Annotated in this window: 33 protein-coding genes, 1 pseudogene and 1 riboswitch; of the genes and pseudogenes, 19 read left to right on the top strand and 15 right to left on the bottom strand. The window is 65.3% G+C overall.

From position 1 onward, the window contains the following. The 3 genes and pseudogenes from A5634_RS12100 to A5634_RS12090 form a co-directional block, all read left to right on the top strand. A pseudogene (locus A5634_RS12100) lies at positions 1–678 on the top strand (serine/threonine protein kinase); the annotation flags it as partial. Positions 679–714: 36 nt separating this feature from the next. Further along, positions 715–2,583: a serine/threonine-protein kinase gene (locus A5634_RS29905; RefSeq protein ID WP_065144286.1), complete on the top strand. Its 1,869-nt coding sequence runs from the start codon at positions 715–717 to the stop codon at positions 2,581–2,583. Between the two features lie 4 nt (positions 2,584–2,587). After that, positions 2,588–4,273 (top strand): hypothetical protein, encoded by a 1,686-nt coding sequence (locus A5634_RS12090; protein ID WP_065144285.1) that lies wholly within the window; start codon positions 2,588–2,590, stop codon positions 4,271–4,273. Positions 4,274–4,279: 6 nt separating this feature from the next. Here A5634_RS12090 and A5634_RS12085 read toward each other — a convergent pair whose 3' ends face one another. Then, complete coding sequence (locus A5634_RS12085; protein ID WP_065144284.1) at positions 4,280–5,083, bottom strand: SDR family NAD(P)-dependent oxidoreductase; 804 nt, start codon at positions 5,081–5,083, stop codon at positions 4,280–4,282. Between the two features lie 4 nt (positions 5,084–5,087). Further along, a complete protein-coding gene (locus A5634_RS12080) occupies positions 5,088–6,104 on the bottom strand; it encodes an SDR family NAD(P)-dependent oxidoreductase (protein ID WP_065144292.1) in 1,017 nt (338 codons plus the stop codon). 175 nt (positions 6,105–6,279) lie between these two features. On the opposite strand from A5634_RS12080, the gene A5634_RS12075 reads away from it, so the two are divergent. From A5634_RS12075 to A5634_RS12065, 3 genes are read left to right on the top strand one after another with little or no spacing between them, the layout of a single operon-like run. Next, positions 6,280–6,951 carry an MliC family protein gene (locus A5634_RS12075; protein ID WP_065144283.1) on the top strand — a complete coding sequence of 224 codons (672 nt, stop codon included), beginning with the start codon at positions 6,280–6,282 and terminating at the stop codon, positions 6,949–6,951. Continuing rightward, the gene (locus A5634_RS12070) at positions 6,948–7,718 is read left to right on the top strand and encodes a class I SAM-dependent methyltransferase (protein WP_065144282.1); all 771 of its coding nucleotides are present in this window, start codon (positions 6,948–6,950) and stop codon (positions 7,716–7,718) included. The genes A5634_RS12075 and A5634_RS12070 overlap by 4 nt, the downstream gene beginning before the upstream one ends. Positions 7,719–7,723: 5 nt before the next feature. Continuing rightward, positions 7,724–8,485, top strand: coding sequence for a class I SAM-dependent methyltransferase (locus A5634_RS12065; RefSeq protein ID WP_065144281.1), 762 nt, complete (start codon positions 7,724–7,726; stop codon positions 8,483–8,485). On the opposite strand, the gene A5634_RS12060 is transcribed toward A5634_RS12065, so the two are convergent. Together A5634_RS12060 and lspA are read right to left on the bottom strand one after the other, a co-directional pair. Continuing rightward, positions 8,482–9,408 (bottom strand): RluA family pseudouridine synthase, encoded by a 927-nt coding sequence (locus A5634_RS12060; protein ID WP_065144280.1) that lies wholly within the window; start codon positions 9,406–9,408, stop codon positions 8,482–8,484. The genes A5634_RS12065 and A5634_RS12060 overlap by 4 nt on opposite strands. Further along, the gene (gene lspA / locus A5634_RS12055) at positions 9,405–10,031 is read right to left on the bottom strand and encodes a signal peptidase II (RefSeq protein WP_065144291.1); all 627 of its coding nucleotides are present in this window, start codon (positions 10,029–10,031) and stop codon (positions 9,405–9,407) included. Before lspA ends, A5634_RS12060 begins: the two co-directional genes overlap by 4 nt. 60 nt (positions 10,032–10,091) lie before the next feature. Here lspA and A5634_RS12050 point away from each other — a divergent pair, with 60 nt between their 5' ends. Then, entirely contained in the window at positions 10,092–11,012 is a 921-nt protein-coding gene (locus tag A5634_RS12050; RefSeq protein WP_065144290.1) for an asparaginase, read from the top strand. On the opposite strand, the gene A5634_RS12045 is transcribed toward A5634_RS12050, so the two are convergent. Continuing rightward, positions 10,977–12,377 (bottom strand): DNA polymerase IV, encoded by a 1,401-nt coding sequence (locus A5634_RS12045; RefSeq protein WP_065144279.1) that lies wholly within the window; start codon positions 12,375–12,377, stop codon positions 10,977–10,979. The genes A5634_RS12050 and A5634_RS12045 overlap by 36 nt on opposite strands. 173 nt (positions 12,378–12,550) lie before the next feature. On the opposite strand from A5634_RS12045, the gene A5634_RS12040 reads away from it, so the two are divergent. After that, a complete protein-coding gene (locus A5634_RS12040) occupies positions 12,551–13,777 on the top strand; it encodes a PE family protein (protein ID WP_065144278.1) in 1,227 nt (408 codons plus the stop codon). Positions 13,778–13,794: 17 nt separating this feature from the next. Here the strand turns inward: A5634_RS12040 and A5634_RS12035 are convergent, their stop codons facing one another. Then, complete coding sequence (locus A5634_RS12035; protein WP_065144277.1) at positions 13,795–14,751, bottom strand: dTDP-glucose 4,6-dehydratase; 957 nt, start codon at positions 14,749–14,751, stop codon at positions 13,795–13,797. A 139-nt stretch (positions 14,752–14,890) separates the two neighbouring features. Between A5634_RS12035 and A5634_RS12030 the strand changes: the two genes are divergently transcribed. Beyond that, positions 14,891–15,892, top strand: coding sequence for a hypothetical protein (locus A5634_RS12030; protein WP_065144276.1), 1,002 nt, complete (start codon positions 14,891–14,893; stop codon positions 15,890–15,892). Here the strand turns inward: A5634_RS12030 and A5634_RS12025 are convergent. From A5634_RS12025 to A5634_RS12010, 4 genes are all read right to left on the bottom strand, one after another. Continuing rightward, positions 15,882–17,102, bottom strand: coding sequence for a peptidoglycan DD-metalloendopeptidase family protein (locus A5634_RS12025; RefSeq protein ID WP_065144275.1), 1,221 nt, complete (start codon positions 17,100–17,102; stop codon positions 15,882–15,884). The genes A5634_RS12030 and A5634_RS12025 overlap by 11 nt on opposite strands. 44 nt (positions 17,103–17,146) lie before the next feature. Next, a complete protein-coding gene (gene ileS / locus A5634_RS12020; RefSeq protein ID WP_065144274.1) occupies positions 17,147–20,302 on the bottom strand; it encodes an isoleucine--tRNA ligase in 3,156 nt (1,051 codons plus the stop codon). 407 nt (positions 20,303–20,709) lie between these two features. Then, positions 20,710–20,943, bottom strand: a complete 234-nt coding sequence (locus tag A5634_RS12015; RefSeq protein ID WP_065144273.1) for an Rv1535 family protein — start codon at positions 20,941–20,943, stop codon at positions 20,710–20,712. A 255-nt stretch (positions 20,944–21,198) separates the two neighbouring features. Then, a riboswitch (M-box (ykoK) riboswitch) is annotated at positions 21,199–21,367 on the bottom strand. A gap of 176 nt (positions 21,368–21,543) precedes the next feature. Next, positions 21,544–22,659, bottom strand: coding sequence for an NAD(P)H-dependent flavin oxidoreductase (locus A5634_RS12010; protein ID WP_065144272.1), 1,116 nt, complete (start codon positions 22,657–22,659; stop codon positions 21,544–21,546). A 98-nt stretch (positions 22,660–22,757) separates the two neighbouring features. Between A5634_RS12010 and pks2 (A5634_RS12005) the strand changes: the two genes are divergently transcribed. From pks2 (A5634_RS12005) to A5634_RS11980, 6 genes are all read left to right on the top strand, one after another. Next, entirely contained in the window at positions 22,758–28,994 is a 6,237-nt protein-coding gene (gene pks2 / locus A5634_RS12005) for a sulfolipid-1 biosynthesis phthioceranic/hydroxyphthioceranic acid synthase (protein ID WP_081290382.1), read from the top strand. A 72-nt stretch (positions 28,995–29,066) separates the two neighbouring features. Then, positions 29,067–30,533 carry a condensation domain-containing protein gene (locus tag A5634_RS12000; protein WP_081290381.1) on the top strand — a complete coding sequence of 489 codons (1,467 nt, stop codon included), beginning with the start codon at positions 29,067–29,069 and terminating at the stop codon, positions 30,531–30,533. A 626-nt stretch (positions 30,534–31,159) separates the two neighbouring features. Further along, a complete protein-coding gene (pks2, locus tag A5634_RS11995; protein ID WP_065144288.1) occupies positions 31,160–37,456 on the top strand; it encodes a sulfolipid-1 biosynthesis phthioceranic/hydroxyphthioceranic acid synthase in 6,297 nt (2,098 codons plus the stop codon). Between the two features lie 56 nt (positions 37,457–37,512). Then, on the top strand, positions 37,513–38,958 hold the full coding sequence (locus A5634_RS11990; RefSeq protein ID WP_081290380.1) for a condensation domain-containing protein: 1,446 nt from the start codon (positions 37,513–37,515) through the stop codon (positions 38,956–38,958). A 59-nt stretch (positions 38,959–39,017) separates the two neighbouring features. Beyond that, entirely contained in the window at positions 39,018–40,295 is a 1,278-nt protein-coding gene (locus A5634_RS11985) for a glycosyltransferase (RefSeq protein WP_065144271.1), read from the top strand. Between the two features lie 96 nt (positions 40,296–40,391). Next, the gene (locus A5634_RS11980; RefSeq protein ID WP_065144270.1) at positions 40,392–43,862 is read left to right on the top strand and encodes an RND family transporter; all 3,471 of its coding nucleotides are present in this window, start codon (positions 40,392–40,394) and stop codon (positions 43,860–43,862) included. Between the two features lie 23 nt (positions 43,863–43,885). On the opposite strand, the gene A5634_RS11975 is transcribed toward A5634_RS11980, so the two are convergent. From A5634_RS11975 to A5634_RS27310, 4 genes are all read right to left on the bottom strand, one after another. Then, entirely contained in the window at positions 43,886–45,637 is a 1,752-nt protein-coding gene (locus A5634_RS11975; protein WP_065144269.1) for an AMP-binding protein, read from the bottom strand. A 94-nt stretch (positions 45,638–45,731) separates the two neighbouring features. Then, positions 45,732–46,499 carry a hypothetical protein gene (locus A5634_RS11970; RefSeq protein ID WP_065144268.1) on the bottom strand — a complete coding sequence of 256 codons (768 nt, stop codon included), beginning with the start codon at positions 46,497–46,499 and terminating at the stop codon, positions 45,732–45,734. Position 46,500: 1 nt separating this feature from the next. Next, positions 46,501–47,763, bottom strand: a complete 1,263-nt coding sequence (locus A5634_RS11965; RefSeq protein WP_065144267.1) for a glycosyltransferase — start codon at positions 47,761–47,763, stop codon at positions 46,501–46,503. Between the two features lie 6 nt (positions 47,764–47,769). Beyond that, the gene (locus tag A5634_RS27310) at positions 47,770–48,432 is read right to left on the bottom strand and encodes a class I SAM-dependent methyltransferase (RefSeq protein WP_172831684.1); all 663 of its coding nucleotides are present in this window, start codon (positions 48,430–48,432) and stop codon (positions 47,770–47,772) included. Between the two features lie 177 nt (positions 48,433–48,609). Here A5634_RS27310 and A5634_RS11950 point away from each other — a divergent pair, with 177 nt between their 5' ends. From A5634_RS11950 to A5634_RS11940, 3 genes are read left to right on the top strand one after another with little or no spacing between them, the layout of a single operon-like run. After that, positions 48,610–49,557, top strand: a complete 948-nt coding sequence (locus A5634_RS11950) for a daunorubicin/doxorubicin resistance ABC transporter ATP-binding protein DrrA (RefSeq protein ID WP_065144264.1) — start codon at positions 48,610–48,612, stop codon at positions 49,555–49,557. Further along, positions 49,554–50,297, top strand: a complete 744-nt coding sequence (locus A5634_RS11945) for an ABC transporter permease (protein ID WP_065144263.1) — start codon at positions 49,554–49,556, stop codon at positions 50,295–50,297. Before A5634_RS11950 ends, A5634_RS11945 begins: the two co-directional genes overlap by 4 nt. Beyond that, a complete protein-coding gene (locus A5634_RS11940) occupies positions 50,294–51,085 on the top strand; it encodes an ABC transporter permease (protein WP_065144262.1) in 792 nt (263 codons plus the stop codon). Before A5634_RS11945 ends, A5634_RS11940 begins: the two co-directional genes overlap by 4 nt. Before the next feature lie 142 nt (positions 51,086–51,227). On the opposite strand, the gene A5634_RS11935 is transcribed toward A5634_RS11940, so the two are convergent. Continuing rightward, on the bottom strand, positions 51,228–51,998 hold the full coding sequence (locus A5634_RS11935) for a phthiotriol/phenolphthiotriol dimycocerosates methyltransferase (RefSeq protein WP_065144261.1): 771 nt from the start codon (positions 51,996–51,998) through the stop codon (positions 51,228–51,230). Positions 51,999–52,895: 897 nt separating this feature from the next. Between A5634_RS11935 and A5634_RS11930 the strand changes: the two genes are divergently transcribed. Continuing rightward, the coding region (locus tag A5634_RS11930; RefSeq protein WP_155769500.1) for a PE family protein at positions 52,896–53,565 on the top strand (670 nt) is incomplete at its 3' end.

Raw genomic sequence — 53,565 nt, 5'->3', positions numbered from 1 at the left:
CGGGTCCTGAAGTTGCCTCCCGGCGCGACGACCCCCATCGAGCTCCCGTTCGGTGAATTGGGGGCCGAGGGGGTGGCGGTGGATGCGGCGGGCAATGTGTATGTGGCCGATGCTCATGCACCCGCGCTGTGGAAGTGGACGCCGGGGGCGCGCGGCCCGGCGCTGATGCCGTTCGGGCACCTGAGCCGGCCCATTGCCGTGGCGCTGGGCAAAGACGGCAGCATCTACGTAGTGGACGAATTCCTGAATCAGGTGCTCAAGCTGCCGCCCAATTCGTCCAGCACCACTCAGCTGATGCCCACCACCGCGCTCAACGCGCCGGCGGGTGTGGCCGTGGACAAGGACGGCAATGTCTACGTCGCCGACCGTGGCGACCGCCATGTGCTCAAGCTGGCACCGGGCGCGACGACCGCGACCGAACTGCCGTTCGCCGGACTCGAGCAGCCCTACGGTGTGGCGGTGGACGACAACGGCACTCTCTACGTGTCTGACATCGACAAGCGACGGGTGTTCAGGTTGACCGCCGGGGCAACCAGCGCCACCGAAGTGGCGTTCCCCGGACTGAACTATCCACTCGGCGTGGCGCTCAACAAGGACGGGGACATCTTCGTCGTCGACTGCCACCGCAGTGACAACTGCGCGACCGGCAAGGTCCTGGAACTCGGTGTCGCACAGTGATACCCAGCGATACGACCAGACGGGCAGGGGGTGGTTATGACCGGTGATCCGACGGTCAGTCATTCCTCGAACTCGCGGGTGGGATCCCGGTTCGGTCCGTATCTGCTCCGAAAGTTGTTGGGCAGCGGTGGTTTCGGTGAGGTTTACGAGGCCGAAGACACCGTCATGCATCGCGTCGTGGCGCTGAAATTGTTGTCCAGCAGCTACTCTCACAACCCGGCGTTTCGGGAACGGTTGTTCCGCGAGGCGCGGACCGCCGGCCGGTTGCACGACCCCCATGTGGTGCCCATTCACGGCTGCGGCGAGATCGATGGTCAGCTCTACATCGACATGCGGCTCATCGACGGCACCGACCTGCAGAGCGTCCTCGACCGCAATGGCGCGATGCCGGCCGCGCGCGCGGTAGCGATCGTTCGCCAGATTGCCGCCGCGCTGGATGCCGCCCACGCGGAAACGGTGATCCACCGCGACGTCAAGCCGGCCAATATCCTGCTCGGCAGGGACGACTTCGCCTGCCTGGTCGACTTCGGGCTGGCCAATGCCGCCACGGACACCAAGCTGACCAGCGAAGGCACCACCGTCGGTTCGTTCGCTTACCTGGCTCCCGAACGACTGGCCTCCGGCCAGATCACGGTCGGCGCCGACATCTATGCGCTGGCTTGTGTGCTGCACGAATGTCTCACCGGGGAATCGCCGTACGGCAACCGAGGCGAGATACCGGCCCTTGTCGCCGCCCACCTAGCCGCCCCGCCGCCGCGCCCCAGCCAGCAGCGGCCGGGGATTCCGGTCGGCTTCGACGAGGTCATCGCGCTGGGCATGGCCAAGGACCCCGAACAGCGGTACCGCACCGCCGGCGAGCTGGGTGCGGCCGCCCAGCGTGCGCTGGAAACGCCGGTGCCAGAACGTGTCTGGGCACCGCCTGCGCCCGTCACACAGCCCTGGAAACACCCGCAGCCGGCGCCGATCCGCCATCCGGTTCCGCCGGTGCGGCGCAGGTCCCGACGCCGCGCGGCGCTCACCGTCGCGGGCATCTCGCTTCTCGCCGTGCTCGCCGTGGTCCTCGCGTTCGTCGTCACGCCGAAATCAACCCGCCACCCCGGCGCCACTAGCAGCGCGCAATCGACCCCCACGGCCCCGTCGTCCGCAAGCGTCCCGCCGCTGAACGCCGACCGACTGCCGGTCATCGGGCGCAGCGAACTCGGCGGCGTGGCGGTCGGCGCGAACGGTGACGTCTATGTCGTCGATACCGCCACCGCGGTGATCTACAAGCTCCCCCTGAATTCCGCCGCGCCAGTCGAGGTGCCGTTCCCCGGCCTCACCGCGCCCAAGCGCCTCGCTGTGGATGCGGCCGGCGCCGTGTACATCGCCGACTGGCCGCAGGGCGGTCCGAGTCGTATCTGGAAACTCCCCCCGGGCGCCGCCGCCCCGGCGGAGTTGCCGTTCGGGCGCGTCAACGCCCGGGGCATTGCGGTCGACGCCGACGGCAATGTGTATGTCGCCGACCGCGAGGAGGTACTTCAGCTCGCGCCGAATGCCGCCACACCAACCGTACTTCCGTTCGGGGGCGGCAGTTTTGAAGACGTCGCCGTCGACAGCGCGGGTGCCGTCTACGGCCTGCAGCGGGGCCGGCTGCTGAAGTTGGCTCGCGGCTCGGCAAGCCCCGCCCAGTTGCCGTTCGGCCCGCTCGGCACCGCCGAGGCAGCGGCAGTGGACGGCAAGGGCAACATCTACGTCGTCGACAACGCCGAAGGCATGGGCCGATTGCTCAAACTCGCCGTCGGCGCCGACGCGGCGACCTTGCTGGCCGCACCGGAGAACAAGCCGTTCGGTGACGTCGCCGTCGACGCCGCGGGCAACATTTATTTGACCCAGAGCACCCGACTGCTCAAGGTCACGGCCGGCTGACGCGATGAACCCCGGACAACACAGCGACCTCAAAACCGTTCTGGTGCAGCACGGTCCGCTCGACCCGGCTCGTGCGGTCGACGTGGTTCGCCAGATCGCCGCGGCCATTGACGGTTCGCCGGGCACCAGTGCGCGTGAGGTCACGACGAGCACCATTGCGCTGGCCCACGACGGCACCGCGTTTCTGACGGCGGGCACCGCCAGTGGGGCAACACCGTCGCAGGACCGCACCCGCATCCTGGTCACCGACAGCGAGGCGACGCATCGAGCGGCCATTGCGGCGCTGGCGGCGGTGCTGAACGAGTGCCTGACCGGTCATCCGCCCGACCCGGCAGCACGCCCGAGCCAACAGCGTCCCGGTCTGCCGAGCGCTTTTGACGACGTCATCATCCGCGGCCTGGCCACTCATCCAGACGTGCGCTTCGGCAGTGCGGCCGAGTTGGCAGCAGCCGCCCAACATGCCCTACCGATGGCCCCGCGCACCACCCCCAGCAGCCAGCCCACGGTCGTCGGCGCCCCGCTGCCCACCCGCGCTGAAGCGCCCAACGAAGTCACTCAGACGATCCAAATCCCTTCGGCCCCAACCACGCCCGACCAACCGGCCGTCCAGCACCGCAGCCCAACGGTGTCGTATCCGCACTCACATCCGAGGCAACTGCCGGCCCCGCCACTCCGCCCGCGACGGGGCCGAAAGGGCGGCCTGCTCGGCCCGATTATCGCGGCGATCGTGGTCGTCGCAGCGGTGGTGGCCGGCGCTATCACGATCCCGCGACTGGTCCATCACTCGGCGCCCAGCGCCGCGACGGGGCCGTCTTCGCCGCCGCGCACCTACACCTCGGCGCCGGTCGAGCTGCCGTTTCCCGGCTTGGATCGTCCCCGCAATGTGGCCGTCGACGGCAGCGGCAACATCTACGTGCTGTCCAGCGTGCTGGAGACGCCCGATCCGGACCCATTCGAATCCGGACGGCCCAAGCTGTTCAAGCTGGCGCCGGGAACAAACAGCGTGACCACGGTCGACTTTCGGGGCGTCGATTTCCGCATGGCCAACGACGTGACGGTCGACGCCGCCGGCAACGTCTATCTCTGCGACGGCAAACAAGTGTGGGAACTATCGCCCGGCGCCCCCGATCCGATCCGGCTGCCGTTCCAAGGATTCGTGTCGATCGCCGCGATTGCCATTGACGCCGCCGGCAACGCTTACGCCGTCGGAAATGTCGCAACCGGAAATATCCACGAGGTGCGGTACGGGGCGAAGAAGCTGATCCCAGGCGACAACCGACCGACCGACCTGTCCTTCACCGATCTGTATCTGCCGCATGGTATTACGGTGGACAAAGACGGCAACGTCTATGTGAGTGCCGGCGTCAAGGGGCGGGGCAAAGGGCACGTCCTCAAACTCGCCGCCGGCGCCACCACGACCACCGAACTGCCGCTGCCCGACGTGATCGAGCCGCAACACATGGCGGTCGACGCGCTCGGGAACGTCTTCGTCGCCGACGGGTTCGGTAAGGGCCTGTTCGAGCTGCGCGCCGGGGCCAGCACCGCCACGCTGATCCCGCTTGGCAGGCGAACGTCCGGCGTGGCCGTCGACTCCACCGGCACCCTCTTCATCACCGTGCCGGTCAGCCGCGATCAGTCCGATCATGTCATCAAGAACGCCCAGGTGCTGAAACTCGCACCCGACAAATAGCCTGCGTCAGCGACTGGGTCCCCCGCGCAGCTTGTTGCCGATGCGGATGGCCGGCAACAGCACGCTGCGCGGGAGCAGCCGACCGCCGGTGCTGGCGACTTTGGGCACTAATCCAGGCACCACGCCACGCTTGCCGGCCAGCATCCCGGCAATGGCCTGCTCGGCGACCTCCTGCGGCGACACCTGCGCCAGCGGGATGCTGAACCGCTCAGCGCTGGCGATCTCGGCCCACTCAGTGGGCACCGGTCCGGGGCACAGCGCCGTGACCGATACGCCGGTCCCGTGCAGTTCTTCCTGGACGGCCTCGGAGAAGGTCACCACGAACGCCTTGGTCGCCGAATACACCGCCATAAACGGAAGCGGCTGGAAACCCGCGATCGAGGCGATGTTGAGCACGGCGCCGGCGCCGCGCTCGACCATGCCGGGCAACACCGCCCGGGTGAGTTCCATCAGCGCAAGTGCATTGAGGGTGACTTGCTCACTTTCCCGCTCGGGCGCCAGCTCGTAGAAGCGCCCGCTGGTTCCGAACCCGGCGCTGTTGCACAGGCCGGCGATCGGGTCGGTGCTCAGCCGCTCGGCCAGCTGCGCGCGCGCTTCGGCGTCCGACAGGTCCAGCGGCAGAACCTCGACATCGACGTTGTGCGACTCACGCAACTTGGCGGCCAGCTCGTCGAGACGTTCGCGGCGCCGCGCCACCAGCATCAGCGGGAAGCCGCGGCGGGCCAGGCCCTTGGCCAGTTCGGTACCGATGCCCGAAGAGGCGCCGGTGATGACGACGGTGGCGTTCTTGTTCGGTTTGGGAAGACTCATGGTGTCACCAATGTATCCCTCGGGTCGCCTGCAGGAACGTCTCGCTTCGCTTGTCGATTGATGTTGCCTCCGTTGTGTTTTCGGCTCCCTTGGCGGCTGAGGAGTCCTCGAACATGCCGAACGCGCGGTTGCGCACCCGGTCCATCACCGCCGGATTGACGGCGTCGGCGACGGCGGCGAACTGTCCGAATGGCGAGCTGGCCCGACGCGGTTGGTGGATCAGCGCATCGGTGATCACCCCGGCGGCTTGGTCGGGGGTCAGCGTCGGGAATTTGTCGTACATGGTGGTGGGGCTGATCATCGGCGTCCGCACCAATGCCATGTGCACGGTGGTGAACCGAACGTTGTCGCTGACGGTCTCGGCCTGTAGCGCGTCGCAAAGACTGTCCAGTGCGGCTTTGCTGGCGATGTAGGCACCGAACCGCGGCGCCCGGGTCTGGACCCCGACCGAGGAGACGTTGATGATGTGGCCGAAGCCGCGTTCCCGCATGCCGGGGATGAATTTGAGGATCAGCTGTACCGCGCCCAGGTAGTTCAGCTGGATGGTCCGCTGGTAATCGTGGATTCGGTCGTAGGAAAGCGCCAGCGAGCGCCGAATGGAACGCCCGGCGTTGTTGATCAGGATGTCGACGCCGCCGAGATCTTCGAGCACTTTGTCTGCCATGGTGGCGATGGCATCCATGTCAGACAGATCGCACGGGTACACGTGGGCGGTGCCGCCGTTGGCGCGTATGTCGTCGGCCACCTTCTCCAGGTTCTCTAGCGTCCGCGCGACCAGCACCACCGTGCCGCCGGCCTCGGCGATCTTGTGCGCGGCGGCTTCACCGATGCCAGACGACCCACCGGTGATAAGGGCGATCTTGCCGTCGACGGCGTCGCTGAGCTTGCGACCCTGCACCGCATCGCGCAAGTTGCGCCAGTAGAACGGCCGGTACCGGCCCGCGGAGTTCGGCGTGTTGATGAGGTTCGACACTGCCGCAAACGGTTTCTCGACCAGGTTCGTGAGGTCGCCGAGGTTCATTGGCAGTTGCTCCTGATAGCCGTGTGGATGGTGTGACAGGGGGTCATAGAGCCAACCTAGGACATCGACCGGCGAATCGGTACCGGTTCCGCTGCCCCGCAAGACGGTGGATGTCGGAGCCTTTCGACGGCGTGTCCTACTGGCCCGCGGCCTACCCAACCGGTAGTCAGCAGGTATGAGACCGACCGCCGCCATCGTGGCCGTCCTGATCGTCAGTTTCGTCAGTGCCTGCGGCACCGGGGAATCCAGAACCGCCGGGACCACGGGGGCCTCGGGAACCTCCGGCGGTAGCGGCGCGCAGTCCTCGTCTACGCAGCCACCGCCGCCCGCGCCGATGACGTTCGACTGCGCCAAGCCGGCCAACAAAGCGCAGCAACTGGTGTGCGACGACCCACAATTGAGCGCGCTGGACCGCCGCGTTCAAGCCGCTTACCAGCAGGCGTTGGCGCGACCGGGCGCCGATGCGGCCACACTGACCACCGCGCAAGGCGCGTTTGCGACGGTAAGGGACGGTTGCGCGGGTTTCTCGGACCTGCGGACCTGCGTCCTGGAGGCCTACCAGACGCGTCAGGTCGAGCTGGCCCTCGAAGTTCCCAACAACGCTGCCCCGCCGGTGGTCACCTACAACTGCCCGGCCGACGCCGGAACCCTGACCGCGCAGTTCTACAACGACTTCGACCCGAAGACCGCGGTATTGGACTGGAAGGGCGTGCGGGTGATTCTGTTCCTGCAGCCGTCCGGCAGCGGCGCCCGGTACGGCCGCCAGGGCTCGGAATACTGGGAACACCAGGGCGAGGTGAGCCTGGATATGAGCGGCACCAAGTTCGTCTGCCACACCCAGCCATGACCGCGACATTCGAAGAGCTGGTGGCACAAGCCGATTCGGCATCGGTGGATGGTTGGGACTTCTCCTGGCTCGACGGTCGCGCGACCGAACAGCGCCCATCCTGGGGCTACCAGCAACTGATGAGCAACCGGTTGGCGAGCGTCGCGGCGGCGGTGGATCTGCAGACCGGCGGTGGTGAGGTCCTGGCCGGAGCGCCGAAGTTTCCGCCGACCATGGCCGCCGTGGAGTCGTGGCCGCCGAATGCGGCCTTGGCAACTCACCGGCTGCATCCTCGCGGCGTTGTGGTGGTGGCAACTCCGACCGAGTCCGAGCTGCCATTCTCAAACGAAGCATTCGACCTGGTGACCAGTCGGCACCCAAACACCGTGTGGTGGAACGAGATTGCGCGGGTACTGCGGCCCGGTGGCACTTACCTCGCCCAGCACATCGGCCCGGCCACCGCGTCCGAGCTCGTCGAATTCTTCGTCGGTCCGGCTACCGACTCGCAGCGGCAAGCGTGGGCGCGACGTCACCCCGATCACGAGCGGGCCCAGGCCGAAGCCGCGGGATTGCATATTGTGGATATGCGCCACGAGCGGTTGCGCCAGGAGTTCTTCGACATCGGTGCTGTCGTCTACTTTTTGCGCAAAGTGATCTGGACCGTGCCCGATTTCACCGTCGAACGTTACCGGGACCGGCTGCGCGAATTGCACGAGCGCATCCAAGCCGAGGGGCGGTTCGTCGCGCATGCCGCGCGGGTGCTCGTCGATGCACGCAAGCTTGGATGAGTCGTATGACCCCTAAGCGCTCGTTTGAAGATCTGGTTGCCGAAGCCATGGCGGCACCGGTCGAAGGCTGGGATTTTTCCTGGCTGGACGGCCGTGCCACCGAGGAGCGGCCGTCGTGGGGTTATCAGCGGCTGATGAGTCGGCGGTTGGCGAATGTCTCTGCAGCGCTGGACATTCATACCGGTGGCGGCGAGGTGCTGGCCGGTGTCGAGAAGTTCCCGCCCACGATGGCCGCCACCGAATCGTGGCCACCCAACGCGGCGCTGGCCAGCCGACGGTTGCATCCGCGCGGCGTGGTGGTGATCGAGACCCGCGACGAGCCTCCGCTGCCATTCGCTGACGAGGCTTTCGACCTGGTGATCAGCCGCCACCCAATTGCCGTGTGGTGGACCGAGATCGCCCGGTTGCTGCGCTCGGGCGGCACCTATTTCGCGCAGCATCCGGGACCCGCGACGGTGTCCGAGTTGATCACCCAAATCGTCGGCCCGCAGCCGCAGCTGTGGGCGCTGTATGAACCGGCCGCGCAGCGCGCTCAAGCTGAGTCCGCCGGAATGCAGATCGTGGATATGCGCATGGAACGGTTGCGAGCCGAGTTCTATGACATCGGCGCGGTGATCTACTTCCTGCGCAAGCTGATTTGGACCGTTCCGGACTTCACCGCGAAGCCCTACTACGTGCGGTTGCGTGAACTGCACGAACAGATCGAGGCCAACGGAAGCTTCGTGACCCATCCCACGAGGGTCCTTGTCGAGGCTCGCAAGCCCTAACCTTCGGCGCGTAACACCTCTAGCGCGTGCCGCAGGTCGTCAGGATAGGGGCTGACGATCTCGATCCGCCGGCCGTCGGCCGGGTGAGCGAATGCCAGCGAGCGCGCGTGTAGCCATTGACGTTCCAGGCCAAGCCTTTTCGCAAGTTTTGGGTCGGCGCCGTAGACGAGGTCGCCGCAGCACGGGTGGTGCAGCGCGGAGAAATGCACCCGGATCTGGTGCGTGCGACCGGTTTCCAGGTGCACGTCGAGCAGGCTGGCGGCGACGAACGCTTCGACGGTGTCGTAGTGGGTGATGCTGTGCCTGCCGTCCCGTTTGACCGCAAACTTCCACTCCGGGCCGGGGTGGCGGCCGATCGGCGCGTCGATCGTTCCGCTGGACGGATCCGGATGTCCTTGCACCAGTGCGTGATAACGCTTTTCGACGGTGCGTTGCTTGAAGGCGCGCTTGAGCACGGTATAGGCGCGTTCGGAGATCGCCACGACCATCACGCCGGACGTGCCGACATCCAGCCGATGCACGATGCCCTGGCGTTCGTGCACGCCCGAGGTCGTGATCCGGTAACCGGCGGCGGCCAGTCCGCCGAGCACGGTGGGTCCGGTCCAGCCGACCGACGCGTGCGCGGCAACCGCGGCCGGCTTGTCGACGGCGACGATGTCGTCGTCGGAGTACAGGATCGTCATGCCCTCGATTTCGACGGGCGTGTTCTCCGGCGGCTTTGCCGGCTCCGGCAACCGCACTTGTAGCCAGGCACCGGCGTTGAGCCGGTCGGACTTACCCGCCTTGGCCCCGTCGAGTTCGACACCGCCGTCCTCGGCGATGGCGGCCGCGGCGCTGCGGGACAAACCGAGCATCCGCGCCAGTCCGGCGTCGACGCGCATCCCCGCCAGTCCCTCGGGGACCGGCATGGAGCGGTCGGTCACTCGCTGTGGTCGGCTTGATTCCGACCGTCGTTGTCGCCGTCGGGGTTTCGCCGACCCACCGTGTCGAAGTCGAAGCCGAAGATGGACAGCACGACCAGCAGAATCGCCCCGCCCACCACGGACGGATCGGCGACGTTGAATACCGGCCACCAACCGACGGACAGGAAGTCCACGACGTGCCCGCGCAGCGGTCCCGGTGCCCGGAAGAACCGGTCGACGAGGTTGCCCATGGCGCCGCCCAGGATCATCCCCAGGCCGAGCGCCCACCACGGTGAGACCAGCCGCCGGCCCATCCAGAAGATGCCGACCACCACGCCGGTGGCGATCAGCGTCAGCACCCAGGTGTATCCGGTCGCCATCGAGAACGCGGCGCCGGAGTTGCGCACCAGTGTCCATGTCACGGTGTCCCCGATGATCGACACCGGTTGGCCAGGGGGTAGCAGCTTGACCGCCAAGATCTTGGATATGACGTCGAGCGCCAGCACAACCGCCGCGACCGAAAGCAGCAAGCGCAGCCGCCGCTTGGGCGGCTGCTTCGTCTCGGCAGCCTCGTCCGCGCAGGCGGGTGCGGCGTCACCGGTTGAGGTCAGCGGTTCAGCCGATCCTGTTGGTTCGTCGGACACCCCACCATCATCCACTAGTGGTGCCGAGCAGAGGCAGTGGACGTGCGGGATGATTTCCGGATGGGCCGCGTCACTGTCATCACCACCGGAGGGACGATCTCGACCAGCACCGGCCCCGACGGGGTACGCCGGCCCGCCCACAGCGGCGCCGAACTGACCGCGGGCCTCGACGTCGACGTGGTCGATCTGATGGCGGTCGACAGCTCCGAACTGGTCACCACGGACTGGGATCGCATCGTCGACGCGATTCACGACGCGATCCGCGCCGGCGCGGAAGGGGTTGTCCTCGCCCACGGCACCGACACGATGGAAGAAAGCGCGTTGTGGTTGGAGCTCGGGTACGACGGCGATGTCCCGATCGTGCTCACCGGCGCGATGCGCAGTGCTGACGCGCCCGACGCCGACGGCCCCGCCAACCTGCGTGACGCGCTGGCCGTAGCGGCCAGCCCGGCGGCTCGAAACCTCGGCGTGCTGGTGTGTTTCGCCGGACGGGTGTTGCAGCCCTTGGGTTTACGCAAAATAGCGACTCAGGACCTCAGCGGTTTCGGCGGTCAGCTGTTGGGCACGGTCGACGGTGGCTTGACGGAAGCCAAGGTGAGGCCGTTTGTCGGGGAGCTGCGCGCTGCCGACGCTGCGCGAGTGGACATCGTCGCGGCCTACCTGGGCAGCGACGCGGTGGCGCTGGACGCCTTTGTGGCCGCTGGCGCCCGTGCGGTGGTGCTCGAAGCGTTGGGATCCGGCAACGTCGGTGCCGCGGTGGTCGACGGCGTGCGCCGGCACTGCGGCAACGGTGTGGTGGTCGGGGTTTCCACCCGGGTCCCGAGCGGTCGCGTCAGCGCTGGCTACGGTCCGGGGCACGATTTGGTGGAAGCCGGGGCGCTGATGGTGCCACGGCTCGCCCCATCGCAGGCGCGGGTGTTGCTGATGGCCGCGCTCAGTGCGGAACTACCGGTCGCCGACGTCGTCGACCGCTGGGGCTGATTCCTGGTCGCGCAGTCGCCCCACATACTCGGGCCAGTCCAGGCTGTCGACCGGGTTCGCGGCGCTCATCTCGTCGGTATCGCTGGGAAACGTGCGGGCCGGCCCCGGACCCGAACTGCGGGTCTCGAACCGGACGGTGACCACGCCGTGGCCCGCGCCCTGCACCCAGCCGTGCCCGAAGTCACGGTGCACCACGTCGTCGCCGATGCGCCACGACGCGCCGTCCTGTCCGGTCAGCAACGCGGCACGCATCGTCTCGAAATCCTGATGAGCCGCGGGGGCCAGCTCCTCCAGGGCAGTCTCGGCGGACAGCTCCAGATCGGGAAACAGCGACTCTTGGCGGACCTCGCTGAGACCCGAAAACCCAACGCCCAGAAGACGAATCGGCCCAATCTGGACCGGGTCGAGCAGCAGCCTGCGGGCCAGCGCCGCCAGCGCGCCCGCTTCGACCGTCGCATAGGGCAATGTTGCCGAGCGGGTCAGCGTGCTCATGTCGGATTTCTTCAGCTTCACGGTGACGGTCCGCGCGCCGCGGCCGTCTTTGAGCAAGCGCCGATGCGCGTGTTCGGCGATCGGTTCGATCGCGTCGCGCAGCTGGTCCAGCGTGGTCAGGTCGGCGGCGAAGGTGGACTCGGCGCTGATCTGCTTGGCCTCGGCGCGCTCGGCGACGGGGCGGTCGTCGATGCCGCGGGCCAACCGGTGCAGTGCCGGCCCGACGGTTGCGCCCAGGATGTTGGCCACCTCAGCGTCGGTCAGGGCGGCAAATTGGCCGATCGTCTCGATGCCGAGTCGGTGTAGTTTCTCCTCGGCGACCGGCCCGATCCCCCACAGCCGCCGCACCGGCAACCCGTCGAGCAGCAGTTGCTCCTCGGCCCGGTCTACCACCCGGATCCCGTCGGGTTTGGCCAGACCGGAGGCGATCTTGGCGATCTGCTTACCCGAACCCGCTCCCACCGAGGCGACCAGACCGGTCTCCTCGCGCACCCGTCGCCGTAGGTGTTCACAAAACGCCACGACGTCCTCGGCCGATGACCCGGCGAGTTCGGCCGGCTCTCCGAATGCTTCATCGAACGACAGTTGCTCGACGACGGGAATCAGCCTGCGCACGGTGGCGAAGACGCGTCGGCTGGCCACGCCGTACACCACGCCGCGCGGCGGCAGCACCACCGCCGGCACGCCGACCAGTCGGCGGGCCTGGTGCATGGGCATCGCCGAACGAGCGCCGAACACCCGTGCTTCGTAGCTGGCCCCCGCCACCACACCGCGACCGCCCAGTCCGCCGACCAACACCGGACGCCCCCGCAGGGTAGGCCGGGTGAGTTGCTCGACGGACGCGAAGAACGCGTCCATATCCAGGTGCAGCACCCATCGGGACTCCACGATTGCTGATGCTATGGCGTGCGCGGTTTGGCACGCGGGGCGGATCTAACGGCGTGCGCCCGAATTACACGCGATATATAGCGTTATACGCATGTTTAATAGCTTTTTTTCTGTCGATCCTTTTTGGGCTGGTAGCCACGGGGTCGAGGAGATGACCAATGTCGCTTGTCATTGCGCCGGAATGGGTACAGTCTGCAGCTCAGGATTTGTCGAGCATAAGATCGGCGATCCTTGAGGCGTCGGAATCCATTGCACGATCGACTACCGCTATTGCGCCGGCCGGTGCCGACGAGATTTCAGCCGCCATTGCCGCGATGTTCGGCGGGCTCGGGCAGGAGTTTCAGTCAGTCAACGCGCAGGCGCAGGCGTTCCATGCAAAATTCGTCAGCACGCTGAATTCCAGCGTCGGCGCCTATCTCGCCACCGAGATCGCCAGTGCCGAGCAGGCCATGCCGGCTGCGTCGATTTTAGACGGGCTACCCGGCCTACCTGGCCTACCTGGCCTACCTGGCCTACCTGGGTTGCCCGGAGGCCTGTTCGGAACCGGTTCCACCGCACCAAGTCTGGCCGCGATCACCGGCCCCTACGAGAGACTCTTCGCTAACACCATCGCCAACCTGCAAAGCCTCGGCAACGGGATAGCCGCGAACCCGCTGCCATTCCTGCACCAGTTCCTGGACAACCAGGCGCACTACGGATCGATAATCTCGACCTCGCTCACCAATGCGGCCAACAGCGTCAACGCCGGCCTCGGTGCATCGCAGATCGCCGCGGATTTATCGCCGATCTTGACCATTCCCGGACAAATCGGGAACAACGCCGTCAACCTATTGCGGACTGTCACCGATTTCTCCTACTCGGTGGGGGTAAACCTCGACCCGGTCGCCGTCGGCACCGCATTCTTCGGCTTACCGACCGCGCTGCTTATTGACGCGGTGGGTTCGCCGATCACCACATTCGATGCACTCGCATCCCTCGGGGCCGCATTCACCAATGCGGTGCAAACCGGAGACGGATTCGGTGCCGCCGTCGCCATTCTCACCGCACCCGCCGTCGTCACCAACGGCTTCCTCAATGGGCAGGTGAACTTCGGCCTGACCTTGCCGCCGATTAACGTGCCTTTGGAGGGCGGCCTGTCCGTGACCGCGCCGCTGTCGCTGAGCCTGCCGGTGGGCGGAATTCTCACGCCATTGTCAACGCCGACCGCCAACATCGGCCCCGTGGCCGGCCTGCCAATCACGTCGGTTCCGCTCGGTGGCACGCCGACCGGCGGCATTCTGCCGGGTCTGCTGCTCTTCCTGCCTGCCGCACTCGCTCACGCCATCGGCGGACCCGCACCGATCATGTCGGCGCTACCGATGAACCTGCTGCCGCTGCCCATCTGAGAGCGCGGCAGACGCCGTTACCTGGCCTCAATATCGTTGCCCGACTGACCTTTTGCCCAGTCGACGTAGCGGTCGATACCAGACCAGATTCCGACCTGCGGCGCGAATCCGATGCTCTTGGCCAAGTCGATATTGGCCGGGTAGCGCGCGACTTCCCCGGGCCGGGCGGGACCTCTGACGACCCGCACGCCGAATTTGTCCGCAATGTACGCTGCGATATCCCCGACGCTCGTGTTGACACCGCTTGCGAAGTTGATCGCCTTGCCGTCCAGGTCGGGTGCGTCCAATACCAGCTGGTAGGCGCGCACGACGTCGCTGACGTGCAGGTAGTCGCGGGTGGCCGTGCCGTCACCGAAAACGGTGAGGTCCTGACCGGCCATCGCTTGACGCACCAAGATCGGGATCAGCGCGCCGAACGCACCGTTCTTCTGCCGCTCGCCGAAGATGTTGAACGGGCGCACGATGCTGATCGGCATCCCGTAGGAGCGGTAGTACGAGTAGCAGAGCCGGTCCGCGGCCGCTTTCGACGCGCCATACGGGCTGTTCGGCATCAGCTCGGCGGTTTCGTCGAGCAGTTCGTCTGCCCCGAGATCCTGGCCGTCGCCGTACACCTCACATGTCGAGGCGTAGATGACCCGCGACCCGCACTGGCGTGCGGCCTCGAGAATGTTGTAGGTACCCATGACATTGGTTTGCAGGAAGCTCTTCGGATCGTTGAGCGACTTGTCGACGTTCACGTTTGCCGCGAGATGGAAAACGACATCGTGTTCGGGCACCGTCTTGCTCGTCAGCTCTGCGTCGGTGACCGAACCGAACACCAGATCGGCGTGCTCGTCGGCCTCGAACCGGCGGGTGTTGCGCTTGGCCGCCGCCGACAGCGTATTGAGAACGGTCACTTGATATCCCATGGCGAGCAGCGCCTCGGCAAGGTGGCTGCCCTGGAACCCTGCTCCGCCTGTCACAAGTACTCTCACCGCAAGCTGCTCCCGCGCGTCGTGTCGTCTTCGCCGAATTTCGGCTCACAGCTTACTGTCTCGCCCCGCCGCGTCCGGTTAGCCGAGTACCGCAGGTATGGTGGCGATTCGGCACGGTGACCCGAGGGGGTAAGACTGCATGTGTCCGTCGGATCTCGAATCCGAAGACGACGTCCGCAACGAAATCGAAGCGTGGAGCACGCATCCCGCCCTGGCGGAGTTGGTCGAAATGTTCGGCGGCAAGGTTCCGGCGGGGGTGGGGCTCGGCGCGCGATTAGCGCTACTCGACGAGTTCAGCGCGGTGTGGGACTACCGTGGCCGCGCGCGGACCGGGACGGGGCGTGTGCACAGCCAAGACGCCGCCGGCGCGGTCCGCTGGCTGATTCCGCGCCTGGACCTGCCGGCCGTCCGGTTGGAGCGGATCGAGACGCTGGCTGGCGAACTCGGCCTGACCCGCGAATCAGCGCCCCGGGGAACCGAATTCGACTACCTGCTAATCATCGGCGGCGGCCGCTACACCAATCACCTGCGAGTTGGGTACGCGCGGGAGGTGACCGCGGGCCGTAAAGTTGGCCATATCGTGTTAGCTGCGGCGTCCCGCGAGCTGATGGACTCCGAACAGGACGCCGTGGCCAGCCGCGCGCCGTGGGCACGCACCGAGTTCGACCTACTGGTGGACGCGGCCGGTGAAGCACTCGGGCTCGACATCGGTGCGGTACAGGATCATGCCCGTCAGCGGGTTGGCCAACCACACCAAGGTCGTGAGGTCTGGAGTTTTCCGCCGGAAAGCAACTCGGTGGGCGTGCCAATCACGCTCCTCGAAACGCCGTCACCGGACCCGGACAACCGACGGGCCAACTCGGCCGACACGTATACCTTCGCCGCGCAGACCCTGCGGATGCACCGATCTCGTTGTCTATTGGTGGCCGGTCAGCCGGTACTGCCCTACCTGCACTTCGAAGCGTTACGGATTTTGGTGCTGGCCTTCGAAATCCGCCTGGAGTCGGTGGCCTTCGGTGTCGAGCGCTACAACCGGCTCGGCGAATCCGACGAGCAACATCCGGCCAAGATCTTGCAGGAAGTCCGCTCGGCCATCCGGTCGGCCCGCGCCGTGGTGGACCAGCTGACGCTTATCCGGTGATGGTGCACGGCGTTACCGCCGGATAGATTCCCGACACCGGCCGGGGCCGTCCCTGCGGCGGCCACGGTTGCAGACCAAGATTGGCCAGATACCGCAGCGGGCTGGTATGTCCGCCGTCGGCATGAACTTCGAAATGTAGGTAACCGTCCGATGATTCGGCTTCCGGCCCGACGGTGCCGATGCGCGCGCCGGCAGCGATCCGCTCGCCTACGGTGATCAGCGGCGCCCCGGTGTTGCGGAACACATAGACCAGGTCGACGTTAGCGTCTTGAACCGTAAGCGACCAAAGTCCGTCTTCGTCGAGCTCGACTGTGCGACTGACGGTTCCAGACGACACGGCGTGTATCGCGGTGCCGGGCTCGGCGGCGAAGTCGACACCCGGATGAAAGGTTTCGGCACGGGGGCCGTAGCCGGCGCCGATCGCGAGACAATCCCGGTCGATCGGCAACCGGGTCCCCGGCTCGGTGGGATAAAACTCGCCGCGGACGCGACGCAGGTAGTCGGACTCGAGCAGATCGACCTCGTCTCGGGCATAGCCGAAGAGCAGGGCCCGGTCGTAGGGGACGCCGTGGTTGAGTTGGCAATCGGGGTCGATCCTCCCGTAGTGGTCGACCTTGGCGACTCGTTCGGCGAGGGTGGACCATCCGTTGTGAACCAGCCGGACGTCATACGTCATTGCGATGCGTCCGCGTTCGGTGATGTTGGCTGGCCAGTGCGGATTGTGGATCAGCCGAGTCCCGGCGCGCAGGCCTGGACTCCAGCGCCAGAATGGCCCGCGCACTGACTCCGCCGGTCCCATCACTGGGATCATCTCCGGATACTTCGGATCGTCCCAAGCCGGGATCATCGGGCACATCAGCGCCGCTACGTCGGCCGGGGTGTCGGCCAACATCTGGCGAATTTCGACGTCGGCTTCGACGACCTGGTCGGAGTCGATCATCACGATCCAGTCCGGAAGGCAGAAATCGGCCATGCGGTAGAGCAGCTCGAGCCCCGGCGGTTCGCCGATCAGCCACGGGGTGGGCGGCAGATCCGAGCGGGCGCGAACGAGGTTCGTCACCGCGGGGTGGTGAGACAGGATCTCGGCGGTGTCATCGGTGCTGCGGTCGTCGATGACGTAGATGTCGTCACACCAGCCGGACAACGAATCGAGCACCCGGGGCAGAATGTCTGCGCCGTTGTGCACCCGGAACAACCCGAGCACCCGCATGGTCCACTCCCTTCTCCCGCTCGTCTCTGGCGCGAGCAGACGCATCACACCTTGGCGATAGACACTCGCACACCGTCGCCGATCTCCGCCGCCTCAGCGGGGTCACCGAATTCAAAAGTGGTGGCTAGTATTTCACCGGCAATAAGGTCACGATGCGTCGAGGCCCACCCGGCTCGCTCGTCCGGCACCGACATCACCACGCTGATGCGGTCGGACACATCCAGACCGGTCGACTTACGCAACTCCTGCAACTCACGGATGCGGTCCTTGGCCCAGCCCTCGGCCTCCAGTTCTGGGGTCACCGTGCCGTCCAACACCACGAGCCCCGCACCGCCGGGAAGGGCCGCGGTGAACTCCGGATCGGCGGCCACCAACCGCGAGCTGTACTCCTCGGGCTGCAGCACCGCCGGACCGGCGGTCAAGGTGCCGTCCGGGTTGACGACCCCCTCCCCCGCCTTGACGGCCTTGATGGCCGCCTGCACATCCTTGCCCAGCCGCGGTCCGGCAACCCGAGCGTTCACGGTTAGCTCGAACCGGCCGTAGGTGTCGATCGCGTCGGTCAGTTCGACCTGCTTAACATTCAACTCGTCACCAATAAGATCGGCGAAGGGCTCCAAAAGTTCCGGATTATCTACTGCCACAATCAATTTCCGCAGCGGCAAGCGGACCCGTAGCTTCTTGGCCTTGCGCAGCGACGACGCCGCCGAGCACACCTCGCGAACCTGATCCATCGCCGCGACCAGGGCGGCATCGGCGGGCAGTTCGGATGCCTGCGGCCAGTCGGTCAAGTGCACCGAGCGCCCACCGGTCAGGCCGCGCCAGATCAGCTCGGTGATCAACGGCAGCAACGGCGCGGCCAGCCGTGCGGTGACTTCGAGCACCGTATGCAGCGTGTCGATGGCGTCGACGTCCTCCACCCAGAACCGCGAACGCGACCGTCGCACATACCAGTTCGTCAACGCCTCGGTGAACTGACGCAGTTGTTCGCACGCCCCGGAGATATCACAGACCTCCAGCGCGTCGGTGAGATCGTGGCGCAGTACCGCCAGCTTGGCCAGAATGTAGCGGTCCAGCACGTGGGTCGAATCTGTACGCCAGACACCAACTTTCGGCGCATACAGGGCCAGAAAACTGTACGCGTTCCAGAACGGCAGCAACACCTGCCGCACACCGTCGCGAATGCCCTGCTCGGTGACGATCAAGTTGCCGCCGCGCAGGATCGGCGAGGCCATTAGGAACCACCGCATGGCGTCGGACCCGTCGCGGTCGAACACCTCGGTGACATCGGGGTAGTTGCGCAGCGACTTGCTCATCTTTTGGCCGTCAGACCCCAGCACGATGCCATGCGCCACACAGGTTTTGAACGACGGGCGGTCGAACAGAGCGGTGGCCAGCACGTGCAGCGTATAAAACCAGCCGCGGGTTTGCCCGATGTATTCCACGATGAAGTCACCGGGGTAATGCGCGTCGACCTGCTTGTCAGGGTCGGCGCTATGGACGCCGTCGAACCAGTCCGCATTCTCAAACGGGTAATGCACTTGCGCGTACGGCATCGAGCCCGAATCGAACCAGACGTCGAGCACATCGGGAATGCGGCGCATGGTGCTGGCGCCGGTCGGGTCGTCGGGATTGGGCCGGGTCAGCTCGTCGATGTACGGACGGTGCAGGTTGTCCGGCCGCACCCCGAAGTCGCGTTCCAACTCGTCCAGGCTGCCGTAGACGTCGATGCGCGGGTAGGCGGGATCATCGGATTTCCACACCGGAATCGGGGTGCCCCAGTAGCGGTTTCGCGAGATCGACCAGTCCCGCGCTCCCTGCAACCACTTACCGAACTGACCGTCCTTGACGTGTTCGGGATACCAGGTGATCTGCTGATTCAGCTCTACCATGCGATCCCGGAACCGGGTCACCTGGACGAACCAGGACGACACTGCCCGGTAGATCAACGGGTTTCGGCAGCGCCAGCAGTGCGGGTAGGGGTGCTCGTAGGTTTCGTGGCGCAGCAGCACCGCGCCATTGGGAGCGGCCGGACCGCTCTGATTCTTCAGATCGCGGATGATGTGCGGGTTGGCATCAAAGACGTGCTGGCCCTGGTAATCCGGCACGGTCGCGTCGAAGCGGCCTTTGGCGTCGACCGGGGTGACCGGCACGATGCCGGCCGGCTCGGTGGTCGCCATGTCGTCCTCGCCGTAGGCCGACGCCATGTGCACCAGGCCGGTGCCGTCCTCGGTGGTGACGAACTCGGCCGGCAGCACCTGAAAAGCGTTGGGCGAGTCGAGAAAGTATGCGAACGGCGGCAGATACCGGGTGCCCAACAGATCCGCGCCACGGTAGGCGCCCAACACCTCGGGCTCTTCGCCGAGCTCTCGCACATAGGCGCCCAAACGTGCTTCGGCCAGCACGAAACGCCGGTCGTCGGCTTGGACTTGCACGTAGCTCACGTTCGGATTCACCGCGACAGCAAGGTTGGACGGCAGCGTCCACGGGGTCGTCGTCCACACCAAAAGGTAAGCGCCGTCAAGCTCCCCGCCGCTGACTCTGAAACCGACGGTGAGCGCGGGGTCCTGGCGGCTCTGGTAGACGTCGTCGTCCATCCGCAATTCGTGATTGGACAACGGGGTCTCGTCGCGCCAGCAGTACGGCAACACCCGGTAGCCCTCGTAGGCCAAACCCTTGTCCCACAACTGCTTGAACGCCCAGATCACCGACTCCATGTAGGACAGATCGAGCGTCTTATAGTCGTTGTCGAAGTCGACCCAGCGAGCCTGGCGGGTAACGTACTGCTGCCATTCGTCGGTGTAGCGCAGCACCGAGGCGCGGCACGCGTCGTTGAACGCGGCAATCCCCATCGAGTCGATCTGGGACTTGTCGGTGATGCCCAGCTGGCGTTCGACCTCGAGCTCGGCAGGCAAACCGTGTGTGTCCCAACCAAATCGGCGCTCCACTTTGTCGCCGCGCATGGTGCGAAAGCGCGGCACGATGTCTTTGACGTAGCCGGTCAGCAGGTGCCCATAGTGCGGCAGGCCGTTGGCAAACGGGGGCCCGTCGTAGAACACGTATTCCTTGGCACCGTCGCGCCGAGCGATGCTGGCGCGAAAAGTGTCGTCGCGGAACCAGTAATCGAGCACCTCGAGTTCGAGCGCCGGGAAATCGGGCGCTCCACTGGCCAGCTTTGGATACGCTCCGGCGTTGTCGGTCACAGTGCGTCGTCTCCTCGTGCCCAAATTCAGGCCGGGGACGACGCCTGCGCTGGTGCGCGACGCCGCGGTACCACCCCGCTTGCCACGCTGACGCGTGACCGCTCGAAAGGCTGTGACGGGCCTACCCGTTCGGTTCTACTGGGCCGGACTGGCTGTTCTTCCGAAGGCTCCCCGGTGATTGCCGGATCGACGCCGATGTGGTGAGTCTAGTTGTGATCGCAAACCCGGCGTAGCCGGGTGCGGCGGATCACAACGATTAGGTCGAGTGTGATCGCAAACCCGGCGTAGCCGGGTGCGGCGGGTCACAACCATTGAGGTGAGCGGCTCCAAGGAGCTAACCCGCCGCAGGTCACATCCTGCGGTCGGTTAGCCCCTTGGAGCCCTAGATCGGTCGCTGTCCATTGTGGTCACGCCTGGATTTCGAGCACGCCGATGCGCCACAGCGCGGCGTACATGTGCCGCAGCGGAATGCTGAGCAGCCGGGCGGCCCCGTCGACCAACGGGTCGGAGCCAGCACCGAGCGCCTCGCCGATGCGGTGCGCGGCGGTGGGCGCCTTCTTAGGTGCCGGAACGTCGCGAACCACGTGCAGGGTGGGTGCGGCGGTGACGGTAACTACTTCGTCGTACAGTGCAGCGGTCATTATTGCCTCCTAACGGGGAAAACGTTGACAGGTGGACCTCAAAGAAATCTTGGGAAGTCCCGTCCCGTAACGGTCCCGGTCGGAGCGACTCAGTCGAAAAGGTCGCGCCGAAGACCGGTCAGGGACGAAACAGCGCCCGGATATCGACCCGGACTGCCACTGGAACTCATGCGTCCCTCACCTCCTCTCGGTCACGACAAATACGTCTTGTCAGTGTGCACACAAAGGAGAACAGAATCCGGCAATTGCCGGAAATCCGCACCCCTCTCGTCAGAGCTTCGGCACTACCCGACGTATCCGTTAACCGGAAGCCACCTGGGCTCAACCCTTAAGCCGGGAGGAGCTGTCCTGACCCGGGGCGTCTTTCGACGTTCGGGGTCAGTGGCCTGTGTTCGTGTAGCCGCCTCACCTAACGAGGTGCTTGCCTGACCGATAATGCACCACAGGTCCGGTTCGGTCAACGCGGCACCCGATAGTTTCGCCATCTTTATGCTTTCGCTACGCACGCCCACAGCTATCGCCCAGCTTTATAGCCGTTGAGCAGGGCAAACAACGCCGCAACGGCGAACGTGCGCAACGTTACATTTTCCTATGCGTTCCCTATGTCAAGCCGTCGAGTCGTCCGATCGTGTCGATGTACTCCTCGACCATCTCGAGCACCACGGCACGGGTCGGCCGCACCCGATCCAGCGAACCGACCACCTGACCGACGAAGTACGTCGCCAGCTCGCGAGCCTTCGCACCGGGATGGGCGGCCGCCTGGTTGATCCGCACCTGCGAGTCGGTGATCAGCGCCGTCTGCAACGGCATGCCCAGCGGGTTCGGTGTGTCGGCCCGCTCCCATTCGTCGGTCCAGGCCGTGCGTAGCATTCGCGCCGGCTTGCCGGTCATGGACCGCGACCGCACGGTATCCGACGAACTCGCGGCCAGAAACTTGTCTTTGACCACCGGCGCGGTCTCGGCTTCCTCAGTGGTCAGCCACACCGAGCCGCACCACACTCCCTCGGCGCCCAGGGCCAGCGCCGCGGCGATCTGGCGGCCCCGGGCGATTCCGCCCGCTGCCAGCACCGGAGTCGGAGCGACGGCGTCGACGACCTCCGGAACCAGGACCATGGTTGCGACCTCACCGGTGTGGCCGCCGGCTTCGGTGCCCTGCGCGACGATCAGGTCCACTCCGGCTGCCGCGTGCCGGCGCGCGTGTTCGGTCGTTCCGGCCAGGGCCGCGACCTGCACGTTTTGGCTGTGCGCCCGTTCGACGAGGTCGTGCGGCGGTGGTCCGAGCGCGCTGGCGATCAGCGCGATGTTGTGCGAAAACGCCACGTCCAGCAGCGGCTCGTAACCCTTGGGTGAGATGTTGAGCCCGCCGCGTACCGGCTCTTCGTCGGCGACCTGGGTGACGTCGTAGCGGGCGAGCAACTCGTCGACGAACGCGCGGTGCTCCTCGGGGAGCAAATCCTGGGCCTGGTGTGAGTTGATGCCGCCGGTATCGGCGCCAACGTACTTGGGCGGCAACAACAGATCGACACCGTAGGGCTTGCCACCGGTCTGCTCTTCGATCCAGCTCAACTCGCTTTCCAGCCGCTTTGGGCTGTGCGCCACGGCACCCAACACGCCTACCCCGCCCGCATTGGTGACCGCCGCGACCACGTCGCGGCAGTGGCTGAAGGCAAAGATCGGAAACTCGACGCCGAGCATTTCGGCAACCCTGGTTCGCATGCCGCCGACGCTACGCCCCGATGCGCGACGCAAGGTCGCCGGTCGGAACGGAAATGTCGGCGCGTTGGTCCCCGGTCGATGGTGGCTGAGCAGGGAAGATGACCGATGTGGATCAGCGACAGGTCACCGCGGTGGCTGTCATCGGCATGGCATGCCGCCTCCCGGGCGGCATCGACTCTCCGGACGAATTCTGGAAAGCGCTGCTGCGCGGCGACGACCTGGTTACCGAGGTGCCGGCCGATCGTTGGGATGCCGACGACTACTACGACCCCGAACCGGGTATGCCCGGCCGGTCGGTGTCGCGCTGGGGCGGTTTTCTCACCGATGTCGCCGGATTTGACTTAGAGTTTTTCGGGATCAGCGAGCGCGAGGCAATTGCGATCGATCCGCAGCACCGCCTCCTCATGCAGACCGCGTGGGAGGCGGTGGAGCACGCCGGCCTGGCGCCCAAGTCGCTCGCGGACTCGCTGACAGGCGTTTTCGTCGGCATGTGTCATGACGACTACACCCACGTCACCGACGCTGCCGGCGCGCTGGGCGACGCCTACGGGTTCACCGGCACCGCATTGAGCATGGCTTCGGGACGGGTGTCATATGCGCTTGGGCTGCGCGGGCCATCGATCACGGTAGACACCGCGTGCTCGTCGAGCCTGGTGGCCGTGCACATGGCGTGCCGCAGCCTGCACGAGCAGGAAAGCGAATTGGCGCTGGCCGGCGGGTGCATGGTGATGCTGGAACCGCAGCTGTTCGCGTCCGCCTCCGGGCAGGGCATGTTGTCGCCTACCGGGCGGTGCCGCTCCTTTGACGCCGACGCCGACGGGTTCGTCCGCTCCGAAGCTTGCGCGGTCCTGCTGTTGAAACGCCTGCCCGAGGCGGTGCGGGACGGCGACCGCATCCTGGCCGTGCTGCGCGGCACCGCAACCAATCAGGACGGCCGCACCGACACCATCACGGCACCCTCGCTGGACGCGCAGGTACTCGCCTACCACGCAGCGCTGACCGCAGCCGGCGTAGGGCCGGACTCCGTGGGCATGATCGAGGCGCACGGCACCGGGACCCCAATCGGTGATCCCATCGAATTCGGCAGTTTGGCAAGGGTTTACGGTGCCAACGGAAATGCCTGCGCGCTCGCGTCGGCGAAGAGCAATCTCGGCCATACCGAGGCGGCCGCCGGGGCGGTCGGCATCGTCAAGGCGATTCTGTCGCTGCAGCACGGGGTGGTGCCGCCGATGGCCCACTTCACCCGACTGCCCGATGAGCTCGCCGCCGTCGACACCGGACTCTTTGTCCCGCAACGGCTTACGCCGTGGCCGGCACGGGACACCCCGCGACGGGCGGCGGTGTCGTCCTACGGCATGTCGGGAACCAATGCACACGCCATCCTCGAACAGGCGCCGCCGACGCCGGCCGCGATCGCAACCACAACCGATCCGCTGATGTTCGCGCTGTCGGCCACTTCGGCAGCCGCATTAAGGCAGTCGGCGCGTCGGTTGGCGGACTGGGTGGACGAAACCCGGCCACCGCTTACGGATTTGGCGTACACGCTGGGGTGTCGACGCGCCCACCGGCCAGTGCGTACGGTCGTGATCGCCGACAACAACACCGAATTGGTGCAGGCCCTTTACGAATTCGCCGACGGCGATCACCCATTACAGAGCGCGGTCGGCCTCGACGACCGCGGGCCGGTATGGGTGTTCTCCGGACAGGGCTCGCAGTGGGCGGGCATGGGCGCCAAACTGTTGGCCTGCGAGCCGGCGTTCGCGGGGTTGGTGGCCGCCGCCGAACCGCTGATCGCAGCCGAAGCCGGGTTCTCGGTAACCGAAGCTATGACCGCGCCGGAGACGGTAACCGGAATCGACCGGGTGCAACCGACGCTGTTCACGATGCAGGTCGCACTGGCCGCCGCGCTGAGCGCACGTGGCGTCCGGCCGGCGGCGGTGATCGGGCATTCCCTTGGCGAGGTGTCGGCCGCCGTCGTCGCCGGTGCGCTGTCGCTGCAAGAAGGCGTGCGGGTGATCTGCCGACGCTCGCGCCTGTGCGCGCGCCTCGCGGGTGCCGGCGCGATGGCGGCGGTGGAGTTGCCCGCTCAGCAAGTGCGAGAAGAACTTTCGCGGCGCGGCGTCAAGGACGTCGTGATCGCCGTTATCGCCTCGCCCCAATCCACCGTGATCGGCGGCACCAGCGACGTGGTGCGTCAGCTCGTTGCGGCGTGGGAGGAGCGCGACGTGCTGGCCCGCGAAGTCGCCGTCGACGTGGCGTCGCACACCCCGCAGGTCAATCCGATCCTGGACGAACTGTTTGAGGTGCTGGCCGACCTCACACCGCGCCGCGCCCTGCTCTCCTACTATTCCGCGACGCTGTTCGACCCCCGCGAAAAAGCGTTGTGCGACAACCGTTATTGGGTGGACAACCTGCGCCACGCCGTGCGGTTCTCCGCGGCGGTCAAGGCCGCGCTCGAGGACGGTCACCGGGTGTTCTGCGAGTTGTCACCGCACCCGCTGCTGACCCGGGCCATCGAGCAGACCGCCGGCAGCCTGGACATGCCGGTGGCCGCGATCGCGGCGATGCGACGCGGCCAGGACGCCCGGCATGGTTTGCGCGAGTTGCTGGCCGACCTGCACAGTGCCGGCGCCGCAACGGATTTAGCCACGATCTGGCCGGACGGCCGCCTGGTGGACGCTCCGCTCCCCGTGTGGACCAACCGGCCGCTGTTGCTCGTCCGGCAACCGGCCGCCGCTGCAGCCAATCTGGTTGCAACACATCATCTCCTGGGTGTGCACATAGAGCTCATGGAGGAACCGCCGCGGCACGTCTGGCGGGGCGATGTCGGCACCGCCACGCTGCCATGGCTTGCCGATCACCGGATCAACAACGTCGCCGCGTTGCCCGGCGCCGCCTATTGCGAGATGGCGCTGGCCGCGGCCGAGGCTGTGCTGGGTGCGGGGGCTCAGGTTCGCGACATCCGCTTCGAGGAGATGCTGCTGCTCGACCACGAAACGCCGCTCGGAGCCGTCGCCACCGTGCGATCGTCCAACGAGACCGAATTCGTGGTGGAAACCCAATCCGGCGGCCACAAGGTGCGGCATGCTGTGGCCGTCCTGCATTCAAGTGACGAGCAGAAGCCGCCGACCCATGACATCGAGGCGCTCTTGGCCGCGCATCCTCGCCGCATCGACGGCGCCCGACTGCGGGGGTGGTTCGCTGACCGCGGCATCCAGTTCGGGCCAGCGTTCACCGGCCTGGCCAACGCGCGCGTTGCCGAGGGTGCAATCAGCACCGTGCTTGCCGAGATCGTCCTGCCCCGCACTGTCCGCTCGCAGCGGGTGGGTTATGGGATCCATCCCGCGTTGCTAGACGCCTGCTTTCAGTCGGTGTCCGCCCACCCGGCGGTGGACGCGGTGGGTAACGGGCGTGGCCTGCTGTTGCCGCTGAGTGTGCGCCAGTTGCGTGCTTTTGCCCGGTGCACCCCGGGTACCACCCACTACTGCTACACCACGGTGACGGCCTGCGGTACCGATGTCGAAGCCGACATCGACGTCATGGACGAAAGCGGCACCGTGCTGGTGACGGTCCGCGGCCTGGTCATGGGCACCGGGTTCTCCGAAGAAACCGACCGCAGCCGATTGCTCGCTGAGCGGCTGCTGACCATCGAATGGCACCGCGGCGACCCGCCCGAACCGGCCGACATATCCGAAAAGTGCTTGCTAATAACAACTTCCGACCCAGATCCGCTGGCAACCGCGCTGACTGAGGCGTTGCTGTCCAGCGGTGCGGACTGCTCCCGCCTGCGCTGGCCGGACGAGCACGCGAAGCTGCGCGCCATGCTCGCGACCAACGGGTTCAACCGTGTCGTCGTAGTCCCCGGAGCCGCCGACCCAGACCCAAAATGCAGTGGCTACGTGCGCGACCTGGTGCACATCGCCAGGGAATTGCCCGAGGTGCGTGACGCAGCGCCCAGACTCTACGTGCTGACCCGAAACGCCCAGGCCGTGCTCGCCGGGGATCAGGTCAACCTCGCACATGTCGGTGTGCGCGGCCTGTTGCGGGTGGTCGGCGCCGAGCACCCATACCTGCGCACCACTCACATCGACGTCGACGAGCGGACCGAACCGGCCAAAATCGCACGCCAACTGCTGACCGGATCGACCGAAGACGAGACGGCGTGGCGCAACGGCCAATGGTGGACTGCGCGCCTGTGCCCGGCCCCGCTTCGCCCCGACGAGCGGGTAAGCACGCCGTTCGACCATCGCGAGGGCGGCCTGCGGCTGCGCATCCGCACCCCCGGTGACCTGCAGACAATCGAGTGCGTCAAAGCCAGCCGCAACCCTCCCGGGCCCGGGCAGATCGAAGTCGCGGTCCATGCATCCAGCCTCAACTTCGCCGACGTGCTGGCCGCCTTCGGCCGTTATCCCTCGTTCGACGGCCGGCAGCCACAACTCGGCCTGGATTTCGCCGGGGTGGTCACCGCGATCGGGCCCGACGTCACCGAGCGCGAGATCGGCGACCGGGTCGGCGGCATTTCGCCGAACGGCTGTTGGTCCACATTCGTCACTTGTGATGCCGCGTTGGCAACCACGCTTCCGACGGACCTGAGTGACGGCGACGCCGCAGCCGTCACCACCGCGTCGGCCACCGCCTGGTATGGCCTCAACCAGCTGGCCCGGATCGAGGCGGGCGACAAGGTGCTCATCCACTCCGCCACCGGTGGGGTCGGCCAGGCGGCGATCGCGATTGCCCGCGCCTTCGGTGCCGAGATCTTCGCCACGGCCGGCAGTCCGCAACGCCGAGAATTGCTGCGCGGCATGGGGATCGAGCATGTCTACGACTCGCGCAGCACCGAGTTCGCCGAACAGATCCGCCGCGACACCGACGGCTACGGCGTTGACATCGTGCTCAATTCGCTCACCGGAGCAGCGCAGCGTGCCGGGATCGACCTGTTGGCGTTTGGCGGTCGATTCGTCGAAATCGGCAAGCGCGATATTTACGGCGATACCAGGTTGGGCCTGTTCGCGTTCCGTCGCAACCTCTCGCTGCACGCCGTCGACCTGGCGTTGATGGCGGCAACCCAGCCACGGCGAGTGCAGACGATACTGGCCGAGGTGTACCGCCTGGCCGCCGACGGGACGCTACCCAAGCCAGAACGAAGGCACTACCCAATTGCGCAGGCGGCCAACGCTATTCGGACAATGAGTGCTGCCGAACACACCGGAAAGCTCATCCTGGAACTACCTCGTGCGGCGACCGGCACCGTGGTGGTACCGCCCGAGCAGCTTCAGGTCTTCCGCCCCGACGGTTCCTATCTCATCACCGGCGGACTCGGCGGTCTCGGACTATTCCTCGCCGAACAGATGGCCGCCGCCGGTGCCGGCCGGATCGTGCTGAACTCCCGCTCGTCGCCGAGCCGAAAAGCCTTGGAGACAATCGAACTCGTCCGTGCAACCGGCGCCGACGTAGTGGTGGAATGTGGCGACATCGCGGCGCCGGGCACTGCCCAACGGCTTGTCGCCACTGCCAGTGCCACCGGGCTTCCGCTACGCGGCGTGCTGCACGCGGCCGCGGTCGTCGAGGATGCGACACTGACCAATATCACCGACGAGTTATTGGAACGGGACTGGGCGCCAAAGGTGTACGGCGCGTGGAATCTTCATCAGGCCACCGCAACGGCGCCGCTGGATTGGTTCTGTTCGTTTTCTTCTGCGGCCGCCCTGTTGGGCTCGCCGGGGCAGGGCGCGTACGCCGCTGCGAACAGTTGGCTGGACGGCTTCACCCACTGGCTTCGCGCACAAGGCCGACCCGCGATCGCTATCGCCTGGGGCGCCTGGGCCGAAATCGGCCGCGGCGCAAACCTGGCCAACGCCGGCGACACCGCGATGATCACGCCCGATGAAGGGGCTTACGCATTCGAATCCCTGCTGCGTCACACCCGGTGCTACGCCGGCTACACGCCGACGACGAGGTCACCGTGGCTCACCGCACTGTCCCAACGCGGCAAGTTCGCCGAAATGTTCGCCACCGCCGCGGCCGACGGGCGGCGGCGCCACGACGGCGATAGGCTCCGTGCCCGACTGCTGGAACTTCCCGACGACGAATGGCCCAGCCAGCTACGACGATTGGTCTCCGAGCAGGTCGGCCTGATCCTGCGGCGCAGCGTCGATCCGGATCGACCATTGTCGGAGTACGGCCTGGATTCGCTGGGAAATCTAGAGTTACGCACCCGAATTGAGACCGAGACCGGAATTCGGTTCAGCTCCACCGATATCACCACAGTGCGCGACCTGGCCGACCGACTCCGCAAGAATCTCGCTCTCGCACACGACGCTCCGGTGTCAATGTGAGGGTTCGCCACCGACACGAAATACCCTAGCTTTGCGCATTTCAGCTGGCCGTTAGGAGCGGATTTGGTGGTCATGGGCCATCTGGGGCTCGGGACAGTCAGCGACTGGGTCCCGGCTCCCGGGGTGGCCTGGCTCTGGAGCGCCGCTACCACGTCGCGCGAAAAGGCACGGCAGGCACCGACGAGCGCTGTCCCACCGAGCTATATCCAGTCTCGTCATCTGCGCGCCTTCCACGAACAGCGCCGCCGCGGCCTGGACATGTCGCGGCTGCTGGTCATCGCCTTCGATATCCCCGGCGAGTGCGACATCCGCGCGATGACCTACGTATTCAACGCGCACCTGCGCCGGCACGACACATATCGAAGTTGGTTCGAGTTCGCCGGACCAACAGCTGAACGAATAGTCCGGCACACCATCGCCGACCCGGCTGATATCGAACTGGTCGCAATTCAACAGGGTGAAATGTCGCCCACGCAGTGGCAGGAGTATCTGCTGGGAACGCCCAGCCCGCTGGACTGGGACTGCTTCAGGTTCGCGATCATCCAGCGCGACGACCACTTCACCGTCTGCATCAGCGTCGACCATCTGCACGTCGACCCGATGTTCATCGGCAGCGTGTTTTGGGAGATCCGGGCGATGTACAACGCGCTGATGGACGGCGAAGGTCCCATCGCGCTCCCCCCGGCCGGCAGCTACGCCGACTACTGCCTGCGCGAGCGGGCATACACCTCGTCCCTGACGCTCCAATCGCCGGAAATACGGCAGTGGATCGAGTTTTTCCAGAGCAATGGCGGATCGCTGCCGTCGTTTCCGCTGCCGCTCGGCGACACCTCGTTGCTGACCAACGGTGACTTGTTGTCCATGCGGCTTATGGACGCAGACCAAACGGCTCGATTCGAAGCCGCGTGCACTGCGGCCGGTGCCCGGTTCAGCGGCGGCGTGTTCGCCTGCGCCGCCCAAACCGAGTACGAACTGACCGGGTCTACGACCTACCACGCCGTGACTCCCGTCGGCACCCGCAGCATCTCGACGGAGTTCCTGACCACCGGTTGGTTCATCGGTCACGCCCCGTTCGTCGTGCCGGTCGGCCTTTCCTTCGGCGAGACCGCCCGCGACGCCCAATCCGCCTTTGACGCCAGCACCCACCTGGCCAATGTGCCGTTCGAGCGGGTTCTGGAGCTGGCGCCCTGGCTCAGCAAGCCTCCTCCGCGGGGAGGTTTTCCCATGTTGTCGTTCCTGGACGGCGGCGTACCGCCGCTGTCTGCGGTGATTTCCACGCAGCTCGGCCAGATGAATACCAGGGCTTTCAGTGACGGCCGGATCGCCGCAAGGGTCTGCATGTGGGTTAACAAGTTCCACGAAGAGACCACGGTGACCGCGTCCTTCCCGAGCAATCCGGTCGCGTATGAGTCCATTGCCCAATACCTGCACACCATGAAGTCGGTCTATCTGCGGGTGGCCGAGGGCCGCGAGCTCAACCGACAAGTCGCAGCGCCATTGACTGGTAGCGCAAGCTGCGAAGATGTGTATCTGGCTTGAGTCTGGCCGGTCAGATTCGCGTGGCAAAAATTGCTCATTCTCGCACGGGCGATTCCGAAAACACTTAAAATGAGCCACTAGGTGCCGAATTATTGCTCTTGGATTGGGCTGTGTTTGGCGGTCCCCGACGATGACACCACACGGCTAGTCGGGGCACCAGCAAACTTGGCGTCTCCCGCGTTCCTTGTTACATCGCCCGTTGTCTATCCTCGCTCGATTGCGTGCGCCAACCGCCGCGACACCGGCCGGATACGCCGATCTCACCACCGTGCCAGCGCCCGCGAACCGTGGACTGCTCTGCCGCACAACGCGAGTGATGGGGACAGGTGAACTCAGGGGCAATCCAGGCAGTTCCCGGGTCCCCGCCGGACAGCTAATCCGGTCGGCAGGCGGCCCGGGGCGTCCACGTGGGTTTCGTTGTTAAATTTTTGTACGTTCGCACGATTTTTCCACGCGTGAGCAGCAGACCAGCTACGCTTTGATCGCACCAAGTTCGCGAGGACTGCTTCGGTACGGGGGTCGACGGGTAGCTGGTTACGGCGCTGCAGTGTTGCAGCGCCGATTTCAGCCCCGCGAAATTTCTCGAAGCGCTGATAGAAGCGTGCAGCGGTGATAAGAACTTGTGGATAGGCAGAGAGGTGAAGTTAGTGGGTAGGACGGGCGTCACTCCGGTCGCTGTCATAGGGATGGCATGCCGGATGCCGGGGGGCATCAACTCTCCTGACTTGCTGTGGGATGCGCTGCTGCGGGGCGACGACCTGGTCACCGAGATTCCGCCGGACCGCTGGGATGCCGACTACTACTACGACCCCGAGCCGGGTGTGCCTGGCCGATCGGTCTGCAAGTGGGGCTCGTTCCTGGAAGACGTCGGCGACTTCGACCCGCACTTCTTCGGCATCAGCGAAAAAGAAGCCACCTCGATGGACCCGCAGCAGCGGTTGCTGATGGAGACCGCCTGGGAGGCCATGGAGCACGCCGGCCTGACCAAGGACACGATCGCCAAGCAGACCGGTGTCTTCGTCGGACTGAACTACGGCGACTACCAATTCGTGCAGATCGCCTCGGATGCCTTCGACGGCCCGTACGGGAACCCCGGCACGATTTTCAGCATGGCCTCCGGCCGAATCTCACACGCGCTGGGCCTGGAAGGACCTGCATCCACGGTCGACACCGCCTGCTCGTCCGGCCTGTTCGTCATCCACCAGGCCTGCCGCAGTCTGAATGACGGCGAGAGCGACCTGACCTTCGCCGGCGGCGTCAACGTCATGCTCGAGCCGCGCAGGTCGGCTTCGGCCTCAGCGGGTGGCATGTTGTCGGCCACCGGACACTGCCACGCATTCGACGCCAAGGCCGACGGGTTCGTCTCCGGCGAGGGTTGCGTGGTCCTGCTCCTCAAGCGCCTCGAAGATGCCCAGCGCGACGGTGACCGCATTCTGGCCGTGATCCGCAGCACCGCCGCCAACCAGGACGGCCGCACCCCCAACATCACCATGCCCTCCGGCGACGCGCAGGCCGCGTTGTACCGCACCACCTTGGAGGCGGCCGGCGTCGACGCCAGCACCATCGGCATGGTCGAGTCGCACGGCACCGGCACCCCAGTCGGCGACCCGATCGAATACACCAGCCTGTCGAAGGTCTACGCGATCGACAACAAAGTCGCCATCGGCGCCTCGAAGACCAACTTCGGACACACCCAGGCGGCCGCCGGTGCGCTGGGCCTGATGAAGACGGTGCTGGCCGTCCAGCACGGCGTCGTCCCGAAGAACCTGCACTTCGAGACCCTGCCCAAAGACTTGGCGCAGATCGAGACCGGGCTCTTCTTGCCGGTGGAGAACACGGAGTGGCCGCTACCCGGCGACGGACCGCGCCGGGCCGCCGTTTCGGCGTGGGGGATCTCCGGCACCAACGTGCACGCGATCGTCGAACAGGCTCCCCAGCCGACGTCCCCCAACGGAGTGGTCACCACCCCGGCCAACGACGACACCCTTCTTCTCCCCCTCTCGTCCTCCTCAGAAGAGGGCCTGCGGCAGACGGCCACCCGCCTGGCCGACTGGATCGAGTCGCACGCGACCGAGTTCGCCGCACAGGACTTGGCTTACACCCTGGCCCGCCGGCGCGGGCACCGCTCGGTGCGCACGACAGTGCTGGGGAAGTCCACCTCGGAGTTGGTGACCGAGTTGCGCCAGGTAGCCGACGGCGAAGCCCTCTACCCAGAAGTCGTGGGCCAGGAGGAACGCGGTCCGGTCTGGGTGTTCTCCGGGCAGGGGTCGCAGTGGGCGGCCATGGGCGCCGATCTGCTGGCCAACGAACCGGTGTTCGCAGCAACTATCGCCACAATCGAGCCATTGATCGCCGCTGAGTCCGGCTACTCGGTGACCGAAGCGATGACCGCACCCGAGAAGGTCACCGGCATCGACCGTGTGCAGCCGACGATCTTCGCAATGCAGGTCGCCCTGGCAGCGACGATGAAGTCCTACGGCGTCAACCCTGCCGCAGTCATCGGCCACTCGATGGGTGAGTCCGCTGCGGCCGTCGTCGCGGGCGCCCTGTCGCTGGAAGACGGCACCCGCGTAATCTGCCGCCGGTCCAAGCTGATGACCAAGATCGCCGGTTCCGGCGCCATGGCATCAGTGGAATTGCCTGCGCAGCAAGTGCTTTCGGAGCTGATGGCCCGCGGCATCAACGACGCGGTGGTCGCGGTGGTCGCCTCCCCGGAATCCACCGTGATCGGTGGTGCGACCGACAGCGTCCGGGAAATGGTCGCCGCCTGGGAGGACCGCGACGTCATGGCCCGCGAAGTGGCCGTCGACGTCGCGTCGCACTCCCCGCAGGTCGACCCGATCCTGGATGAGCTGTACGAGGTCCTGGCCGACATCGAGCCGTTAAGCCCCGGGATTCCTTACTACTCGGCAACCTCGTTCGACCCGCGCGAAGAGCCCTACTGCGACGCCAACTACTGGGTCGACAACCTGCGCCACACCGTCCGGTTCTCGGCGGCGGTGCAGGCGGCGCTCGAGGACGGCTTCCGCGTGTTCGGCGAACTGTCGCCGCACCCGCTGCTGACCCACGCCGTCGACCAGACCGCCCGCAGCCTCGATATGACGGCGGCAGCACTGGCTTCCATGCGGCGCGAGCAGCCCCTTCCGTTCGGGTTGCGCGGCTTCGTCGGTGACCTGTTCACCACCGGCGCCACCGTCGATTTCTCCGTCGTGTACCCGCACGGGCACCTCATCGACGCTCCGCTGCCGGCGTGGACCCACCGGACGCTGATGCTGAGCCGCGACGGGCACAGCTCCCGGGCACTGAGTTCCAGTGTCGCGGTGCACCCGTTGATGGGTCAGCACGTGCGTCTGCCGGAGGAGCCCGAGCGCCACGTCTGGCAGGCCGAGATCGGCACCGACGCCCTGCCGTGGCTGGGCGACCACCAGGTGCATGGCACGGCCACCCTGCCGGGCGCGGCTTACTGCGAAATGGCGCTGGCGGCGGCCCGCACCACCTTCGGTGATGGATCGCTGGTACGCGACATCCGCTTCGAGCAGATGTTGATGCTCGACGAAGAAACCAAAGTCACCCTGACCGCGACCGCTGAGGTCCCCGACGAACTCAACTTCGTGGTGGAGACCATCGAGGACGGTGTTTCTTCACGTCGCGCGTCCGCGGTGCTGCATGCCGCCGACGACGAGCCGCACCCGGGCCCGCAGGACATCGAGTCCCTGCAAGCCGCGCACCCGAGCCGCGTGCAAGGCTCTGACCTGCGCGACGCACTGGACATGTGCGGTATTCAGTACGGTCCTGCGTTCACCGGCCTGTCGGTTGCGCACACCGCCGAGGAAACCGGTACCTCGGTCTTGGCCGAAATCGCACTGCCCAGTGTCATCCGTACCCAGCAGACCAACTACGGCGTGCACCCGGCCCTGCTCGACGCGTGCTTCCAGTCGGTGGCGGCGCACCCGAGCGTTGCTATCGCCAGCATGGGCGGCTTGCTGTTGCCGCTGGGGGTTCGTGAGCTGCGCGTCCACGGACCCGTGCACACGGCCCGGTACTGCCACTCCCGGGTGACCTCGGCCACCGGCGGAGCCGTCGAGGCCGACCTCGACCTGCTGGACAAGGAAGGCGCCGTCGTGTTGACGGTGCGCGGACTGCAGATGGGCACCGGCGTCTCGGCCAGCGGCGAGCGCGCTCGTGTGCTGGGCGAACGGCTGCTCACCGTGGAGTGGCAGCAGCGCCAGTTGCCGGAGGTGGCCACCACCGATCCCGGATCCTGGCTGTTCATCAGCACGGCCGAGGCCGCCGATTTGTTGGCGACGAGCCTGACCGACACGATGAAGCTGCACGACGCCGAGTCCGCCACGCTGGCCTGGCGTACCGACGGAGACAACCCGGTGATGGCCGCCAAGCTGCGCGACCAGCTGGAACGCGGTGGTTTCAACGGAGTGGTGATTCTTACCGCACCGTCGAGCGGCGCGCCGGCGAGCGAGTCCCCCCGGCGTGGCGGTGACTACGTCCACCACCTGGTCCGCATCGCCGCGGAGCTGGCAGAGGTCCAGGGCGAAGCGCCGCGGCTGTATGTCGTGACGCGGGATGCGCAGCAGGTGCTGACCGATGATGTCCCGAACCTGGAGCAGGGTGGCCTGCGCGGGTTGCTGCGGGTCATCGGTGCCGAGCACCCGCACCTGCACACCACCCACATCGACCTGGACGAGCAGACCGACGCCGAGCAGGTCGTGCGTCAGCTGCTGCTGGCCGGAACCGAAGAAGACGAGACCGCGTGGCGTAACGACGAGTGGTACACCGCTCGCCTGTTGCCCTCCCCGCTGCGTCCCGAAGAGCGGCTGACCACGGTCGCAGCGCACGACAGCGACGGCGTCCGGATGCAGATCCGCACTCCGGGTGACCTGCAGTCGATGGAGTTCGCGGCGTTCGACCGGGTTCCCCCGGGCCCCGGCCAGATCGAGGTCGCGGTGACGGCGTCGAGCATCAACTTCGCCGATGTCCTGAACGCATTCGGTCGATACCAGAGCCTCGACGGCATCCTGCCGGCGCTTGGCACCGACTTCGCCGGTGTGGTGAGCGCGGTCGGACCCGACGTCACCAGCCACCAGGTCGGTGACCACGTCGGCGGCATGTCTCCGCTGGGCTGCTGGGCCACCTTCGTCACCTGCGATGCGCGCCTGGCCACCAAGCTGCCGGCGGGCATGACCGATGCCCAGGCCGCCGCGGTGACCACTGCGCACGCCACCGCCTGGTACGGGCTGAACGACCTGGCCCGCATCAAGGCCGGCGACAAGGTGCTGATCCACTCGGGCACCGGCGGTGTGGGACAAGCGGCGATCGCCATCGCCCGCGCCGCAGGCGCCGAGGTCTTCGCAACGGCCGGCAGTGAGCGGCGTCGACAGCTGTTGCGCGACATGGGCATCGAGCACGTCTACGACTCACGCACCATCGAGTTCGCCGAGCAGATCCGGCGCGACACCGACGGCTACGGCGTCGACATCGTGCTCAACTCGGTCTTCGGAGCCGCCCAACTCGCCGGCCTGAAGTTGCTGGCACTGGGTGGACGGTTCGTCGAGATCGGCAAGCGCGACATCTACGGTGACACCAAACTGGGCCTGTTCCCGTTCCGCCGCAACCTCGCGTTCTGGGGCGTGGACCTGGGCGTCATGTCGGTCAGCCACCCGCAGCAGGTCAGCGAGATCCTCAGCACCGTGTACCAGCTGACCGCCGAGGGCAAGCTGCCGATGCCGGAGGCCACCCACTACCCGCTGGCCGAAGCTGCAACCGCGATCCGGGTGATGAGCGCCGCCGAACACACCGGCAAGCTCATCCTCGACATCCCGCAGGTCGGCCGCAGCAGCGTGATCCTGCCGCCGGAGCAGGCGCCGGTCTTCCTTCCCGACGCGTCGTACATCATCACCGGCGGTTTGGGCGGTCTGGGATTGTTCCTGGCCGAGAAGATGGCGGCCGCCGGCGCCGGCCGGATCGTGCTGAGCTCGCGGTCCCAGCCGACGCTGAAGGCGTTGGAGACGATCGAACTCATCCGGGCGATCGGATCCGACGTGGTGGTGTCGTGCGGCGACATCGCGCAGATCGAGACCGCGCATCAGTTGGTGGCGACCGCCACCGCCACCGGGCTGCCGCTGCGTGGTGTGCTGCACGGTGCCGCAGTGGTCGAGGATGCCGTCCTGACCAACATCACCGATGACCTGATCGACCGCGACTGGGCTCCGAAGGTGTACGGCGCGTGGAACCTGCACGAGGCGTGCGCCACCGCGGAGCTGGACTGGTTCTGCTCGTTCTCCTCGGCGGCGGCTTTGCTGGGTTCGCCGGGCCAGGGCGCGTACGCCGCTGCCAACAGCTGGCTGGACGCCTTCACCAACTGGCGCCGGGCGCAGGGCCTGCCTGCCACTGCGATCGCCTGGGGGGCATGGGGCGAGATCGGTCGGGGCGCGGACTTCGCTGAGGGCAGCGGAGCGGCGATTGCTCCGGACGAGGGCGCGTATGCGTTCGAGACGCTGCTGCGCCACAACAGGGCGTACTCGGGCTACACGCCGCTGATCGGAACCCCGTGGATCGCATCGTTCGCGGCGCGAAGCAAGTTCCTCGAGATGTTCAAGACCGCTGGCGACAAGCGTTCTGGTTCGAGCAAGTTGCGCGCTGAGTTGTCGGAGCTGCCGATCGAGGAGTGGGCCGGCCGGTTGCGGCGCTTGCTGTCCGAGCAGATCGGACTGATCCTGCGTCGCAACATCGACCCCGATCACCCGCTGTCCGAGTACGGGCTGGACTCGCTGGGCAACCTCGAATTGCGCACGCACATCGAGGCGCAGACCGGCGTACGCATCACATCCGCGGACATCACCACCGTCCGTGGACTGGCAGATCACCTCGTCGACAAGATGGCCCCGAAAGAAGGCGCGTCGGCATGACGTGATTGCGCCCACGAAATGACTTGTCCTGCAGGACTTTAGACATAGGAGGAAACGTGTTCATAGGCGGAGGTTCCGAGCACGACGGCTTGACGGTCGGTAACGCGTACGACTGGGACATGGGTTCGGGAACAGTCATCACCTGGGAACCCACAGCTGCCTGCCTTGCGAAGGCGCAACAGGCGCCGGCGACTGCTGTTCCTGCGAGCTGCATGCAGGCGGGTCACCTCCGCGGTTTTGTCGAGTTTCGGGACAAGGGCCTGGACTACTCGCGGGCGATCATGGGCTCGTGGGAGGTGCCCGGCAAGTGCGATCTCCGCGCCATGACCTACGTCATCAACACCCACCTTCGCCGGCACGGCACGTACCACAGCTGGTTCGACTTCAAGGACCCGGACAACATCATCCGGCACACGCTGAAGAACCCGCGCGACATCAATTTCGTCGCAAAGGAATACGGTCCGATGACGCAGCCCGAGTGGGAAGCGCACGTGCTGGCCACCCCGGACCCGCTGCAGTGGGACTGCTTCAGGTACGGCATCGTCCAGTACGAGGACAAGTTCGCGCTGTATGCGGTCGTCGACCACCTGCACTGCGACCCGATGCTGATCGCCGGGTTGTACGTCGAGATCGTGATGAACTACAACGCGCTGGTCGAGGGCCGGGCCCCGATGACCATGCCGCCTGCGGCCAGCTATGACGAGTTCTGCATGCGCGAGGCCGACACCATCGCGTCCATGACGTTGGAGTCACCAGAAGTACGCACCTGGATCGAGTTCGCCGAAGCCAACGGCGGCACGCTGCCTGACTTCCCATTGCCGTTGGGCGATCAGTCGATCGCGTGCGGCGGCGACGTCCGGGTCGAGCGGTTGCTGGCCGCCGACCAGACGGCGAAGTTCGAAGCCATGTGCCGGGATGCAGATGCGCGGTTCAGCGGCGGGTTATTCGCCTGCGCAGCGCTGGCGCACTACGAGATGACCGGCGAACTGACGTACTACGGCCTGACGCCGACCGACAAGCGGAAGACCCCGGCCGAGTTCATGACGGTCGGCTGGTTCACCGGGATCGTGCCCTTCACCATCCCCATCGACCCGACGTCGTTCGAGGAAACCGCCCGCGCAGCGCAGGCGTCGTTCGATGCCAACATGGGCCTCAAGGACGTACCGTTCGACCGCGTGCTGGAACTGGCACCATGGCTGCGCAAGCCTGGACCGCAGTTCACGATGATGAGCTACATGGACGCCGGGCTTCCGCCCCTGTCCGGCATCATCGCTTCCGCGCTGGACGGGGTGAATGCCACCGCTTTCACCGATGGACGCAGCCCGGCTTACAAGTACTCGACGGTGTTCCGCCTGTTCGACGAGGTGTCGATCATGGTGTCGTATCCGAACAACCCGGTCGCCCGGGAATCGGTGACGCGCTTTACCGACCAACTCAAGTCGGTGTTCGAGCGGGTCGTGGCCGGCACCTTGTCGATCGCCCCGGTTCGGGTCGCGCAATAGCGTTCGCGTTACTTACGTTCGCGTCGCGACGAAATTTTTTACGGAGTTGATCACCGGTAATGAAAGCTGTCCTGGCCGTCCATGGCACCCGCGGTGACGTCGAGCCTTGCGCTGCAGTTGCCGCAGAGCTCCAGCGTCGGGGGCACGAGGTTCAGATGGCGGTCCCGCCGAATCTCATCGAATTCGTTGAGTCGGCCGGCCTGAAAGCTGTTGCATACGGCCCGGATTCGCTTCAGCAACTAGAGGATGAGATCTTCCGGGATTTCATCAAGGTCCGAAGTCCGGTCAGCCTGCTGCGCACGGGCTCCGAGTTCCTCACCCGGGGTTGGGCTGACATGAGCACCACCTTGGTGCCGCTGGCCAAGGGTGCCGACGTCATCGTTTCGGGCCAGACCTACCCCGGAGTTGTCGCCAACGTTGCCGAGCATCTCGACATCCCGATGGTCGCACTGCACTACTTTCCGCAACGGGTGCAGGGCCACCTCGTTCCCCTGGTGCCACCGCCACTCAACCGCACCGCGATGAGGCTGATTTACGGCTTGTACTGGTTCGTGACGAAGGAGCGGGAGAACGAGCAACGCCGCGCGTTGGGCATGCCCACGACGCGGGTTTCCTCAGCCAAGCGCATCGTCCAGAACGGCTGGTTGGAAATCCAGGGGTACGAAGATGTCTTCTTCCCCGGGCTCAAAGAAGAGTGGGGCGGCCCCGCGATTGTCCAAAAACGTCCGTTTGTCGGCGCGCTGACGCTGGAGCTGCCGACGTCCACCGACGACGAGGTCGCATCGTGGATCGCCGCGGGAACGCCGCCGATCTACTTCGGGTTCGGCAGTATGCGCGTGGAAACACCGGAGAACACCGTCGCCTTGATCAGCGAGGTTTGTGCCGAGTTGGGGACGCGCGCGTTGATTTGTGGTGGCGTAACGGATCTCGGTGATATCGAGGTGCCCGAGAACGTCAAGCTCGTCGCGGAAGCCAACCACGCGGCCGTCTTCCCGAAATGTCGCGCCGTGGTGCACCACGGTGGCCCCGGCACCCTTGCCGCAGGTATGAAGGCCGGCGTCCCCACCCTGGTGCTGTGGATCAGCGCAGAACAGCCGATCTGGGCGGCCCAAGTTGCCAAACTGAAGATCGGCAAGGCGCGGCGGTTCGCTGGGACCACCAAGAAAACGCTGCTCAAGGATTTACGCAAGATCCTGGAGCCCAAGTACGTCAACCGCGCCCGAGAGATGGCCCAGCGCATGACCCCCTCGGACGTCAGCGTGAAGAAAGCCGTCGACCTCATCGAGAATCAGATCCGCGAGCGGGACCAGGCGATCCCGGCGCGCGGCACCGGATAGCGATCATGACCACGGCGAATGTAACGGCAGCGTCACGATTGAGGGCAACGTTTGATTGCCCCACCGGGACCGGAATGGACTTGTAGGGTTGTAAAAGTGTCAAGCGGTTCTGGTTCCGGTGACGCGGCCAAGCCTGGGGGGCTTTACGATCGCCTGGGTCAGTTCGTCGTCAAGTGGCCCTGGCTCACCATCGGTGCCTGGGCTGCGGTGGCCGTTGTCCTGGCACTAGCTTTCCCGCCGCTTCAGGTTCAGGCCGGCAAGCACCCCCCGAATCCTTTTCCTGATGACGCCCCCACGATGGTGGTCAGCAGGGAAATGGCCAAGGCGTTCAGCGCCAAACCCGAAGGCGGCGAAGGCGGCAAAGACGCCCCAGCCCCCCCGACGGCATCAGCCACTTCTCTTTTGATGGTCGTCTTGACCAACGAGAAGGGTCTGACGCCCGAGGACGAGGCCACTTATCGGAAAATTGTGGCCAAGCTGAACGAAGACACCACGGCCAAGATGTCGGTTCAGAACGCCCTGGATAACCCAGATATGCGGAACCTCTTGGCCGCCAAGGACGGCAAAGCCCTCATCTTGCCGGTCAACGTTCCCGGCGATCAAAACGATCCGGCCACCCTCGCGACCTATCGGCGCATCGCCGCGACTGTCAAGCAGACCGTCCAAGGAACAACGCTGACCGCCAACCTGAGCGGACCGCTGGCAACCGTTGCTGATATCACCGAAATCGGCCAGGAAGACATCCATTTCATCGAGATCGCCACCGTGGTCAGCGTGCTGATCATCCTGATCGTCATCTACCGCAACATCGTGACGATGTTCGTACCGCTGGCCACCATCGGTATTTCGCTGGCCACCGCGCAGGGTCTGTTGTCCGGCGCCGCCGAGCTTGGCCTGGACACCAATCTGCAGGTCATCGTGTTCATGACCGCGGTCATGATGGGCGCCGGGACGGACTACGCCGTTTTCTTGATAAGTCGTTACCACGACTATCTGCGGCACGGCGACGATTCGGACACCGCGGTCAAGAAGGCGTTGATGTCGATCGGGAAGGTGATCGCCGCATCTGCCGCGACGGTGGCCGTCACGTTCATGGCGATGATCTTCACCAAGCTCGAGGTGTTTTCCGCGGTCGGCCCCGCAATTTCGATTTCCATCGTGGTGTCGCTGTTGGGCGCGATCACTTTCCTGCCCGCCGTCCTCGTTCTCACGGGCAGACGCGGCTGGATCAAGCCGCGCAAAGAGCTCACCACGCAAATGTGGCGGCGCTCGGGCATTCGCATCGTGCGCAAGCCGCGCATCCACCTGGCCGGCAGCCTTCTCATCCTCATCGCTCTAGCTGCGTGTATGACCGTCGTCCGGTACAACTACGACGACCTCAAGTCGATCCCGGCGGACGTTGACAGCTCCCGGGGTTATGAGGTGATGAATAAGCACTACCCGATGAACGCGATGACCCCGATGGTGTTGTTCATTCAGTCGTCGCACGACCTACGGCAGCCGAGGGCCCTGGCCGACCTCGAGCAAATAGCGGGCCGGGTGGCTGAACTTCCCGGCATCACCATGGTGCGTGGATTGACCCGGCCGAACGGTGAACGCTTCGAACAAATGAAGGTTTCGTGGCAGGCCGGGGAGGTCGGGGGAAAACTTGACGAGGCATCCACCCAGATCGAACAGCACGGGGATGACCTTGATCGCCTGGTCAACGGGGCGAACCAACTGGCTGATGCGCTCGCCGAACTCAGGGATCAAGTCACCGGTGCCGTTTCCAGCCTCAGCGGAGTAGTCGGAGCGCTGACGGCGATGGAACAGATGGTGGGCGGCGACCGGACCATCAACGCCCTCGACCAGGGCGCAAAATACACCGGTCAGATGAAGGCTCTCGGTGAGAGCCTCAACGCGTCCACGACGAACACTGAGAACGTGGCCGCTTGGGCTGGACCGATGCTGCGGGCGCTCAACAACAGTCCCGACTGCAATATCGACCCCGGGTGTGTGAATTCCCGCGCCGGATTGGCGGCCATGGTCGCGGCCAACGACAACGGGACGCTGCTTTCGATCAAGGCGATGGCACGTAACCTGCAGGCCACCCAGCAAGCCCAAACCATCGGTCAAGCACTGACCCAGATACAGCAAACGTTGAGCCAGGCCGCCGATGCGTTGCGGACCATCAAGAACCTGCAGAACACCATGAACCAAGCCCGGCAAGGTTCAACGTTGCTCGCCGACGGTAGTCGGGCGGTGGCCGGTGGCGTGAAGGAACTGGTCGATCAGACCAGAAGACTGGGCAGCGGCCTCAACGAGGCATCGTCATTCCTGCTCAGCATGAAACACGATGCGAGCAAACCGAATATGGCGGGCTTCAACCTGCCCGAACAGGTCTTGACCCGAGACGAGTTTAAAAAGGGCGCGCAGATCTTCATCGCGCCGGACGGCCATGCCGCCCAGTACTTCATTCAGAGCGCGCTCAATCCGTTCTCTACCGAGGCGATGGACCAGATCTCCGCGATCGAGAAGGCGGCCCGGTCGGCACTGCCCAATACCGAATTGTCGGACGCAAAAATCGCGGTGGCAGGTGTGCCCAGTGGCCTTCGCGATACTCGCGACTACTACAACGGCGACATCAACTTCATCATCATCGCGACGATCGTCATCGTGTTTTTGATTCTGGTGATCCTGTTGCGTGCCATCGTCGCACCGTTGTATTTGATTGCCTCAGTGCTGCTTTCGTACTTGTCAGCGCTGGGCATCGGGGTCCTGGTATTCCAGTTCCTGCTGGGCAAGGAACTGCACTGGAGTCTGCCCGGACTATCGTTCATTCTGCTCGTCGCCGTGGGCGCTGATTACAACATGCTGCTCATTTCGCGAATACGTGACGAATCACCGCACGGCGTGCGCTTCGGCGTCATCCGCACTGTCGCATCCACCGGTGGCGTGATCACCTCGGCGGGCCTGATCTTTGCGGCGTCGATGTTCGGCCTGTTGACCGCCAGCATCAGCACTATGCAGGAAGCCGGCTTCATCATCGGGATCGGCATTGTGATTGACACCTTCCTGGTGCGCACGATCACCGTGCCGGCCTTAGCCGCGATGATCGGGCAGAAGAACTGGTGGCCGTCCAAACTGGACAAGTCCGGACATTCCGTTCTTGCCGGCGGCAAGGTGCAAGAGTTCTGGACGAAAATTCGGCCTCGCCTGGTCAAGCTGAAGTTGCTGCCGCCGCCTCCCCCACCCCGGACTGCGACGCGCAAGGCCCCGGCACGCGTCCGGTCAACGGGCCACAAGACACGACGTCCTCGCCCGAAGCCGACCAGAAAGGCCGCCCAACGACGTTCAGCTCAGCACCCGCCGAGCCACCCGCTGCCGCTGTTCGACCTCAAGGGGCTGCGGACAGAGCTCACCAGCGATCTTCCGCCGTCACCGTCAGATCCGATGGAGAAGTGTCGGCAGACGCGCGAGAAGGAAGGCCGGTACCTCGGCCATTCCCTGCCGCTGTTCGGCTACACCGTCATCCCGCAGCGCCCGCTCACCTTGGCGGCGAAGGGCAGCGGCAAGAACGGCGAATAGCCCTAAATCACCGGCGGATGCGCTTAGGCGTCCAAGCGGCTGAACTCGCCCTGGCGGTACAGCTCGACGCAGGTCGACCGTCTGATCTTGCCGCTGGTGGTGATCGGAATCGAGCCCGGCGACACCAGCACCAGATCCGAAACGCTGAGCCCGTGCGACTTCGAGATTGCCGCGGTGATTTCACGTTTGGCGGTGCGCAGCCGATCCGCGGCCTCATCGTCGTCGCCGCGCTTCTTCATCTCGATGATGGCGACGAGCTTTTCGGCGCCCCGATCGGGCACCGTGATCGCGGCGCAACGCCCGGCGGTGACCTCCTGGATGGTCGCTTCGATGTCATCGGGAGAGTGGTTGCGGCCGTAGACAATTAACAGGTCCTTGATGCGGCCGATGATGAAAAGTTCTCGGTCCGAATAGAACCCCGAGTCACCGGTGCGCAACCACGGGCCTTCGGGGGTCTCCCCCGCCGGTTCGATGATCTTCGCCTCGAAAACACGTTGCGTCTCTTCGGGTTTCTGCCAGTAGCCGGCTGCGACGTTATCGCCGTGGACCCAGATCTCGCCGACGGTGCCCTCCGGGCATTCGCGGCCGGTGTCGCCGTCCACGATGCGAACATCCATCGATTTGGCGGTCCCGTAGCTGACTAGTGGTGTGCCCGAACCAATCTCGCACCGCACCGCAGCCCCGGTGGGCAACTTCTCGCTGTCGAAGTGACCGATCTCCGGCGGGTCACCAACCTCACGTGTCGCGATGTACACCGTCGCTTCGGCCATCCCGTAGGAGGGCCGCAAAGCCTCTGCCGGAAAATTGAATTGGGCGAAGCGGTCGGCAAATCGCTTGAGGGTGGCCGGCTGCACCCGCTCGCTGCCGTTGAGGATGCTGTGCACGCCGGAGAGGTCGAGTCCGGCCATGTCCTCGTCGGACGTCTTGCGCACGGCCAGGTCGAAGGCGAAATTGGGTCCCGCAGAAAGTGTGCAACTGCCTTGCGCGAGCAGGTGGAGCCATCGGGCTGGTCGTTGCAGGAATCCAACCGGGCTGGTCAGCACCGTCGGCACGCCCGCCAGGATCGGCATGATGATCCCCATCAGCAGACCCATGTCGTGGTAGAGCGGCAACCACGACACCACCGTGAGATCCGCCGGGGCAACACCTCCGTTCGCCACAAAGAAATCGCCCATGATCTGCTCATAGTTGGCGAAAACGTTCCTATTAGTAACCATGACGCCGGCGGGGGTGCGGGTCGATCCCGAGGTGTACTGCAAGTAGATAAAGTCTGGTTGGTCGCTCTGCCCGGCCCGCGGTCTCGGGCCCGATGGCCTTTTCCGGGAATCCAGGTCCAGCAGATCGATTTCCACGATTGCGGGTGGGGCATGTCCTTGGTCGGACTGCACGACCTCGCGGGCGCTCTCCGCGTGGGGCGACGTCGTCAGCACCACCGTCGGCGAGGTGTCAGCCAGGACCGAGATCGTCCGCTCATCGTGCACACCGCCGTAGGGCACCGACAGCGGAATCGCGATCTGTCCGGCCTGCAGCGCCCCCAAGAAACCGATGATGTATTCGAGTCCTTGGGGCGCCAATATAAGCGCTCTATCGCCGATCGATCCCTGAGTTTTGAGGTGTTCACCCAGGTTCAGGACGCGCCGGTACAACTGTGACCACGTCAGCGTGATGGGAACGCCGTCCCAATCCTGCTCGAAATCAAGGTATGTGAATGCCGTGTCATTGGGCTGCAAGCTGGCGCGCTCGCGCAGGACGGCAGGAAGGGAGGACTCAACCACGGACAACAGATTACCTGCGGCAGGGCGGTTTCTTCCGGGGAACGGCAAGGTGCGACCGCATCGATCATCGTCTACAGTGCTAAGACCCGAGATCTCAGCTGGCCGAGTTCTCCAGCGGCAGCGAGCGGTGCGCGCTACGGTCGTGCGCTATACCGATCTGCCGCATGATGTCTAGCGCCACTCGCGCGCCGTGCAGGCGCCGCAGCCCCTGCAGCATGGCGACGTTTGCGCCCATCTCGTAGCGCCAGGCCCCGAAGTGCGCATTGGCGGTCCTGCGTCCGAAGTGGTTGATGTAAGCCATTTCTGTTGTATAGGCGCCGAATCCGGCTTTGCGCGCGCGGAAACAGAGGTCGAGGTCGGGGCCCCACCCGTATTGCTTGAAGTCGACCAGGTTCATGCCGCCGGTTTCTTGCCAACAGGCATGGGAAACCACCAGGGCCGTTCCTTCTACGGCGGGCACCACCCGGTACCGCGGACGGGGAATGTAATCGGCGGCGTCGGGTTTCTGCTCGTCGGTCGCGTAGGGGTACCCGCCATCGAACATCGGCCCGACGACCCCCGCGTCAGCCGGTAGCCGGGGGTCGAGCAGCCCGGCGACGAAACCCTTCGAGATCCGAGTGTCGTTGTTCAGCGTCATCGCATGGGAATAGCCTTCAGAGAACGCAATTCGGAAGCCGTGTTCGCTGCCCGCCGCCCAGCCCAGGTTTTCACCCGGTGTGATCACCCGTTCGTTGGCGATTTTCGGATAGTCACCGCGGTTGTCGACGATCACGTAGTCGGCACCCTCGCGCTCGAGATCACCTACCAGAGCATGGGTGTACTCGTGCTGCCCGAAGACCGGGACAGTGATCAGAACAGACACGTTAGCCACCGTACATCGACCCACCACATCCGCTGCGCCGCTTTCCACCGGCGGCGCTCTCCAAGAGATCGGCGGCGGTCGCGACGCTCTCGGTGGCTTTCGTCATTTGAGCGGCGACCTCTCGGGCTCGCTGAGCGTATTGCGGTGTCAGAATACGGCGCAGATCCTTGGTCAGCGATTTACCGGTGGTACGCGAAAAGCGCCGAGCCCTACCAACTTTGAGCCGCTTCACCACCGATGCCCAGATGGGCTGATCGGAGGCGACCCACAGGATCAGGGTGGGCACGCCGGCGCGCAGACCGGCCGCGGTTGTCCCGGCGCCGCCATGGTGGACGACCGCCCGGCACGCCGGAAAGACGGCGGCGTGGCTGACCGCGCGCACCACCTTGACGCGGGGGGAATCGGGTATGTCCGCCAAATGCGTTGCTCCGGAGCAAATTAGCGCTCGCTCCCCGAGTTCATCGCACGAAGCGATGATCATTCGCACCATCTCGGCGGGCGACTTGACTGGCATGCTGCCGAATCCGAAGTAAATCGGCGGAGTGCCGGAGGCGATCCACGTCAAAGTCTCGTCGTCGAAATCGGTTGGTAGCTCTGCGGTGAGCGCGCCGACAAACGGGCGTTGAGCGGTCCATTCCCGCTGCACGCCGGGAAAACACAGTGCGTCGTAGGCTTGCATCTCCAGCGATCCGCGCTCCGCCATTCGCCGCGATGCCGGTGCGTGCGCCCTGGGTATCCCCAGTCCATCTCGTTGAGTGTCTTCGGCCCGCTTGACCAGGCGCCATTGCGCCCAGTCGGTAAGGCGCATCGCCACTCTCAACAACGGCGCAGGCACGAGGGAAACCACCTGGCCGTTCGGCCGCATCGGGACGTGATGCCAGGCGGCCACGGGAATGCCGTAATGCTCAGCGACATTGGCGGCGGCCTCCTGGTAGGAGACGCCGGTGAAAAGCAGGTCAGCACCGGCCGTCACCGACTTCAACGTGTTGCTCACGTCGGCCCAACGCTCGTTGATGTGGTCCATCGCGTCACGTAACGGTTTGATCGGATCCTTGATCGTCCACGGCGTGACGAAAACGTCCGGGATCTCCCCTGTTGGGGGGCCCATCGGAACCGCTGTCAGCCCCATGCCCTCGACGAAAGAGACCTGGTCGGGCGGAGTCGCCATCACCACGTCGTGCCCGCGGCGCCGCAGCTCCAGACCGACAGCTGCGCATGGCTCGACGTCGCCGCGCGTCCCGCAGCTTGCCAGGACGAATTTCATCGCCCGCTAGTCATTCCCAAATCGATAAATCAGCATGACGTGCGGAACTCGGTACAACACGTCGAACCAGTCCAGCGGCAGCGGCGTCTGAGACACGTTGTCGGCCTGCTCACCAGCCCATTCGAGCGCGGTGCGGTAATCGCCGGCCGATTCCAATCGGTACGCCAACCTGAACGCCCCGATGTGGAACTTGGTCAGCGCCTTTTCCACCCGCGTCTCGGGCAGATCCTCGAATGCAATGATGCTGCGCCGAGCGACCCGCCGGCATTCCTTGATCAACTGCATCGGGTCGTTGGCGTGGTGGAGCACAAAACTCAACACCACGTGGTCAAACGCATTGTCTTCGAACGGGATTGATCTGCCGTCGAACACACTGAAGTCGATCGGGACGGTCACTGCGTCATGGACGTCGATGCCGGTCGCAACCGCACCATGCATATCGGCGAGATACTTGCACAGATGCCCGGTTTCGCATCCGACGTCCAGCACCGTATCGCCGCGATTGATGTGATCGCCAAGCATGCGGGCCTGGCTTTCCAGCCGCTTCCCGAGCACCCGCGGGGACCACGGTATGAGCGTGGCCTGCGCTCGCCGCCCAGCGCGTCGCCAATCGACGCGGCGTTCGGCTCGCCGGCGTTCGTCGGTGAAAAAGCGTTGCAGGGCGGTCATCTCGGTCCGTTCGGTGGGCTGTGAAGGTCGTAGACTATCAGCCGAGCCGCTGGTCGCAGGCCGATTCCGGGTGACGAATGCGCTGTTGCACAGGCCACATCCCGCGTGATCGGGTGAAATGTCTGAGATTCCGCAATACGCCAGCGGGGGGCCCCCGGACATGAAATACTCACCCCCGTGGGGCAATTTGCGGTAGAGGTCGAGGGCCTCACAAAGACATTCGGGGCGGGAACCGCCGCGCTGCGTGGTGTTGATTTCTCGGTTCCGGCAGGGTCGGTATGCGCCATTCTCGGCCACAACGGTGCTGGCAAGACGACCACCCTGAACATCCTGTGCACGTTGCTGCGGCCCACCTCGGGTCGCGCCGCCGTTGCCGGCTACGACGTCGTTCGTCAATCGGCGAAAGTGCGCTCCCAAATTGGGATCACGGGACAATTCACCGCCGTGGACCCGATGCTCACCGGCCGGGAGAATTTGGTCCTGTTCGGCCGCATGCGCGGACTGGGCCGCAAACAGGCCAAAGCCCGTGCCGACGAGCTGATCGGGCAGTTCGACCTCGTCGCCGCGGCCGATCGGCGAGTCTCGACATACTCCGGAGGCATGTGGCGGCGCGTCGACCTGGCCAGCGCGCTGGTGGTAACGCCGAAGGTGCTTTTCCTCGACGAGCCGACCACCGGCTTGGACCCGCGCAGCCGACGCGACGTGTGGAGCATTGTCAGTTCACTGGCCGAGCAGGACGTCACCGTGCTGCTCACCACCCAGTACCTCGAAGAGGCTGACGTGCTGAGCGATTCGATCGTCGTTTTCAACCACGGCCAAGTGATCGCCAGCGGCACCTCCGCGGAACTCAAGCGCCAGGTAGGCGCCAGCTACTGCGAGGTAACACCCGCCAACCCGGCGGATCTGCCGCAGGTCGCGGCCGCGTTGGCCGGCCTGGACGGCATTGACCTCGACTCCGACACCAACTCGGTGTCCGTACTCGCCAAAGAAGGCGTGACCACGTTAGGCGAGGTATTTCGTCGGCTCGACTCGATCGGCATCGAGATCGCCGACATCTCCCTGCGCAAGCCCTCGCTTGACGAGGCTTTCCTGCATCTGACAAAGCACCCCGTCGCTCAGCCATGACTGCGCTGGTCGCCCTCACCGAACGTTCGCTGCGGACTACGCTGCGCGACGCCGGCATCCTTTTTGAGATTTTTGTGCCGATCGTGAGCCTTGTCGGCCTCACCATGGCCACCCACGGGCTCATCGACACCGGTCACTTGACCTACCCCCAGTACGTTTTGCCCGCGGTGGTGGTCCAATCCATGATCATGGCCGCGGCGCTGACGGCCGATCGCGCCGGCCGTGATCGCGTGTTCGGGCTGGGTACGAGGCTGCGGACTATGCCGATCGCCGCTATCTCGCCGGTGAGCGCTCGCATCACGGCGACGCTGGTGCGGGCGTCGATCGCTCTGGTAGCGACCATGGTTGCCGGCTACGCATTCGGGTTCCGGATGGCCGGTGGACTCGCCTACGGGGTGGCGTTCGTGGTTCTGGCCTTGCTGCTTTGCCTCGGTGTTTCCCTGGGTGCCGATGCGTTGGGCTCGCGCGGCGGCAATATCGAAACGACGACCCAATTGATGCTGATCCCTCAGTTGTTGCTGATTTTGCTGTCCACCGGTGTCGCACCGGAGAAGACATTTCCCGAGTGGGTGCGGCCCTTCGTGCGTAACCAACCGGTTTCCCATACCGCCGAAACGTTGCGCGGCTTGGCCAGCGGGCACGTACCGACGCACCATGCGCAGGTGGCCATGGCGTGGTGCGTCGGCATGCTGTTGCTCTTCGGCCTGATCACCTTGCGGATGCAGAGGCGTAGCCAATGAACTCGAAATACAGTGCGCTAGTTTCTCTGCTCAGCCAGAGCTGGCTGCACGCTGGCCGAATCATGATCCGCTGGCGGCGCGAACCGGCAGCGGTACTGGCCACGGTCATTCTGCCGGTCTGCCTGCTGGTGGTGTACAAGGCCGTTCTCGGTGAGCAGATCCAAAAGGTCACCGGTGTGGACAGCATCTACGGATTGGTCCCGATGTGCGCGGTGCTGGCGGGCATGTTCGGCGCTTTGGGCGGCGCTGTCGGCATTCCGATGGAGCGTGCGTCCGGACTACTCAGCCGCATGTGGGTGTTGCCCGTACACCGAGCAAGCGCCATCGGCGGACGATTGATCGCCGAGGCAGCGCGCGCCCTGCTGGGCACGATCCTCATCACCGCCGTCGGAATGGCCATGGGCCTGCACTTCGCACACGGCTGGCACACCGCGCTGGCTTACATACTCATTCCCCCGCTCGTGGTGGTCGGGTTCACCGCGCTAGTGATGACGCTGGCCGTACGCAGCAATGGCCGCGCCATCGTGACGTATATGGCGGCGGGGATCAGCGCACTGGTATTGATCAGTTCCGGCACCACACCGGTCTCGCTGTTTCCGCAGTGGATCCAGCCGGTTGTTCGGTTGCAGCCGATGTCGCCGCCGATCGAGGTCATGCGCGCCCTGGCTCACGAGGGCCCGCTGCTGCTGCCCCTGGGGCTGACTCTCACGTGGGCGGTCGGGCTGATCGCGGTGTTCATTCCCCTGGCCGTGCGCGGCTACCGGGCCGCCGCCGAGTGCGGCTCCTGACCTAACGCGCCGTCACCGGGGCGCTATAGCGGCGCGATAGCGGGGTGTGCGGCATCGAGAAATGCGGCCACCGCACCGAAACTGCACCGACGGCTACTGAGCAGCCCTACAACACGCGCTCACCGCAGTCTCGACGTAGCGACTATGCGTCCGCGGAGGCTTTCGTGAAGCAGTACACCCGGTAGGAGAACAGACCCATCTCGACTCCGCGGTAGAGCCTTCCGCCCTGCACTCCCCCGTTGCTACGCGCGAACTTTCGCAGAACTTTCGGCACGCGGCGGTTGATCAATTCCTCCAGTCGCGGCGAGTTCTTCTCCAGTCCCCGCTTGACCTCGTCGTCGATACCGCGTTGGGACACCAGTTGCAGTGGGGCCGCCTCCAGTTGGGCTTCCCACTCCGGAACCAGGTGCACTGCCCGCAGGTCGGCGTAAAGGAAATGTCCGCCCGGACGCAGGACCCGGGCTACCTCGGTGAAGAAGCGCGCAATGTTCGGATAGTGGTGCGACGCTTCAATATTGAGCACGACATCGACGGATTCATCCGGGAAGGGAAGCTTCTCGGCGTCCCCCTGAACAAATTCGAGGCCGGGCAAATTGTGTCGCTTGCGGCAGAATTTGATGCCGGTCGGATTCAAATCCAGGCCGGTGTAGGAGGCCGGCTTCTGCGTCCTGACGAGATACGAGGAACCGCCGCCGTGGCCGCAGCTGACCTCCAATACGTCCTTGCCTTCCAGCGGAACCTGGGTTGCCACCGTGTGATACAGCTGGATGTAGTACCGGTCGGGCTCATCAGACGCCGATAGCGGCAGAGCCATCGGAGGCTCTTCTTCGTAGGCCCAGTTGATGAACAACACCTCGTCCGCGCCCATCAGGCGGGTGCCGATGGGGTACCCGTACTTCGCGATGAGCTTCATGACGAGCGAGCTGGATCTCACTTGGATGGCAGAAGGCACCGGGTGAGTATCGCAAAGATAGACAGAGCGCGTGGCGATTCGGGGTCGGCAATGACTCGGCAATGACATAGACCACATTGGCATGTCCCCCCAACGAGTCCACCGACTGTACGCGTGTCGTAAGTGCTGTTGTGAGAGTTGGAGGCAGTGATCTGAGGAGGTCGCATGACCCGGATGAACCTGACGTCGTGCGTCGGCAAATTGCGCGACGGCTTCGATTGGAAGAAAACAGTCGTGCGACAGCCACCGAGAAAGGGACCGCGCAGTAGACGTTGTTTCGGGCAAGCACCGGGCGCTCACTATAGGCAGCGCTTGTTGACGACTCGCCAGCGCGGAAGCCGACGAACCCACGGTAGCGCGTCGACGCATCGCCAACTTGCGGCCGAGTCGGCCCTGACCTGGGATCCGTGTGAATTGTTCGACGCTGAGGAGCCACCTGAAGCGGCCTTAGTTTGAAGTTTGCCGGAAAACTCTATGCGAGTGCCTCGCGGACTGTTAGATTCGGACCGCGGTCGGGCCGCGTGGTGGCTAACAACCTGGCAAGGGGCAACGGAATTTGTCGTCACTGAACATCGCGCCCGACATCGTGTCGGCCGCTAGTGGAAACTCGGGCGATCTAGACGCTGCGCTGCGGAACGCGACCTCGGCAACATTTAGACAGACCGTTGAAATAGGGACGCCAGCATCCGATGAAGTGCCCAGGGCCCAATCGAAATTTATATTTAGTCGTTTGACGGGGCATTGTCCCCGGATGAATCGGACGACATTATCCCCAACGTCAGCTACGAGCCCATTCGCTTCTGCCCTAATTAACCCATGCCGGCCTGGACTGGCGTCTGAACAACGACGAGGTTGTACATGTCCTACGTGATCACAAATCCCAGCTCTTTGACCGTTGCAACGACACACTTGAACAGTCTCGGATCAGCAGTACACACCGCCAACCAGGCGGCAGCGCTCGCCACTGGACAAGTGGCATCCGCGGCCGCCGATGAGGTGTCAGCAGCAATCGCCTCGCTGTTCTCCGGTTTCGGCCGGGAATACCAGCAGCTGAGCGCGCACGCGACGGCCTTTCACGCCGACTTTGTGCAGACCTTGGCACGCGCTAGCGGTGCCTACGCGCTGGCGGAGGCGGCAAACGCCTCACCGCTGGATCCGATCCTCGGATTGATCAATGCGCCCACGAATTTATTGCTGGGGCGTCCACTGGTCGGCGACGGCACCAACGGCGCCCCCGGGACCGGCGCTAATGGCGGGGCAGGCGGCCTCCTGTGGGGCAACGGCGGCAACGGTGGCTCGGGGGCCGCTGGGCAAGCCGGTGGTCGCGGTGGAGACGCGGGACTGTTCGGCAACGGCGGGATCGGCGGGGCTGGCGGGGCCGGCGCGTCGGGAGCGGTCGGCGTCGTCGGAGGCAATGGCGGTAGCGGTGGGGCCGGTGGTCGAGGCGGCTTGCTGTTCGGCAATGGTGGTGCTCAAGGTCAATGGCAAGGGCGGTCAACCCGTGTACGTCAAGGTGGCCGGCCAGCCC

It is taken from the genome of Mycobacterium asiaticum (assembly GCF_001673365.1).
Lineage (GTDB): Bacteria > Actinomycetota > Actinomycetes > Mycobacteriales > Mycobacteriaceae > Mycobacterium > Mycobacterium asiaticum_A.
The sequence above is the reverse complement of the archived record's forward strand: the minus strand, read 5'-3'. Positions and strand labels throughout refer to the sequence as shown.

What these genes read in the sequence shown, in the direction of transcription:
- A5634_RS12000 (WP_081290381.1), top strand. Translation starts at nt 29,067, where the DNA reads ATGGGCCATCTGGGGCTCGGGACAGTCAGCGACTGGGTCCCGGCTCCC.
- A5634_RS12025 (WP_065144275.1), bottom strand. Translation starts at nt 17,102, where the DNA reads ATGCGGGTGCTCGGGTTGTTCCGGGTGCACAACGGCGCAGACATTCTG.
- A5634_RS11985 (WP_065144271.1), top strand. Translation starts at nt 39,018, where the DNA reads ATGAAAGCTGTCCTGGCCGTCCATGGCACCCGCGGTGACGTCGAGCCT.
- A5634_RS12010 (WP_065144272.1), bottom strand. Translation starts at nt 22,659, where the DNA reads ATGCGAACCAGGGTTGCCGAAATGCTCGGCGTCGAGTTTCCGATCTTT.
- A5634_RS11965 (WP_065144267.1), bottom strand. Translation starts at nt 47,763, where the DNA reads ATGAAATTCGTCCTGGCAAGCTGCGGGACGCGCGGCGACGTCGAGCCA.
- A5634_RS11940 (WP_065144262.1), top strand. Translation starts at nt 50,294, where the DNA reads ATGAACTCGAAATACAGTGCGCTAGTTTCTCTGCTCAGCCAGAGCTGG.
- A5634_RS11945 (WP_065144263.1), top strand. Translation starts at nt 49,554, where the DNA reads ATGACTGCGCTGGTCGCCCTCACCGAACGTTCGCTGCGGACTACGCTG.
- A5634_RS12090 (WP_065144285.1), top strand. Translation starts at nt 2,588, where the DNA reads ATGAACCCCGGACAACACAGCGACCTCAAAACCGTTCTGGTGCAGCAC.
- A5634_RS12075 (WP_065144283.1), top strand. Translation starts at nt 6,280, where the DNA reads ATGAGACCGACCGCCGCCATCGTGGCCGTCCTGATCGTCAGTTTCGTC.
- A5634_RS12030 (WP_065144276.1), top strand. Translation starts at nt 14,891, where the DNA reads ATGTGTCCGTCGGATCTCGAATCCGAAGACGACGTCCGCAACGAAATC.
- A5634_RS12085 (WP_065144284.1), bottom strand. Translation starts at nt 5,083, where the DNA reads ATGAGTCTTCCCAAACCGAACAAGAACGCCACCGTCGTCATCACCGGC.
- A5634_RS12050 (WP_065144290.1), top strand. Translation starts at nt 10,092, where the DNA reads ATGGGCCGCGTCACTGTCATCACCACCGGAGGGACGATCTCGACCAGC.
- A5634_RS27310 (WP_172831684.1), bottom strand. Translation starts at nt 48,432, where the DNA reads ATGACCGCCCTGCAACGCTTTTTCACCGACGAACGCCGGCGAGCCGAA.
- A5634_RS12070 (WP_065144282.1), top strand. Translation starts at nt 6,948, where the DNA reads ATGACCGCGACATTCGAAGAGCTGGTGGCACAAGCCGATTCGGCATCG.
- A5634_RS12015 (WP_065144273.1), bottom strand. Translation starts at nt 20,943, where the DNA reads ATGACCGCTGCACTGTACGACGAAGTAGTTACCGTCACCGCCGCACCC.
- A5634_RS12065 (WP_065144281.1), top strand. Translation starts at nt 7,724, where the DNA reads ATGACCCCTAAGCGCTCGTTTGAAGATCTGGTTGCCGAAGCCATGGCG.
- A5634_RS29905 (WP_065144286.1), top strand. Translation starts at nt 715, where the DNA reads ATGACCGGTGATCCGACGGTCAGTCATTCCTCGAACTCGCGGGTGGGA.
- A5634_RS11935 (WP_065144261.1), bottom strand. Translation starts at nt 51,998, where the DNA reads ATGAAGCTCATCGCGAAGTACGGGTACCCCATCGGCACCCGCCTGATG.
- A5634_RS12080 (WP_065144292.1), bottom strand. Translation starts at nt 6,104, where the DNA reads ATGAACCTCGGCGACCTCACGAACCTGGTCGAGAAACCGTTTGCGGCA.
- A5634_RS12040 (WP_065144278.1), top strand. Translation starts at nt 12,551, where the DNA reads ATGTCGCTTGTCATTGCGCCGGAATGGGTACAGTCTGCAGCTCAGGAT.
- pks2 (WP_081290382.1), top strand. Translation starts at nt 22,758, where the DNA reads ATGACCGATGTGGATCAGCGACAGGTCACCGCGGTGGCTGTCATCGGC.